Source organism: Mesorhizobium sp. ES1-6, from assembly GCF_020164775.1.
Lineage (GTDB): Bacteria > Pseudomonadota > Alphaproteobacteria > Rhizobiales > Rhizobiaceae > Mesorhizobium.
In genome coordinates this window covers 459024-516694 of record NZ_JAIUGU010000002.1, presented here as the reverse complement: position 1 = coordinate 516694, position 57671 = coordinate 459024, and the positions used below count along the sequence as shown (strand labels likewise).

Here is a 57671-nt window from a genome sequence, read left to right as displayed (position 1 = left end):
GAAATCGGGCGACGACAAGACGTTGAGTGTTACACCGAAGAAGACCTTGACGCTGAAGCGCCCCGGCATGGAACAGGGCACTGTGCGCCAGAACTTCTCGCACGGCCGTACCAAGTCGGTCGTGGTCGAGACCAAGAAGCGCAAGTTCTCCCTGCCCGGCGACAAGCCGGAGCCGGTTGCCGCTCCGCCCGCGCCCGTCTTGACGCCGAAGCCGGCGGTCGTGGCGGCACCTGTCGTGCAGGAAGCGCCCAAGGCGCCGCCCCCGCCGCCGCCTCCGGTCGAGCGCAGCGGCATGGTGCTGAACGAATTGTCGCGCAGCGAAATGGAAGCGCGCCGAAGGGCGCTCGAAGGCTCGAAGGTCCGCGAGGTCGAAGACCGTCAGCGCGCCGCCGAAGACGCCAAGCGCCGCGCCGAGGACGAAGAGCGCCGCAAGCGCGAACGCGAGGACTCCGCGCGCCGCCAGGCCGAGGAAGAGGCACGGCTGCAGACCGAGGCGGAATCGCGTCGTCGCGCCGAGGAAGAGGCACGCCGCCGCGCCCCGCAAGCCGCTGAGTTGGCGACCGCCGACGAGGAGGAAGAGGTCAAGCCGAAGCGGGCGACCGCCGGTGCGCCGGTGCGCCGCCTGGTCACGCCCGAAGTGGCGCGCCCGGCCAAGCCCACCAAGAGCGAGGAAGACCGCCGCCGTGGCAAGCTGACACTGAATTCCGCATTGTCCGACGAGGATGCGCGGGCCCGTTCGCTGTCGTCGATGCGTCGCCGCCAGGAAAAATTCAAGCGCGCGATGCATAACGAGCCGCGCGAGAAGGTCATGCGCGAAGTGATCCTGCCCGAGACCATCACCATCCAGGAACTGGCGCAGCGCATGTCCGAGCGTGCTGTCGACCTGGTCAAGTACTTCATGAAGCAGGGCCAGATCCTGAAGCCGGGCGACGTCATCGATGCCGACACGGCCGAACTGGTCGCTACCGAATTCGGCCACACGGTCCGCCGCGTCGCCGAATCCGACATCGAGGAAGGCCTGTTCAACATCGCCGACCGTCCGGAAGACCTCGTGTCGCGTCCGCCGGTCGTCACCATCATGGGCCACGTCGACCACGGCAAGACGTCGCTGCTCGATGCGATCCGCAACGCCAATGTCGTTTCCGGCGAGGCCGGTGGCATCACCCAGCATATCGGCGCCTATCAGGTCGAGAAGAACGGTCAGAAGATCACCTTCATCGACACGCCCGGTCACGCCGCCTTCACGGCCATGCGCGCCCGTGGCGCCCAGGCGACCGATATCGCCATTCTGGTGGTCGCGGCCGACGACAGCGTCATGCCGCAGACGATCGAATCCATCAGCCATGCCAAGGCGGCCGGCGTTCCGATCATCGTGGCGATCAACAAGATCGACAAGCATGACGCCGATCCGCAGAAAGTGCGCTCGGAACTCTTGCGCCACGAGGTCTTCGTCGAATCGATGGGCGGTGAAGTGCTGGACGTCGAAGTGTCGGCGACCAAGGGCACCAATCTCGACAAATTGCTCGAAGCGATCCTGCTGCAGGCCGAAATCCTCGACCTCAAGGCCAACCCCGACCGCACCGCCGAGGGCGTTGTCATCGAAGCGCAGCTCGACAAGGGCCGTGGTCCCGTCGCCACCGTGCTGGTGCAGACCGGCACCTTGATGCCGGGCGACATCCTCGTCGCCGGCAACGAATGGGGCCGTGTGCGCGCGCTGGTCAACGATCGCGGCGAGCAGATCAAGGAAGCGCCGCCGGCAATGCCGGTCGAGGTGCTCGGCTTGCAGGGAACACCGCAGGCCGGCGACCGCTTCGCCGTGGTCAACAACGAGGCCCGCGCCCGCGAGATCACCGAATATCGCCAGCGTCTGGCGCGTGAGAAGGCGGTGGCCAGGCATGCCGGCCAGCGCGGCTCGCTCGAACAGATGATGTCGCAGTTGCAGACGAGCGGACTGAAGGAATTCCCGCTGGTCATCAAGGGCGACGTCCAGGGTTCGATCGAGGCGATCAACGCCGCGCTCGACAAGCTCGGCACCGACGAAGTGCGCGCGCGCATCGTCCATTCCGGCGCGGGCGCCATCACCGAAAGCGACGTGTCGCTGGCGGAAACGTCGGGTGCGGCGATCATCGGCTTCAACGTGCGCGCCAATGTGCAGGCGCGTGCCGCGGCCGCGGCCGCCGGCATCGAGATCCGCTACTATTCGATCATCTACAACCTCGTGGATGATGTGAAAGCGGCTCTGTCGGGCCTGCTCTCGCCGGAACGCCGCGAGACCTTCATCGGCAATGCCGAGATACTCGAGATCTTCGACATCACCAAGGTCGGCAAGATCGCCGGCTGCCGTGTCACCGAAGGCAAGGTCGAGCGTGGCGCGGGCGTGCGCCTGATCCGCGACAACGTCGTCATCCACGAAGGCACGCTGAAGACCCTGAAGCGCTTCAAGGACGAAGTTTCGGAAGTCCCGGGCGGCCAGGAATGCGGCATGGCCTTCCAGAACTACGAAGACATGCGCGTCGGTGACGTCATCGAGTGCTTCCGCGTCGAGATGGTGACCCGCACACTCTGAGTTCGAGTGACTTGTCGATATCGGGCGGTGGTCGAAGGACCGCCGCCTCGGCGCTATTGAGAATGACCGTTTGAGACATGCGGCACGGTCCCATCCCGCGCCCCACGCTTTCAGGATTGAAAAAAAATGCCCCGTTCCACGACTTCAAGCCCATCCCAGCGCATGTTGCGCGTCGGCGAACAGGTGCGCCACGCGCTCTCTGAAACCTTGCAGCGCGGCGAGATCATCGACCCGCTGATTGAAAATTCGGTCGTTTCGGTCTCGGAAGTGCGCATGTCGCCCGATCTCAAGATCGCCACGGCCTTTGTTTCTCCGCTCGGCGCCAAGGATGCCGACGCGGTGATCGAGGCACTGAACAAGCATGCCAAGTTCGTGCGCGGTCGCGTCTCCGGCGCGCTCAGGCAGATGAAGTACATGCCGGAATTCCGCTTCCGGCTGGATACCTCCTTCGACAATTTCGCCAGGATCAACGACCTGCTGAAGTCGCCCGAAGTGGCGCGCGACCTGGATAGCGACGGCAACAAGGAAGAAGAATAATGGCGCGTCGCGGCAAGAAGAAGGGTCGGCCGATCTCCGGTTGGGTGGTGCTCGACAAGCCGGTCGGCATGGGTTCGACCGAAGCCGTCTCCAAGATCAAATGGCTGTTCCAGGCCGAAAAGGCGGGCCATGCCGGTACGCTCGACCCGCTTGCCTCCGGCATGCTGCCGATCGCGCTCGGCGAAGCCACCAAGACTGTGCCCTACGTGCAGGACGGCGCCAAGATCTACCGTTTCACGGTTGCCTGGGGACAGGAGCGTTCGACCGATGACCTCGAAGGCCCGGTGACGAAAGAGGCCGATCAGCGCCCATCGGAAGCCGATGTCCAGGCGCTGCTGGCGAAATACACCGGCGTCATCATGCAGACGCCGCCGCAATTCTCGGCCATCAAGATTGCGGGCGAGCGCGCCTACGATCTCGCCCGCGAAGGCGAGACGGTCGACATACCCGCGCGCGAGATCGAGATCGGCCGGCTCGATATTGTCGAGCACGGACCGGACCGGACGATTTTCGAGGTCGAATGCGGCAAGGGCACCTATGTGCGTTCGCTGGCCCGCGACATGGGCCGCGACCTTGGCTGCTTCGGCCATATCAGCGAACTGCGCCGGGTCGAGGTCGAGCCGTTCACGCCGGAGGACTTCGTCACCATCGCCGAACTCGAGGCCGCCCGCTTTGGCGCCACGGTCGATGAGGATGATGCGGAAGCGGCCGACGAAGCCGAGCCGGCTGACGCGGTCGCCAAGCCGATAGACTTCGACGCCATCGACGCGCTTCTTGTCGATACCTCGGCTGCTCTCGACTGCCTGCCGCAGATCGCCATCAGCGACGATGCAGCGACCAAGATCCGCCTCGGTAATCCGGTCATCATTCGTGGCCGCGACGCACCGGTGGAGGCCGAAGAGGCCTGCGCGACGTCACGCGGCAAGCTGGTCGCCATCGGCGCCATCGAGCAAGGCATGTTCAAGCCCAAGCGGGTCTTTGCCGGGTAATCGGTCCGGCCACCATCGCGGCACAGGAACAGAGTTTGCAGAACGGCGGATAGTGAAGGGCGGTTCGCGAAAGCTCGTTCTGCTTTTCTTGCGTGTACATTATGTGCATAATCCGATCATGACAGACCTCCTGGAAAAAGCCGTAGCCGTGGCCCGGGACCTTTCCCCGGCCATGCAAGATGAGATAGCTCGCGCCATGCTCATGCTTGCTGCCGAGGAGGCGGAGCCGGTGCTTCTGACGCCTGATGAACGTGCGGCTATTGCGATATCGCGATCGGCTGCCGCACGCGGCGAATTTGCGACTGATGATGAAGTGCGTGCTATGTGGGCCAAGTACGATCTGTGAAGGTTCGCTTCACCAGTCCGGCCCTCGCCGATCTGAACAACCTCGTTGACTACATCAATATTCACTCGCCGCGGGGCGCCCATCGTGTCCGGCAACGCATCAAGCTTTTGTTGGAGCGGATCGAGGGTCAACCGTTCCTTGGCAAACGAACGGACGATCCGGCCATCCGCCGTCTCGCAACCATCCCTTACCCCTATCTGATTTTCTACGAAGTGGCCGACGAAGAAATCATCGTTCATGCCGTACGTCACGGTGCCCGAGATCCATCGTCCATGCCAGGTCAATCATAGGCATTCGACTATACATGTTTACGGCAACAACCAGGTTTCGACGAGTGGTGGCATGGCAAAGGCCGAAACGGTGAAAAAAAGCGCGCCGGTGAAGACCAGGCGGCCGCCTGTCGGCGCCTCGCCCGGCACGCTGATCGCCGATCCGGCGGCGCGGCGCTCCGAATTGCGGCTGACCTTGATCTCGCCGCAGAAATTCAAGACGATCGAGAATGCCAGCATCGACGATGTCGAGGCCAATTGCCGGAAATGGCCCGTCATCTGGCTCGACTGCACCGGCCTCGCCAACATCCAACTGATCGAGGAAATCGGCCGCATCTTCAGCCTGCATCCGCTGGCGCTGGAGGACGTCGTCAACACCGGCCAGCGGCCGAAGGTCGACTTTTTCGAGGATCATGCCTTTGTCGTCATGCGCATGATCGACGATGTCGCGTCGCATCGCTACGAGCAGATCGCTCTCTTCCTCGGCGAGAACTTCGTCGTCACCTTCCAGGAGCGCGAGGGCGATCCGTTCGATCCCGTGCGCAAGCGCATCGAGAGCTCGGCGCCCAACCGCTTGCGCACACGCGGCGCCGACTATCTCGCCTATGCGCTGATCGACGCCATCGTCGACAGCTATTTTCCGCCGATCGAGGCTGCCGGCGACCTGGTCGACAGCATCGAGGACCAGATGCTGCATTCCACACACAAGCACCAGATGCGGCAGCTGCACGAACTGCGGCGCGACGCCAATGTCCTGAAAGGCGTGCTGTGGCCGATGCGCGATGCACTTGCAACGCTGATCCGCAACGACGTGGCCTATGTCACGGCCGAGACCAAGGTCTTTCTCAACGACACGCTCGACCACTCGCTCCGGCTGATCGAGCTGGTCGAGACCCAGCGCGACATGCTGACCGGCCTGATCGAAATGCACCTGTCGCTGAGCCAGGCCCGTACCAACGACGTCATCTCCTATCTCACCATCGTCTCGGTCATCTTCATGCCGCTCACCTTCCTGGTCGGCATCTGGGGTATGAACTTCGACCCCGCGAGTTCGCCGTGGAACATGCCGGAGCTGAAGGCCTACTACGGCTACCCCTTGTCGCTGCTGTTCATGGCTGCGATCGCTGTCGGACTGATCGCATTCTTCAAATGGAAGAAATGGCTTTGACCGGGATAAACTCGCCATTTGAGCGTCAAAAGCCGGCTTGTGAATTGGGCTGGTGTTTTTCGCGGAATTGCACTATATGCGCCGCAGCATAGCGCCTTGACGCTTTGCATGCACGGCCCCTGCTGGACGACATCCCGGCTGTGGGCGACCCGTTTCCTCAAACAGATAAGGAAAAACACGATGTCGATTACTGCCGAGCGCAAACAGGAATTGATGACCGAATTCGCAACCGCCAAGGGCGATACCGGGTCTCCGGAAGTCCAGGTGGCCATCCTTTCCGAGCGCATCAAGAACCTGACCGACCATTTCAAGGACCACAAGAAGGATAACCATTCCCGCCGTGGTCTGCTCGCTCTCGTGTCCCAGCGCCGCAGCCTGCTTGATTATCTCAAGCGCAAGGACGACTCGCGCTATCAGACTCTGATCGAGAAGCTCGGTCTGCGCCGTTGACGAATTGACCGGCGGGCTTTCTTCGGAAAGTCCGCCGGTCGCGCATTCTGCCAGTCGCATAGGCTGGCTAGACCCGGTTTCGAGCGCGCAAAGGGCCACTCGAAACCGCCCATGGACGGTCATGGGGCAGGATTGCAGGACGCTCGCACGCGCTTGTCGCGCCCAAATCACCCGAGCTTCCCGTTGTCTTGCCCGTGGCTGCCCGAGAAAGGAAGCCAGGCAAAGGGCATCCGCGCACCGTGAAACGGCGCGGCCCTTGCCGCTTATTAAGGACAAGACATGTTCAATCACCACAAAGTGGAAATCGAATGGGGCGGCCGTCCGCTCATCCTGGAAACCGGCAAGATCGCGCGTCAGGCTGACGGCGCCGTGCTCGCGACCTACGGCGAGACCAAGGTCCTCGCCACCGTCGTTTCGATGAAGGAGCCGAAGCCCGGCCTCGACTTCTTTCCGCTGACCGTCAACTACCAGGAAAAGACCTATGCCGCCGGCAAGATCCCCGGCGGCTATTTCAAGCGCGAAGGCCGTCCGAGCGAAAAGGAAACGCTGGTTTCGCGCCTCATCGACCGCCCGATCCGCCCGCTCTTCGCCGCCGGCTACAAGAACGACACGCAGATCGTCGTCACCGTCGTCCAGCACGACCTGGAAAATGATCCCGACATCCTGTCGATCGTCGCCACCTCGGCGGCCCTGACGCTCTCCGGCGTTCCCTTCATGGGCCCGGTCGGCGGCGCGCGCGTCGGCTACATCAACGGCGAATACGTGCTGAACCCGCATGTCGACGAGATGCAGGAATCCAAGCTCGACCTCGTTGTCGCGGGCACCGCCGACGCCGTGCTGATGGTCGAGTCGGAAGCCAAGGAACTTGGCGAAGAGCTGATGCTCGGCGCCGTCATGTTCGGCCACAAGGGTTTCCAGCCGGTCATCGACGCCATCATCAAGCTGGCCGAAGTTGCAGCCAAGGAGCCGCGCGACTTCACCGCGCCGGATTATTCCGCGCTTGAGGCCGAGATGCTCAAGATCGTCGGCGACGAACTGAGCAATGCCTACAAGAACGTCGACAAGCAGAAGCGTTACGCCGCGGTCGACGCCGTCAAGGCGAAGGTCAAGGCAGCGTTTGCTCCGGCTGAAGGCGAGGATGCAAAGTACACCTCCGAGCAGATCGGCTCCGTGTTCAAGGAGCTCCAGGCCAAGGTCGTGCGCTGGAACATCCTCGACACCGGCTCGCGCATCGATGGCCGCGACCTGAAGACGGTTCGCAAGATCGTCTCCGAAGTCGGCGTCCTGCCGCGCACCCACGGTTCGGCGCTGTTCACCCGCGGCGAGACCCAGGCGCTGGTCGTTGCCACGCTCGGCACCGGCGAGGACGAGCAGTATGTCGATTCCCTGACCGGCATGTACAAGGAGAAGTTCCTCCTTCACTACAACTTCCCTCCCTACTCCGTCGGTGAGACCGGCCGCATGGGTTCGCCGGGCCGCCGCGAAATCGGCCATGGTAAGCTCGCCTGGCGCGCCATCCGTCCGATGCTGCCCTCCGCTGACCAGTTCCCCTACACGCTGCGCGTCGTCTCGGAGATCACCGAGTCCAACGGCTCGTCTTCGATGGCCACCGTCTGCGGTACCTCGCTGGCGCTGATGGATGCCGGCGTGCCGCTGGCCAAGCCGGTTGCCGGCATCGCCATGGGCCTGATCAAGGAAGGCGAGCGCTTCGCCGTGCTCTCCGACATCCTTGGCGACGAGGATCACCTCGGCGACATGGACTTCAAGGTTGCCGGCACCGAAGGCGGCATCACCTCGCTGCAGATGGACATCAAGATCGATGGCATCACTGAGGAGATCATGAAGATCGCCCTTGGCCAGGCCAAGGACGGTCGCCTGCATATCCTCGGCGAAATGTCCCATGCCCTGACCGGCGCACGCCCCGAACTCGGTGAGTTCGCACCGCGCATCGAGGTCATGCACATCCCGACCGACAAGATCCGCGACGTGATTGGTTCGGGCGGCAAGGTCATCCGCGAGATCGTCGAGAAGACCGGCGCCAAGATCAACATCGAGGACGACGGCACGGTCAAGATCGCTTCATCGAACGCCAAGGAGATCGAGGCGGCCAAGAAGTGGATCCACACCATCGTCGCCGAGCCGGAAGTCGGCGAGATCTACGAAGGCACGGTCGTCAAGACCGCCGACTTCGGCGCCTTCGTCAACTTCTTCGGTCCGCGTGACGGTCTCGTCCACATCTCGCAGCTTGCCAACGACCGGGTCGCCAAGACCTCGGACGTCGTCAAGGAAGGCGACAAGGTCTGGGTCAAGCTGATGGGCTTCGACGAGCGCGGCAAGGTCCGCCTGTCGATGAAGGTCGTCGACCAGGCCACCGGCAAGGAACTCGCCCGCGACAGGAAGGCCGAAGGCGAAGAAAACGCCGCCTGATCGGTCTGACGGAATAATGAGGCGGGCGCGGCTTAGGTCGCGCCCGTTTTTGTTTATGGAGCACGGCTATGTCCGCTGAAGCGCTGAAGACGCTTTTTCACCCGTTCGAGGCCGAGGCTCTTTCCTTGCCGAGAAGGGGCGAGCGCGTTCTCTTTCTCGGCGCCGAACCCGGCCTGCGCTTGCCGCCGGCTTTCGAGGCTACGCTCAATCTCGTCCAGGGCTTCCGACCGTATTTCCGTGCGTTGCAGGCGGCGGGCTTCATGGTCACGCCGCAATCGGCTGGTGACGGTTTTGACGCCGCGTTGGTGCTCGCCGGCCGCCATCGCGGCCAGAACGAACTGCGCATCGCCGAGGCTATGGAGCGCGTGGCAGAGGGCGGATTGATCGTCATTGCCGGTGGCAAGGAGGATGGCATCGCCAGCCTGCGCAAGCGTGTCGGCGATCTTGCACAGCTTGATGGCCACCTGCCGAAATATCACGGCATTGCCTTCTGGCTGCGCCGCCCGGCTGATATGCAGGCCGCCGCCGCGCTTCGGGCCGCCAATCCCGCCTTGCTGGTCGGGGACCGGTTCCACACCGCACCCGGCATGTTCTCCTTCGATCGCGTCGATGCGGGTTCGAAACTGCTGGTCGACAACCTGCCCGGTGATCTGCGTGGCAGCGCAGCCGATTTCTGCGCCGGCTGGGGCTATGTGGCGGCCCAGATGGCCGCCCGTTCCCCGGGCCTGACGGGCCTCGATCTCTACGAGGCCGATTTCGACGCGCTGGAGGCGGCCAGGGGCAATCTCTGCGACACCGTGGCGCAAGGCTTCTTCTGGACCGACCTGCTCGCCGAACCTATCGAGCGCCGTTACGACGTCATCGCCATGAACCCGCCCTTCCATCGCAGCCGTGCGGCCGAGCCGGAGATCGGCGCCGGCATGATCCGCGCGGCGGCCAAGGCGTTGAAGCCCGGTGGCAGGCTGTTCATGGTTGCCAACCGGCAACTTCCTTACGAGCCGGTGCTGTCGGCCGCTTTTGCCAGTCATGCGGAGCTAGCCCGCGACGGCATGTTCAAGGTGTTTGTCGCGCGCCGGTAGTCCCGGTGCTCGGGTGATCAATGCAGATTGGCGACGCGCCTCATGTCGTCGGCGGCATGCTCGGCGCCAACGCTGATCTTGAGCGGCGCCGGTCGGCCGAACAGATAGCCCTGCACCACCTCGCAGCCGGCGGCCCGCAGCAGCGTCGCCTGGCTTTCGGTCTCGACGCCTTCGGCGATGATGCTGACGCCGAGCGCCCGCGAAAGCCCGACAATGGTCGACACGACCGCGCCGGAGCTGGCGTCGGTATCGATGCGGCTGACGAAGGAACGGTCGATCTTCAGCTTGCCGAACGAGAAGTCGATCAGATAGCTGAGGTTGGAATAGCCGGTGCCGAAATCGTCGACGGCGACCGAGATGCCCATCTCGGCAAGCTCTTTCAGGATGGCGGCCGCGCGGTCGCGGTCCTGCATCATCGCTGTCTCGGTGACTTCCAGTTCCAGCCGTGACGGCTTGATGCCGGTGGTCCGCATCGTGTCGCGCACAAGGCCGACGAAGTCCTTGGTCATGAACTGGACCGGCGAGATGTTGACGGCGACGAAACAGTCGTCCGGCAGATGGCGGGCATCGCTGCAGGCCTTGCGCAGCACCCATTCGCCGATCGGGTTGATCATGCCGGTTTCCTCGGCGATCTGGATGAACTCCATCGGCGGGATCATGCCGCGTTCGGGATGCTTCCAGCGAATCAACGCCTCGTAGCCGACGATGCGGCCGGTCGGAAGGTCGAGCTGCGGCTGATAGTGCAGATCGAAATCACCGCGCTCGAAGGCGGCGTGCAGCTCGGATTCGACCCATTGGCGATGGTCGGCCACCCGTCCCATCTCGCTGTCGAACACCGACCAGTTGCCAACCCCGCTGGCACGCGCATTCTGCAGCGCCAGGTTGGAGCGCCGCAGGATGAGGACCGGATCGACACCGTCCTTGGGCATCGCCACGATGCCGACCGACAGGCTCACCGATTGCTGGTGGCTGCTGAGTTCATACGGCTCCATCATCTCCTCGATGAGCCTCTCGACCATGCTTTCCAGGGTTCCCTGGACCAGATGGTCCGGGAGCAGTACCGCGAACTCGCCGGCCCCGATGCGGCCGATCAGGGCGCGCGACGGCACGCAGCCGTGCAGCCGCTTGGTGAAGGCGCGGATCAGTTCATCGCCCTGGGTGTAGCCGATCGCGTCGTTGATCTGCTTGAACCGGTCGATGTCGATGTCGATCAGGAACACCGGTTCCCCGGTCCGGCTTGTCGCGCATGCCGCCTCGGCGATCTTGCCGACCATGGCCGGGCGCGCCAGCAGTCCGGTCAGCTTGTCGAAATGGGTTTCGTTGAAGACGAAATCCGCCGATTCATCGATGCCGGCGAAGAAGGACATTGCCGCCACCGATGCCGCCAGCGCGCAAAGCGCGGCCATGATCGCGACCATCATATCAGTCGATACGCCGGCAAACCCGTCGCCGAGACCGTGCTTCAGGCCCCAGATGCCGAGGACGAAACTGCCAATGCCCGAACTTGCTATCGTGAGCAGTCGGAACACCGGCGTTCGCTTCGGGTTGCTGACGGCAGGCATGAAAAGGTCCCCAGATTGGCAACTCTATAGCGGAAATCTTCTTAAAATGAGTTTCCGCGAATGAATCCAATTTTACTGGAGAGGATTATTTTCTTTACTGGGAAAGGATCACTTGACGGACCGCTCTTCAGTCGCGCCCGCCATCCGTCTGCTTCAACTCGTCGAGCGTCGGCATCGAGACGATGTGATAGCCGGAATCGACATAGTGGATTTCGCCGGTGACACCGGAGGCGAGGTCGGACAGGAGATAGAGCGCGGAGCCGCCGACCTCGTCGATCGTCACCGTACGGCGCAGCGGCGAGTTGCGCTGCTGGTAGGAGAACATATGGCGGGCGTCCGAAATGCCGGCGCCGGCCAATGTGCGTACCGGCCCCGCCGAGATGCCGTTGACGCGGATGCTGCGCGGGCCGTAGTCGTTGGCGAGGTAGCGCACGCTGGCCTCAAGACCGGCCTTGGCGACGCCCATGACATTGTAGTTCGGCATGACGCGGACCGAGCCGGCATAAGTCAGCGTGATCATCGAGCCGCCGCCAGTCATCAGCGGCGCGGCATTGCGCGCCACCTCGGTGAAGGAATAGCAGGAGATCACCATGGTGCGGACGAAATTGTCCCGGCTGGTGTCGGCGTAGAGGCCCTTCAACTCGTTCTTGTCGGAAAAGCCGATGGCATGGACGACGAAATCCAGTCCCCCCCATTTCTTGCCAAGCGTCTCGAACGTGGCGGCGACCGAAGCGCTGTCCTCGACGTCACAGGGGACGACTAGTGAAGCGCCGAGCTTGTCGGCGAGCGGCTTCACCCGGCGGCCGAAAGCCTCGCCCTGATAGGTGAAGGCTAGCTCCGCCCCATGTTCGGACAATTTCCGCGCGATGCCCCAGGCGATCGAATGATCGTTGGCGACACCCATGACAAGTCCGCGCTTGCCCTTCATCAATCCGTCCATGGCCGGCGATCCTTATATAAAACTTGGCCTTATGCGGAATAGCGCTGGAAAACGAGCGTTGCGTTGGTGCCGCCGAAACCGAAGGAATTCGACAGAACCGTGTCGATCCTGGCGTTGTCGATGCGCTTGCGCACGATCGGCATGCCCTCGAATTCAGGGTCGAGCGTCTCGATATGGGCGCTTTCGCCGATGAAGCCGCCTTGCATCATCAGGATGGAATAGATGGATTCCTGCACGCCCGCCGCGCCCAGCGAATGGCCGGTCAGCGACTTCGTCGACGTGATGAACGGCATCTTCTCGCCGAACACTTCACGGATCGCGCCCATCTCCTTGGAATCTCCGACCGGCGTCGAGGTGCCGTGGGTATTGATGTAGTCGACCGGCGTGGAAACCGTTGCCAGCGCCTGGCGCATGCAGCGGACCGCGCCTTCGCCCGAGGGCGCCACCATGTCGTAGCCATCGGAGGTCGCGCCATAGCCGACGATCTCGGCATAGATCTTGGCGCCGCGCGCCTTGGCATGCTCCAGCTCTTCCAGCACAAGCACGCCGGCGCCGCCGGCAATGACGAAGCCGTCGCGATTGGCGTCATAGGCGCGCGAAGCCGTCGACGCCTTGTCGTTGAATTTCGACGACATGGCGCCCATGGCGTCGAACAGGTCCGACATCGTCCAGTCGAGATCCTCGTGGCCGCCGGCAAACACCATGTCCTGCTTGCCCCACTGGATCAGCTCGTAACCATTGCCGATGCAATGCGCCGAGGTCGAGCAGGCCGACGAAATCGAATAGTTGACGCCATGGATCTTGAACCATGTCGCCAAGGTTGCCGAGGCCGTCGACGACATCGCTTTCGGCACCGCGAAGGGACCGATGCGCTTGGGGCTGCCGTTCTTGAGCGTGGTTTCGGCCGCCTCGACGATGGTGCGGGTGGAGGGGCCGCCCGAACCCATGACGATGCCGGTGCGCTCGTTGGTGATATCGCTCTCGCCGAGGCCCGCATCCGCGATCGCCTGGTCCATGGCGACGTGGTTCCACGCCGCGCCCTGGCTCAGGAAGCGCATCGCGCGGCGGTCGATCATGGCGGTAGGGTCGAGCGTCGGCGCGCCCCAGACCTGGCAGCGGAAGCCATGCTCGGCGAAGGAATCGGAAAAGCTGATGCCGGATCTGGCGTCATGCAGCGAGGTCTGCACCTCGTTGGCATTGTTGCCGATCGACGACACGATGCCGAGGCCTGTGACTACGACACGTCTCATTCGCAACTCCTTCCAGGGATGCTGGCCAGTGGGCGGGCCAGGGCTGCGGTCAAGCGACCGCCGACTGCTTTGACAGACCGACCTTCAGGTCCGTCGCCGCGTATATGGGCTCGCCATCCGCCTTCATCCAGCCATCGGCGATGCCGAGCACCAGCCGGCCGCGCATCACACGCTTGAAATCCACGCCATACTCGACCTTCTTGACCGATGGCGTGACCATGCCCTTGAACTTGACCTCTCCGGTCGACAGCGCCATTCCCTTGCCGGGTTCGCCTAGCCAGCCGAGATAGAAGCCGGTCAATTGCCACAGGGCGTCCAGGCCGAGGCACCCAGGCATGATCGGATTGCCGATGAAATGGCAGGCAAAGAACCACAGGTCGGGCTTGATATCGAATTCCGCGCGAATGAAACCCTTGTCGAAGGCGCCGCCGGTCTCGCTGACCTCGGTGATACGGTCGAACATCAGCATCGGCGGGTAGGGCAACTGGGCATTGCCCGCTCCGAACAACTCGCCGCGGGCGCAGGCCAGCAATTCTTCGTAGTCGTAGCTGGATTTCGAACCCGCCATCAATTTCTCCCCATATCGTCCGGGCGGTAGCGCGCCCTTGTCGTTGGTGTCCTAACACAATCTGTTTCAGGCCGGAAACCGGCGTTTGCGCTTAACCCGCCAGTCTGCCCGGGTCAATGCGCGCTATTGATCGCATTCGGGCGACAGAATATATGTCAACGGGGTTCCGGTTTCGGCAGACATTCATTTTTTTGCCACTCTGGGCGTGTCTTGAAGCGGGACTGTGAGCTTGGAAGACCAGATGGACCGGGGCTGCCGGAAGGAAAATGTCGCTGTGGACAAGCGGGTACGTGAAGCCGGCCTGAGGCCGACGCGTCAGCGCATTGCGCTGGCCGACCTGCTTTTCGCCAAGGGCGACCGCCATTTGTCGGCCGAGGAACTGCACGAGGAGGCGCTGGCCGCCGGCGTCCCGGTGTCGCTGGCCACCGTATACAACGCGCTTCACCAGTTTACCCAGGCCGGGCTGCTGCGCATCCTCGCCGTCGAGGGGGCCAAGACTTATTTCGACACCAACACCTCCGACCACCACCATTTCTACATCGAAGGCGAAAACCGGATCTTCGACATCGCCAACGGACCGGTCACGGTCACCAACCTGCCGGATCCGCCCGAAGGCATGGAAATCGCCAATGTCGATATCGTGGTGAGGCTGCGTCCCAAGCGTCCGGAATGACCGGCGGGGCCGGTACGATCGGCGAGACCGTGGTCACCGGCCAAGCCAGGGTAATCGGCTTGCGATGAAATCCCTCAGCCTGATAGTCCGGTTCGAATGGGCCATCGTGGCGGTTGCCGCAATCGTCTTCTATGGCGCGACGGGCGTTTCCTGGTGGCTCTTCGCGGTGCTCATCCTGGCGCCGGACCTGTCGATGCTGGGTTATCTCGGTGGACCTCGCATCGGCGCCTTTGCCTACAACGCCTTGCACATTCTGGTCGCACCGCTGCTGCTGTTGCTTGCCGGGCATCTCGCCGGCAGTGCGGCCTGCAGCGCCGTCGCGCTGACCTGGATCGCCCATATCGCGATCGACCGTGCACTGGGCTACGGCTTGAAACTGTCAACAGGTTTTCAGGACACTCATCTTGGCCGGATCGGCCCCAAGCGCGAGACGCTCAGTCCTTGACCCGCTCGCCGGGATAAGCGCCCCAGACGACAGACTGGGCGAGCCAGCCAGTGTGGCCGTCGAGCGTCATTTCACACCATTGGCCGTCGCAGGACTTGATCGTTCCCATCACGCCGGGCTCGACGATCGCCACCACCCTGGCATCCTTGTCGGCGCTCTTCAGAAGATTGATCTGGCCCCCCTTGCCGCGCTGCCAGGGCGCGATGATCGCGGTGCGCCGGCCCGAAAGCAGCGACTGGTTGATCCATCCTTCCGAACCGTCGGCATCGCGCACGCGCCGCCACGTATCGAACTCCTGGATGACTTCCATCGGCAGGCCGGCCTTCATATACATCCAGTCGACGGAATAGTTGGCGCCGGGGCCGACACGCGAGTTGACGCGGCCGGATTTCAGGCTGACGAATCGCGGCAGCGGCAGGCCGCTCGGTCCGAGCGTGATCGCGCTCTGGGCAGGGGCCGCCGCGCTCTGCGCGCCGGCAAGCGGAGAATAGAGGAGAGCGCCGAGAAATGCTGCGCTGAGGGCCAGGCGAAGCGACGCGAAACCAGACACTTTCGTTCCTTTCGGCGCCGGCCCGATGGCTGCGGCACCCCTTTTTCTTTGTCTTCGGCGGCACCGCTTGTTACATGGATAAATCGGCTACCGCGACCGGCTTCCAGTTTCGCCGGTCTTGGTTAAAGAGGTCTCAACGAGGGAAACAATGGCAGGCAAAAAGAAGCCTCTCGTGGTCATCACGCGAAAGCTGCCCGACCCGGTCGAGACCCGCATGCGCGAACTGTTCGACGCAAGGCTGAATGTCGAGGACCGGCCGATGACGCAGCCCGAACTGGTCGCCGCGGTCAAGGAAGCCGACGTGCTGGTGCCCACCGTTACCGACCAGATCGATGCCGCATTGATCGCCCAGGCCGGCGACAACCTCAAGCTGATCGCCAATTTCGGCAACGGCGTCGACAAGATCGACGTGGCGGCGGCGGCCAAGCGAGGCATCACCGTCACCAACACGCCCAACGTGCTCACCGAAGATACCGCCGACATGACCATGGCGCTGATGCTGGCTGTGCCGCGCCGGCTGGCGGAAGGCGCCAACGTGCTGACGGGCGACAAGAAATGGGCCGGCTGGTCGCCGACCTGGATGCTTGGCCGGCGCATCTGGGGCAAACGGCTCGGCATTGTCGGCATGGGCCGCATCGGCACCGCTGTTGCCAGGCGGGCCAAGGCCTTTGGCCTGTCGATCCACTACCACAACCGGCACCGCGTGCTGCCGGCGGTCGAGGATGGGCTGGAGGCGACCTATTGGGAGAGTCTCGACCAGATGCTGGCCCGCATGGACATCATCTCGGTCAATTGTCCGTCGACACCCGCCACCTTCCATCTTCTGTCGGCGCGGCGGCTGGCGCTGCTGCAGCCCACCGCCTATATCGTCAACACCGCCCGCGGCGACATCATCGACGAGGAAGCGCTGGTCAAGCTGATCCAGGACGGCAAGATCGCCGGTGCCGGCCTCGACGTTTACGAGCATGAGCCGGCCCTGAACGCCAAGCTCTTGAAGCTCGCCGCCAGGAACAAGGTCGTGCTTCTGCCGCATATGGGTTCGGCCACGCTCGAGGGCCGTATCGACATGGGCGAGAAGGTCATCATCAACATCCGCGCCTTCGTCGACGGCCATCGCCCGCCGGACCGCGTGCTGCCGCTCAGAACCTGACAACCGTCCAGGCGCAGGCTCGCCGTTCAAGTGTAACGCGAAGCTTACGAGATCGTTTTGCGCATGGTGATGGACGTCGGCCTGTCATAGCCCTCATGCGCCGTCCGTTCTGTCTCATGAAAGCCGAGCCGGGCAAAGGCGGCATGATTGGCGGTGAGCTCGATCCTTGTCTCGAGCTCGATGGCGGCCTTGCCGCGGTCGCGGGCCAGATCTTCGACCGCCTGCATCAGCCGCCGGCCAATCCCTTGCCCTTGGCGGTGCGGGGCGACGGCGAGCTTGCCGACATAAAAACCGCCAGCCTTTTCGCGAGCAAAAACGCAACCGACGATCCTGTCGCCGTCGAGTGCCAGAAAGCCGGTCTCCCGCAGGGCCCTGGCGCGCAGTGCATCGGCTGTGAGCAGGTGAGCCGAGGATGGCGGGTCGATGACGCCGTCCATGAAGGCGAAGGCCTGCAGGATCGGGCAAGCACGTCGTCCCAGCTGCCGAAATCGGCGGGGATCCGCGTGATCGAAACTTCGGATTGTTCCAAGATCAGCGTCTCTTGTAGCGGATCGTCTCGAAGCGGGCGGCCAGCGCATCGTAAAGCAGCAGCCGGCCGACCAGCGGCTCGCCTATGCCGGTGATCAGCTTGATCGCCTCCATCGCCTGCAGCGTGCCGACGACCCCGGTCAGCGCGCCGAGCACGCCGGCCTCGGCGCAGGACGGCACCAGGCCCGGCGGCGGGGCTTCGGGAAACAGATCCCGATAGCTCGGATTTGGCTTGCCGTCGCCGCCGTTTTCGAAAGGTTTCAGCACGGTCACCGAGCCATCGAAACGTCCGACGGCCGCATGCACCAGCGGCTTTCCTTGGCTGGCGCATGCGTCGGCCACCACATAACGCGTCTCGAAATTGTCGGACCCGTCGACGACGATATCGTACTTGGCGACGAGGGCTGGGGCGTTCTCCACGGTCAGCCGGGATGTGTGCGTTTCGACTGATATGTTGGGATTGATGCGGGCGATCGCCGCCTTGGCGCTCTGGGTCTTCAGCATGCCGATCGTATCGGTGCCATGGATGACCTGACGCTGCAGGTTGGACAGCGAAACCGTGTCGTCGTCGATGACGCCGAGCGTACCGACGCCGGCGGCGGCGAGATATTCAAGTACCGGCGCCCCCAGCCCGCCGGCGCCGATCACCAGGACTCGGGCCTGCTTGAGCTTCTGCTGACCCGCGCCGCCGACCTCCGGCAGCACGATATGGCGGGCATAGCGTTCGATCTCGTCGGCGGTGAGCGCTGTGGTCATATCAGGACCATATAGCGGTCGAAAAACCTTGTCAGGGGTCTTCGGTTGGCCCAACCGTGCCGTGGTCGACCGTCAGGAATTGTGCGCGGCCTTCCAGGCTGGAAAACAGCGCCGCATCGGTCCCCGTCATGAAGGCCTGGCAGTTCAGGTCTTCGAGGATCGAGAACAATGCCGCGCGCCGGCCGGCATCGAGATGCGCCGCGATCTCGTCGAGCAGCAGGATCGGCGTCAGGCCGGACATTTCGCCGGTCAGCCGGGCATGCGACAGCACGATGCCGACCAGCAATGCCTTCTGTTCGCCGGTCGAGCAGAGTTCCGCCGGCATCCCCTTGGGCCGGTGCCGGACCAAGAGATCGGAGCGATGCGGACCTTCCAGGGTGCGTCCGGCGGCGCGGTCACGGTCACGCCCATCGGCAAGCGCCCGCCGGAACCGCTCCTCGACGTCGACCGCCGGCGCGGCGGCGATCTCTGCCTCGAGATCGCCTGAAAGACCGATATCAGCCTGCGGAAACGGCCCGCTGTCGGGCAGCCTGTCGATCATGGCGGTGAGCAGCCGCACCATCTCGGCGCGTGCCGCGGCGATCGCTACGCCGGTCTCGGCCATCTGTGTCTCGATCGCCTCGAACCAACCGGCATCACGGGAGCCTTCCGTCAGCAAACGGTTACGGCCGCGCATCGCCTTCTCATAGTCGAGCGCCCGCTGGCCATGTCCGGGATCGATCGCCAGCACCAGCCGGTCGAGAAAGCGACGGCGGTCCGCGGCGGGCCCGGTGAACAACGAATCCATCGCCGGCGTCAGCCACACGACCCGCAACCACTCCAGCATGTCCTCGGCCCGCGCGGCGGCGCCGTTTATCCGCACCCGCCTGCCGCCCTCCGCCGTGTCGCCGCCGGAAATGCCGGTGCCGATCTCGACCTCGCCGTCAGCCCCGTCGAGCCGGGCATGCAGGGCAAAACCGCCATCGCCACCCTCACGGGCAACATCCACGTAAGGCGCGCGGCGCAAGCCGCGCCCCGGCGTCAGAAATGAGATCGCTTCGAGCAGATTGGTCTTGCCGGCACCATTGTCGCCGGAAAACACCACGGCGCCCGGCGCGACATCAATCGCCAGGGTCGCGTAGTTGCGAAAATTGGTAAGTGTAAGCTTACTTATATGGGTTTGTGCCGGCAACCGCTATCCGCCTGTGGAAGTCACCGCAACCGCGACGTTCGCTGCCGGCCCTATTGGAGCCAACGCCGCCGGCTATACCCGCATCGGCATCAGCACGTAAAGTGCGGTTTCGTCGGCCATGTCGTGGATCAGCGTCGGCGAGCCGGCATCGGCCAGCATGAATTTGGCTTCCGTGCCGGTCAGTTGCGCGGCGACGTCGAGCAGATATTTGGCGTTGAAGCCGATCTCGATCGGATCCGCCGAATAATCCGCTGCCAGTTCCTCCGTGGCGCTGCCGGAATCCGGATTGTTGACCGCGAGCGTCACCTGGCCTTCGCTGATAGAGAGCTTCACCGCGCGGCCCCTTTCGGAGGAGATGGTCGAGACACGGTCGACCGCGGCGGCGAAGGTCTGGCGGTCGATGACCAGCTTCTTGTCGTTGCCGGTCGGAATGACCCGCTGATAGTCGGGGAAGGTGCCGTCGATGAGCTTCGAGGTCAGGACGACGCTGCCGATGGTGAAGCGGATCTTGGTGTCGGACAGTTCGGTGGTCACGGCGATATCGGGATCGTCGACCAGCTTCTGCAGTTCGCTCACCGTCTTGCGCGGAATGATGATGCCCGGCATGCCCTCCGAACCCGCCGGCGCGTCGATCTCGGCGCGTGCCAGGCGGTGGCCGTCGGTCGCCACCGAACGCAGCTTCAGCTTGCCGCCGACTTCATGCGTGTGCAGGTAGATGCCGTTGAGATAGTAGCGCGTCTCCTCGGTGGAGATGGCGAATTGCGTCTTCTCGATCAGCCCCTTCAGCGCCACCGAATCGAGGCGGAAGATGTGCGAGAAGGATCCGGCCGAAAGCTCGGGGAAGTCGGATTGCGGCAGGCACTGCAGGCGGAAGCTCGAACGACCCGACGTCACCGTCATGGCGTTGCCGTCCTCGTCCGTCTTCAGCATCACTTCGGCGCCGTCGGAGAGCTTGCGCACGATGTCGTAAAGCAGGTGCGCTGGAACCGTCGTCGCTCCGCCGCGCTCGACCTTGGCCGGCGTCGCTTCCGTCACCTCCAGGTCGAGGTCGGTGGCCTTCATTTCGAGGCTGGCGCCTTCGGCGCTGAGCAGTACGTTGGACAGGATCGGTATGGTGTTGCGCCGTTCGACCACGCGGTGGACATGGTTGAGCGACTTCAGGAGATTTGACCGTTCCAGGATAACACGCATGACGAAACAGGCTCGCTTGAATGAATGAACGGGTCTCCGGCTGCCGGCGCCCCGCGAAAGCTCTGAACAGGCTTCAGAATCTACGCAAACTGACAGGAAAAAACCAGTGAACGCAAGCCCGCGCCACCGGTTCGGGCCGGTTACGCGGGCTTTCTGGGGATAAAGCTGGCCAACCCCGCAAGCGGGCGGTTTCTGGCCGGTCAGGCCTGGTCGTTGATCAGCCTTCTCAGCAATTCCAGTTCCTGCGCCAGCGTGTTGTCATTGCCGGAAAGGTCCTCGATCTTGCGCACGGCGTGCAGCACCGTCGTGTGGTCGCGGCCGCCGAAACGGCGCCCGATTTCGGGCAGGGAGCGCGGCGTCATCACCTTCGACAGGTACATGGCGACCTGCCGCGGCTTGACGATGGTGCGCGTGCGCCGATTGGACAGCAATTCCGTCTTCGAGACGTTGTAGTGGCGCGCGACGATGCGCTGGATGTCCTCGATGCGGACCCGCTTCGGCTCGCCCGTGCGATAGATGTGGCCGAGGATCTCGTCGATGCGGTCGATGGTGATCTGCGGCTCGAACGACTGGCGGAACAGGAGCTGGTTGAAGGCGCCTTCCAGTTCACGTCCGCTGCCGGTCACGGTGCGGGCGACGTGGTTGAGGATCTCTTCGGAAATGTCGAGCGATGCATCGTCGATCCTGGCCGTGGCCAGGCGCAGTTTGAGCATGCCGAGCCGCATGGCGAAATCGGGCGCCGACATTTCGAGCGCCACGCCGCCATTGAGGCGCGAACGGACCCGCGGTTCGAGCGATTCCAGTTCCGATGGCGGCCGGTCCGCGGCAACGACGACCTGCTTGGCGCTGTCGAGCAGCATGTTGATCAGATGGCAGAATTCATGCTGGATCGACTTGCCCTGCAGGAACTGCATGTCGTCGATGATCAGGAGGTCGATGTCGCGCAGTTGCTCCTTGAGCGTCAATGCGTTGTTGTCGCGGATCGCGGTGGCGAAGCGCCACATGAAATACTCGGCGGTGAGATAGACGACGCGTGACTTCGGATTCTGCTTCAACGATTCCGCCGCGATGGCCTGCAAGAGGTGCGTCTTGCCGAGCCCGACGGTGGCATGCAGGAAAAGCGGATTGAAGCGCACCGCGCTCGACTGCGATTCCGCCACGGCCTTGGCGGCGGCGAAGGCCACGCGGTTCGAGGGGCCTTCGATGAAGGAGCCGAACGTGTAGCGCGGATCAAGCGGCGATCCCAGCACGTTGTGGCGGAACTCGCTCTCGACCGGCACACCCGGACGCGGCAAGGGTGACCGCTCCACCCTGCCTGGGCTGACCGTGCCGGCGGCCAGTGCCGTCTGCGTCTGCCGCGTCATCTTGCGCGCCGGCGCCAATTCCGGTTCAGGCTGGCTGCGCCCTTGGCGGGTCGCCGTGCGCACGACGATCTCGATCTTGAGAAGCTCGGGATCCTCGTGCTTCCACAGCTCGGAAATGAGATCGTGATAATGGCCGTTGATCCACGAGCGCAGGAACGCGGTGGGCACGGAGATGCGGACAATGCCCTTGGACGCTTCCGCGACCTTCATGCGTCCGAACCAGCTGGAATAGACTTCGGTTCCCAGGCGCGCCTTCAACTGGGCCTTGACCCGGTCGAATTTCTGTTCCGCGTCGCTGGAGACCGCCATCTCGTTTGCTCCGATCAAAGTTCCAGGAAATGGGAGGTCGCCCGTAAGCTCCCTTTCGATGCCGCTCTGCATGATCGAGTTCCTTGCCTTTCTGTACCTGTTTTTCGCTGGGGATGCGCCTCCTGCATCCTTTTTCCAGCGATCGTGTCTTCGCCACGATGCCCGTTGCCGCCGCCGGCAATGAACACCGCCCACTATCCAAGGGAAACCGGTGCCGGCCCATGGAAGCCAGTCCGCGTTGGGTATGTCAGGGCAATACAACACCGTCCGGCGAAAGAGCGCCGGCGCGCCGTCCTACCTGCCATGTCTAGTTACGCCAGTCCCCTACCGTATCGAAAAAGAGCAAACCATACCCGTTCGCGGACTTGATCCACGTCGCAAATCCCGCCAATTTAAGCTGGCCGCGTAAGGCTGGGTTAAGGGCCAGAGGCCCGTCCCTTTCGATAGATCGACATTACCGAAATCGCTGTGGATAGGGCAAGGCCACGTCTAACCAATTTTTAAGGAATCTGGTTACCTCGGGCCGGTTGGAGCGCCATGCCGCAGCGGCATATTTTGACAAAGCCATTGTGATTCAAACCCTTTTCCGACGAATATGAAAAAGCCGGACCGGCGCGAAATTTTCTGAAATAATTCTCTTGACAGCCAGTTGTCCTCCCGTCCCCTCGGCGCGTTGTGGACAAGTTGTGGATGACTATCGCTAAGCATATGAAAAATATTGGTTATTTCTGCGGGGCGGGATTCTTTCAGGCGACGCTTTTCAAGCGTGCCGACCATCCGCGGGCATGCATGTGCCGGCAAAGCATTTCGAAGTCTGGAATCTGCATTTGCAGCTGCTTGCGGCTATTCTTTTTAAGTACTTGCCGGCAAACGAAAAAACCCGGCGCGATCGGCCGGGCTTCAAAGAAGACAAGTCTAGAAAGGCGATGTCAGGCCGACAGCACCTTGAGGCGCTGGGCGAGGCGCGACACCTTGCGGGATGCCGTGTTCTTGTGGATCACGCCCTTGGTCGCGGCGCGCATCAATTCCGGCTCGGCGGCCTTGAAGGCTGCCTGCGCGGCGTCCTTGTCGCCCGAGGCGAGTGCCTCCTCGACCTGGCGGACATAGGTGCGCACGCGCGAGCGGCGGTTCTTGTTGATCGCCGCGCGGCGGGCGATCTTGCGCGTTGCCTTTTTGGCCGAGGATGTGTTGGCCATGATGCCTCTCTTCTGATCTGGTCGGCGCACGCGGCGTGCCGCAGGGCGCAAAAAACAAACGGGCAGCCACGGGGCCGCCTCGGTTGGTGCGGCTTATAGTTCAGCTTTTCCGGCGCGTCAACGCCGCCTGGCGTTCTTTTTGGCCGACGCCACGGGTTTCGGGCGCCGGCCCGCAATGCGCTACCGGTTGATGAAATTCGGCTTCCGTTTTTCGGCGAAGGCCGCCATCCCTTCTTTCTGGTCCTCGAGCGCGAAAAGCGAGTGGAACAGGCGGCGTTCGAAGCGCAATCCTTCGGACAGCGTCGTCTCATAGGCCCGGTTGACCGCTTCCTTGGTCATCATCACCGAGGGCAGCGAGAAGTCGGCGATCCTGGTCGCCGCCTTGACGGCCTCCTCGATCAGTTCGCCGGCAGGCACGACCCGCGATACCAGGCCCGATCGTTCGGCTTCGGCGGCATCCATCATCCGTCCGGTCAGGCACATGTCCATCGCCTTCGATTTGCCGACGAACCGGGTCAGGCGTTGCGACCCGCCCATGCCGGGAATGACGCCGAGCGTGATCTCGGGCTGGCCGAATTTGGCCGTGTCGGCGGCAATGATGAAATCGCACATCATGGCCAGTTCGCAGCCGCCGCCGAGCGCATAACCGGCTACCGCCGCGATGACAGGCTTTCGGGTCCGCGTCAGTTCTTCCCAACCGACGAAGAAGTCCTGCACATAGGCATCCACATAGGAGATTGCCTGCATCTCCTTGATATCGGCGCCGGCGGCGAAAGCCTTATCGGAGCCGGTGATGACCATCGCGCCGATGCCGGCGTCGTCGCTGAAATCCTTCGCCGCCGCCACCACCTCGGCCATGACCCGCGAATTGAGGGCGTTGAGCGCCTTTGGCCGGTTCAGCGTGATGAGGCCGACCTTGCCGCGCCTCTCGGTGATGATCGTCTCATGGGCCATTGGCTGCTTCTCCTTGCTCGACCCCGGTCTAGCTCAGCTCTGACACGTCCGGCAATAGAAGGTCGAGCGTCCGCTCTGCACGATTCGCTCGACATGGCCGCCGCAGCCGGGCTTTGGGCAAGGCTCACCCTCGCGGTCGTAGACGGCGAAGGAATGCTGGAAATAACCCAGCGATCCGTCGGTGTGCACATAGTCGCGCAGCGAAGACCCGCCGGCCGCTATGGCATCCGCAATGACCGAGCGGATCGCCGAGGCGAGACGTTCGCTTTGCTCCCTGGCCTTCTTGCCTGGCCTGGCGATGGTGCCTGCCTCGCGCAGCGGTGACAGGCCGGCACGCCAGAGCGCCTCCGAGACATATATATTGCCCAGGCCGGCGATCAGCCTCTGGTCGAGAAGTGCTGCCTTGAGCGGCGATCTGCGGCCCTTCAGCAGCGAGGCAAGCAGAGTGCCGTCCAGCACATTGCCGGTGGGCTCGACGCCCAGGCCGGCGAGCATCGGATGCGTTTCCGGCGGCTCTTGCGCAAACAGCATGAAACCGAAGCGGCGCGGATCGTTGAAGATGACGCGGGACCGCGCGCCCGTCGCGGAAACGACATGGAACACGACATGATCGTGCGCCGCGCTCTTCGAGCGCTCATGGTGGAACACGCCCGGTGTTTCGCTGTCGTCGCCGGTCTCGATGCGAAACGAGCCCGACATGCCGAGATGGCAGATCAGCACCGGACCATCCTGCGTATGCATGGTCAGATATTTGGCCCGGCGGCCAAGCGCCGTGATCGTCCTGCCCGTCAGTTGCTCCGAAAACCGTTCGGGGAAGGGGAAGCGCAGATCCGGCCGTCTCATCTCGACCTTGGCCAGATGGGCACCTTCCAGGACCGGCTGCAGGCCGCGCCGGACGGTTTCCACTTCGGGCAGTTCAGGCATGGCCGCCGATCGTCGCATGGAAGGACGTGCCGTTGCGGCCGCGCGCCAGCGAGAGGTGCTCGGCAACGGTCTCGCCGATATCGGCGAATGTCGCCCTCAGCCCTATGTCGCCGCCTTTGAGGCCGGGCCCGGTGCCGATCACCGGAATGCGTTCGCGCGTATGATCGGTGCCGCGCCAGGTCGGATCGTTGCCGTGATCGGCGGTCAGGATGAGAAGATCGCCCTGCTTCAGCTTCGCGAACGCCTCGGGCAGCCTCCGGTCGAAGGTCTCGAGCGCGGCGGCATAGCCGGCGACGTCGCGGCGATGGCCGAATTCGGTATCGAAATCGACGAAATTGGCAAAGACGAGATCGCCGTCCTCGGCCTCGTCCATCGCAACGAGCGCCTGATCGAACATGGCCATGTTGCCTGGGGCCTTGCGCACTTGCGAAATTCCGCGATGGGCGAAGATGTCGCCGATCTTGCCGACGGCGATGACGCGGCTGCCGCGCCCCGTCAGCCGGTCGAGCAATGTCGGCTCGGGTGGCGGCACGGCATAGTCGCGGCGGTTGTAGGTCCGCTCGAAGGTGGCCGATGTCTCACCGACGAACGGACGCGCGATCACCCGTCCGATTCTCAATGGGTCGACCAGCCGGCGCACCACCTGGCAGAATTCATAGAGCCGCTCCAGGCCGAAATGGGCCTCATGCGCGGCGATTTGCAGGACGGAATCGACCGACGTGTAGCAAATCGGCTTGCCGGTGCGGATGTGTTCCTCGCCGAACCGTTCGATGATCTCGGTACCCGGCGCATGGCAATTGCCGAGGATGCCCGGCACCTTGCCCTCGCGGATGATCGCCTCGGTCAGGTCGGCCGGGAAGGCGGGAACCGTGTCCGGGAAGTAACCCCAGTCGAAGCGTACCGGCAGGCCTGCGATCTCCCAGTGGCCGGAAGGCGTGTCCTTGCCGCTCGAAATCTCCTGCGCCGCGCCATGGAATGCATTGGCGAGCAGGTCCGTCCCGAAATGCGTAAAACCCAGTCCTGTCGCCGTCTCGGCCGCCTTGCCAAGTCCCAGCGATGCCATGTGGGGGACGAACAGTGGTCCTTGACGAAGCCCTTCGCGATCCGCGCGCCCTTCCGCGCAAGCTTCGGCGATGTGCGCCAGCGTGTTGGCGCCGGCGTCGCCATAGCGTTCGGCGTCGGCCGCGCCGCCTATGCCGAAGGAATCCAGGACAAAGAGAAAAGCACGCGCCATCGGGTCATTTGTTGCCAGTGTGGACGCCCAGACATAGGGTTCCACGGCGGCCTTGGCAATTCGGAAACCAAACGGCGGTACAGGCACAAAGATCAAGGGTCGCGACGAGTTGGGCATGGCCAGGGGCGAAACAAAGGGCAAGGCGATCCTGTCATGAAAGCTTCGCTCAAGGCGTGGACTGCCGTCATGGCTTTGACCGGCGCGTTCTGGTGTGGACCGGCCTGGGCGGACTGGCGCGATGACATCGGCACATTTCGCATCGGCATCGTCGCCGAGCCCGGCGCGGGCAACACCGTTCCGGGGCTAGCCGTATTGACCCACGCCTTTACCAATGCGCTCGGCATGAAGGTCGAATTCGTCGTAGCCCGCGACTACGCGGCACTCATTGAGGGACAGGCCAATGCGCGGATCGAATACGCCATCTATTCGGCGACCGCCTACGCCACGGCATTGCAACGCTGCGGATGCATCGAGCCGCTCGTGGCTCCGGTCGATGCCGACGGCGCGGCCGGTATTCGCTCCGTATTGCTGACCAGGGACGGCAAACTGCCCGGCCTGGCTGACATCGAGACCCGCCGGATCGCCATGGCGCCGCCGGACAGCGTCGGCGGTTCGCTTCTGCCCTTGGCCGGGTTGGCCGCCGAACACGTCGGAATCGCGGAGGATGCACCGTTTCTGGTCCATGCCCCCTCGGCATCGGCGGCCGAAACCATGCTCGTCAACGGTGGGGCCGACGCCATGTTCGGCTGGGTGAAGGCAGCGGCCGACGGCCAGCCGCGGCTGCCCGGGGGCACCCAGGCAAGGCTCGAGGCATCAGGCCTCTCGGCGTCGGCGCTTCAGGTCGTGTGGATGTCGGGTCTGCTGAGATACGGTCCCCACGCAGTGCGCAGCGATCTCGATCCGGAAGCCAAGCGCCGGCTGACCGTGTTCCTCACCAACCTCAAATCGACGACGCCGGATATCTACGACCTTCTGGAATCGAAGCATGGCGGCGGCTTCATGCCCGTGGTTCCCAAGGACTACGCGGCGGCGGAGGCCATCGTGCGGATGGTGTCGGTCGAGGGTGGGCGGCAATAAGTCCCTCAGCAGTCGCTGCAAGGGATCGTGACGCTTCTGCGGGGACGCAGGTAATAGGTTTCGCTCATTGTCATGCCTTTGGCGAGCGTCTCGACAAACCCGAGCTTCTGTTGACTGTCGGTCGTCCAACTGACGATCGGCTTGTAGGCAAGGGTGCTGTCGACGCGGACGAGGAATGTCCCGGCAACCTTGAGCGCTGTCGGAACCGTGGTAGCGGTGCCGGCGGTGGCTCCGACGCTGTAGGTGCCGTTGACCACCTTGCGCGACCACACCACGTTCACCTTTGGCGTGGCATCGGTGGTGATCTGTATGGCCGTGATGGTGATGTCCGGCACCGAGCGGCTATAGGGTTGAAGGGTCAACGTGCCGATCTTCATGATGGCATCGAGGTCCGCCTTGGCGATGGTCGGCTGTTGCGTGACGAGATCGGCGACCATGCTGCCGATGCGGCTGACCTTCTTGCTCGTCTCGATGGCCTGTGAGGCCTCCATGGTCATGAAATACATGATCAGCAGGATCGGCGCTATGAGCGCGAACTCGACCGCCGCGACACCACGGCGATTGGACCAGAACCGGACTGATCTGCCCCAGAGCCCTGCAGTTCCCAGATGTGCCCCCGCACGCATCATGCTCATTGCCTTTTTTCTTGTTGTTGCTTCCGTGATGATTTCAATTGTCGAACGGCTCGTTCTGCCAGGTCACCGAAGCGAAATGCAGGGTCTTGTTGCCTCCCATCGACTGCGCCATCAGGTTGGTCATGATGGGCCATTTGTAGAAAACCCTCAGCATGTTCCTCGACTCCGCCGCACCCCACGTGACGGCAAAGGGAACATCGGAGCCGCTCTTCGTCAGCTGGATGTTACCCCCCTGAATCCTGAAGCCGGCCAGGGCGGCGTCGGCGAATGTCGTGTATTGGCGAAGATCGACGCTCAACTGATTGGGACAATCCTGGGAGACGATGATTTCCAGCTTGTTGCAGATCATGTTCTTCAAATTGTCTCCGGCGACGTCGGTTGCCGTCAACTGCCCGGTGCGCAGCCGCCGCGCGACATCGTCGGTGATGTTGGCCATCACCTCCTGGCTGGCAAACGAGATGCAGCTCTCGAGGATGGCGAATACGAGAAGCGCGAACGGCATCGCGAGCAGCGCGAACTCCAGCGCCGTGGCGCCGCGCCGGTCGCGCACGAAGCGTCTGAAAGACCTGGCGCGCTCCACCTTGCACTGATCTGTCGAGCCGAATTCCATGCTCATGCGATGTTCCTGCCATCCTGGACGGTGCTGACAGATGCACTACCGCAAACCAATTGAGGTCCGGTTTGAATGATCGTTAAAGTCGGCGCGGGTGTCTTAACCCGGCGGTAACCGGGGGCGATGGCGCGCTCCGGTGCCGCCTATTTGCTGACGCTCATCTCGGCTTCGGACGATTTCTCCGCGTCGCTCTTATAGGAGCTTTCGCAATAGGGCGTGCACGACATGGTCTGGACATCCGCGCGCCGGTAAATGCGAACCGACGAGGCTGCCTGGCGGACCACGGTAACCTGTGCGTCGACGATCGGGCTACCCTCCTGGTCGAGAACGACGAGATTGGTGACACCAAAACCCTTGCCGGTGAGCACGATCGTCGAGGCATCCTGGACGGAAGCGTCGGCGATTGCCGGGTTGCCCACGACGATCGTGTCGGCGGCGCGCGACAGTTTCACGATCTTGGCTTGATTCATCGTGACCTCGATGTCGGCGCCAGCCCTGGCGGGCGTGATCAAGCTGGCGGCGCCAAGAAGCGCGGCTATCAGGATTGAGGATCTCGGCACGGCCATCAAGGCGCTCCACGCAAGCGGACTGTTCAACGGAACATGAACGAGATTGGTGAACCAACGGTTAAGTCGGCTCGCCGGCGCCCGGTATAGCGGCCGGCAAGGCTGCCCGCATGAGCGGATCCGAGCAGGTGTGGCAAGCGTACCCAAGCCCTTGCCTTTTGCGGCATTGACTTGTGATAAAGTATGTTAGCCAGCGCTTAGCGTGGAGTTAACCACGCACTCGGTTCGAGCCGGGAAAGGAATCGGTAAGGCTGTTTATTAAGCCGATCGAAAGAGCTTCTCCCTAGGTTGGCAGCATCCGATCAACCATCGCAGAAGTTGACGGAAGTGCTGTAACACGTGGAGTAGGAGCTCTCGAATGTCTAATCTTTTTGCACGCTTCGTGAAGGACGAATCCGGCGCGACCGCTATCGAATATGGTCTGATCGCCGCTCTCATCGCGCTCGCCATCATCACCGGTGCCGGCTTGCTCGGCAATGCCATCAACAACAGGTTCGTTGTTATCGCCAACAGCTTGAATAGCTCTGGCAGCTGATCTGCCTATTGCTGATCGCTTCAATCGCGTTTGAACAGGGGCCGCCATGTAGCGGCCCCTGTTTATGTTGGCGCCGTCTATGCCGGCATGTCGTGGCGCCGCAAAAAACTGTTGGCTTTTCGCGACCCCCTCATCAATCGTTAATCGCGCCAGCCTAGGTTGGATGCCGAGGAATTCGGAAACTATCGCCGATGCTTGAGGCCCTGATCTTCGTCGTCTTCCCTTTCTGCATGCTTTTTGCGGCGATCTCCGACATGCTGTCGATGACGATCGCCAATCGCGTGTCGGTGTTGCTTGTCGTCGTCTTCGCGCTGGTGGCGCCGCTGACGGGCATGGAGTGGGCGGCCTATGGCGGACATTTTGCCGCCGGCGCCATCGTCCTGGCCGTGACGTTCGGGCTGTTTGCCCTGGGTGGCATGGGCGGTGGCGACGCCAAGCTGCTGGCCGCGACCGCCGTATGGATGGGCCTTAACGTGCATCTCGTCCAATATCTTGTCATCTCGACGCTCATCGGCGGCCTCCTGACAATCGCGATCCTGATTTATCGGAAATCGCCGCTGGCGCTTTTCACCGGGCGCAATCCATTCCTGCGTCATTTCGCGGAAGAGTCAGCCGGTGTTCCCTATGGGATAGCGCTCGGCCTGGGTGGGCTGCTGACCTACCCCGATTCCCCTCTGATGGTGTGGGCGCTGGCAAGGCTGGCAAGCTGACACGACTACTATCCGCTATCCATCGACGCCGTTGATGCCCGGCCTCGAAAGGAGCCGGACAGAACGTTTTGACGCCATCGTCTATCCATCGTTCTAATTTATGTAAACCTTAAATTAATCACGATCGTAAGCATTACATTAACCTTGTTTTGACGATTGCCGCTGCAAAGTCCGGCTTGGCTACGTGGTTTGCCAAGGGCGAGGGTTCGGACAGATGCCAGCATCCCGATTGATTATTCTGAGCGTGGCGGTGGCCGCGGCGGGTGGTGCTGGCTATGTGGCGAAGAACATGGTCGCCGCCCCGCCGCCACAGATCGTCGTCGATTCCGGACCCCAAGCCCCCGCCGTGGCCTTGCAGGACGTGCTCGTGCTCTCGGGCGATGTCGCGATGGGCACCGCACTCGAGAACAACATCGCCTGGCAATCCTGGCCGGCTGACGGCATCAACGCGAATTTCATCACCAAGGCCACCGCTCCCGACGCTTTGGAGAAACTGAAGGGGTCGGTCGCCCGCGTGGCGATGTACGCGGGCGAGCCTGTCCGGCGCTCCAAGCTGATCGGAGAGGGACAAAGCTTCATGTCGTCCATCCTGCCTTCCGGCATGCGGGCGGTCGCAACGACAATATCGGCGGACACCTCGGCCGGCGGCTTCATCCTTCCAAACGATTTCGTCGACGTCATCATGACCCGCAGGGCCGATGCCAGCAGCGGCGGCGGCGGCTTCAGCACCGAGACCATCCTGAAGAATATCCGCGTCCTGGCAATCGACCAGACCATCCAGGAAGACGAGGAAGGCAAGAAGACCAGGGTGGGCCAGACTGCCACGCTGGAGCTGACGCCCAAGCAGGCGGAGATCATCACCGTTGCCCAGCAGATGGCGGATCGCCTGACGCTGGCGCTGCGGGCGATCACGGACACCCAGGAAAAGAATGTGGGCGAGGCCGACTATCTCGTTTCCGGCAATGGCCGCCGGGGAACGGTGAGGCTGATCAAGTCGGGCGAAGTCTCCGAAGTAGGAGCGAGGAAATGAGGCTAAGCGCTAAACTGCCGGCAATCGTCGCCATGGCATTCGGCCTGCTGCTTGTCGGAGCGAATGTGCAGGGCGTCGAGGCGAAGAGCACGCAGGTGTCGGCAACGACAGCCACCCAGCGCGTCAAGCTTGGCCTCAACAAGTCTGTGGTCATAGACCTGCCGAGTGATGCCTACGACATTCTTGTCGCCAATCCCTCCGTTGCCGACGCCGTGACCCGCACCGCAAGGCGTATCTATCTCTTTGGCAAATCGGTCGGCGAGACCAACATCTTCGTCTTCGGGCCGAACGGCGAACAGATCGCCAGCCTGGACCTGGCCATCGAGCGCGACGTCGCCGGCCTTGAGGATTATATCAGGCGCTTCCTTCCGACATCGGCCGTCAAGGTTGAACTGCTGAATGACAACGTGGTTCTGACCGGCACTGTCGATACCCCCTTGGATGCCAAGCGTGCCGAACAGCTGGCAAATATGTTTGTGTCCGGCGGTGAAGCGACGACGGGACAATATTCGCAGACGGCTGCCGGCGGCTCGGCCCAGAGCGGTGTCGACATCAACAACCCGGACCAGGAGCGCCGCGTCAGCCAGATCGTCAATCTGCTGCAGATCATCGGGGACGACCAGGTCACGCTGAAGGTGACGGTGGCTGAAGTCAGTCGCTCCGTCATGAAACAGCTCGGCGTCAACATGATCGGCAGCGGCGGCAGCAACGGCATCAGCTACGGCGCGCTCAGTGACCCTTTCATGGGCCTCGGCAAGCCGCTCTCGAACGCGGGCTTGAGTCTCAGCTCGTCGGGGCTGCAAGCGTATATCAACGCAATGGAGCAGTCCGGGGTCATGAAGACCTTGGCCGAGCCGACCTTGACCGCCGTGTCCGGTGAGAAGGCAACCTTCAAGGTCGGCGGTGAATACAATATGGTGAGCGGGGTCTCGGCCAATGTGTCCACTGACAATCAGACCGGTCTCAAGAACTATAGTATTGACAAGATCGAGTACGGCATTGGCCTGGAATTCCAGCCGGTGGTTCTGTCGCCCGGCCGCATAAGCCTGAAAGTCAGAACTTCGGTTTCCGAACCGACAACCGAGGGCTCCGTGTCCGCCTCCACGGACAATCAGAGCATTGGTATGAATGCTTTGTCACTACGCAAACGCCTTGCCGACACCACGGTTGAACTGCCCTCGGGCGGCTCCATGATGATCGCCGGCCTGGTTCGCGACGATGTCAGGCAAGCCGTCAACGGCTTGCCTGGCTTGACAAAGATCCCAGTACTCGGCGCGCTCTTCCGCAGCAGGGATTTCGTGCGCAACGAGACCGAACTCGTCATCATCATCACACCCTATCTGGTGAAGCCGGTGGCGCGCAATGATCTGGCCAAGCCGGACGACAATTTCAACCCTCCGAGCGACGGCGCCGGCATGTTCCTTGGGCGTGTCAATCGCGTCTACGGCACCATGCAGACCGACAGGCCCAACGGCCGTTATCACGGCGTTGTCGGCTTCATCTACAAGTGAACGGGAAAGCGGACATGTCTCAGTCAGCATTGAAGGCAAGGACCATGGCGATGCGCTCCGGCCGTTCCAGGACAAGCCTGCGGGCCTTTCCGATCATGGCGGTGGCGCTGTCGGCTCTGCTGGCCGGTTGTGCCCAGCGCGACAGCGTTACCGTCGGCGCCATCCCGGATGACTATCGCACCAATCATCCGATCGTCATCGCGGAGAAGAACCAGAAGATCGATCTTCCCGTCGGCGCCGGCGACCGCGGCATGACCGGCTCGCAGCGCGACACGCTTTTGGGTTTCCTCGACGGCTATGACAAGAGCGCCGCTGCGACATTGACGATCCAGATTCCAAGCGGATCGGCCAACGAGGTCGCAGCGACGGCGGCCGGCCGCGATTTCGCTCGGCTCGCGGCCGCCTCGGGCATCAAACGTTCCCGGATCGTCGTGACTTCCTATCAGGCTGGGTCGAGCGAGGCATCAGCCCCGGTTCGCGTGTCCTATATCGCGGTGAGGGCGCAGACCGATAAATGTGGACGCTGGCCCGCTGACCTGGTGGAGACGTCTGAGAACAAACACTACGCCGATTTCGGCTGCTCCTATCAGAACAATCTTGCCGCCCAGATGGCCAATCCGGCCGATCTTCTCGGACCGCGCAAGTCCACCACTATTGATGCGGCAAATCGCAGCAACGCCATCGGTGTCTACCAGGACAGAGGCATTTCGGACGAATTCCTCGGCAGCTCGGATGTGACTTACTAAGCCGCCCCCGGAAAGAAGCGACGTCAGGAACAGGCCACGGAAAGAGCATGACCATGAGCAACCTTGCCTATGACGCCACCGTGGAAGGCGGTGATACCTCGCCGCAGGACGTCGCCGCGATGCAGGCGTTGCGGCCGGTTCCGCGCATTTCGATCCAGGCATTCTGCGAGACCGAGGGTGTTGCCAATCCGGTCCAGCGCGCCGGCGAAGACCGCCGCATGACCAAGGCCCATCTCAAGGTCCATATGGGCGGCGTACCCACGGCGATCGAGTTCTACCAGTCGGCTCCGACACCGAACCTGATCCTGCTGGAATCGCGCAGCGAACCCAAGCAATTGCTGGAGCAGCTCGCCCAGCTTTCGGAATATTGCGATCCATCCTCGAAAGTGGTGGTGATCGGTCACTACAACGATGTTGGCCTCTATCGCGAACTTATCCGCTCCGGCATCTCCGAATATGTCATCGCGCCGGTGTCGATGGCGGACGTCGTCAGCGTCGTCTCGTCGATCTTCGTCGACCCGGAAGCCGAACCGCTCGGCCGCTCGATCGCCTTCGTCGGCGCCAAGGGCGGCGTCGGGTCTTCCACCATCGCCCACAATGTCGCCTGGGCAATGTCCTCCCTGTTCAAATCCGAGGTCGTCGTCGCCGACCTCGATCTCGCCTTCGGGACCGCCAACATCAATTTCGACCAGGATCCGGCCCAGGGCATCGCCGAGGCGGTGTTTTCGCCCGAGCGCATCGACGAGGTCTATCTTGACCGGCTGCTGACCCAATGCGCCGAGCACCTGTCGCTGCTCGCGGCACCCTCGACGCTGGAGCGCGTCTACGACTTCGATCCCGATGCCTTCGCGCAGCTTGTCGACACCGCGCAGCGCAGCGTGCCGCTGCTCGTGCTCGATGTCCCGCATATCTGGACGGGATGGGCCAAGAACACGCTGGTCAAGGCCGACGAGATCGTCATCACGGCGACGCCGGAACTGGCCAATCTGCGCAACACCAAGAATCTGATCGACATGCTCAAGCGGCTTCGCCCGAATGACCCGCCGCCCAAATTGATCATCAACCAGGCCGGCGTACCCAAGCGGCCGGAAATCTCACCATCCGATTTCGCCGAACCGCTTGGCCTGACACCGATGTCGGTCATCGGCTTTGATCCCGTGCTGTTCGGCAATGCCGCCAACAACGGGCGCATGCTGGGCGAGATGGATGCCAAGAACGCGGTTGTGGCCACGATCAACGAGATTGCTCACGTGCTGACCGGCCGCAGCGAAATCAGGGCGAAGAAAAAGGCCGGCCTGGGCAGTCTGCTCGGCAAGCTCTCGCGCAACAAGAAATGACGTAATGGGGTCGGTAGTCGGTCATGTTCGGTAAAAGAGGCAACGACGACGGCAACCGGTTCAAGCCGGAATTTCGCCAGCCGGCACCTGCGCCGACACCGGCCGCGCCGGCCGTCGCGGTGTCGGCGGACACAGCGGTTCTTGCCCGGCCGGCGACAACGCCGCAGCCAAGCGCACCTGTCCCGCCGCCGGCCAGGCGCGCGGTCGAGGCGCCACCCATGGCGCCGGAACCGCGGAGAGGCCGCGAGAAGAGCGAAACCTATTACGACACCAAGAGCCAGGTTTTCTCGGCTCTCATCGATACGATCGACCTGTCGCAGCTCGCCAAGCTCGATCCCGAAAGCGCGCGCGAGGAAATCCGCGACATCGTCAACGACATCATCGCGATCAAGAACTTCGCGATGTCGATCGCCGAACAGGAAGAACTGCTCGAGGACATCTGCAATGACGTGCTTGGCTATGGACCGCTCGAGCCCTTGCTCGCGCGCGACGACATCGCCGATATCATGGTCAACGGGTCCAAGAACGTCTACATCGAAGTCAACGGCAAGGTCGAGCAGACCGGCATCCGCTTCCGCGACAACCAGCAACTGCTCAACATCTGCCAGCGCATCGTCAGCCAGGTCGGCCGCCGCGTCGACGAATCCAGCCCGATCTGCGACGCCCGTCTTCCCGACGGGTCGCGCGTCAACGTCATCGCGCCGCCGCTGGCCATCGACGGCACCGCGCTCACCATCCGCAAGTTCAAGAAAGACAAGCTGACGCTCGATCAGCTGGTCAAATTTGGCGCCATCTCCCCGCAGGGAGCCGAAGTTCTCAAGATCATCGGCCGTGTCCGCTGCAATATCGTCATTTCGGGCGGCACCGGCTCGGGCAAGACGACATTGCTCAACTGCCTGACCAACTATATCGACCGTGATGAGCGCATCATCACCTGTGAGGACTCGGCCGAACTGCAACTGCAGCAGCCGCATGTCGTGCGCCTGGAAACGCGTCCGCCCAACCTTGAGGGCGAGGGCGAGGTGACGATGCGCGATCTGGTCAAGAACTGCCTGCGCATGCGGCCCGAGCGCATTATCGTCGGCGAAGTGCGCGGACCCGAGGTCTTCGACCTTTTGCAGGCGATGAACACCGGCCATGACGGCTCGATGGGAACGATCCACTCCAACAGCCCGCGCGAATGCCTGAACCGTATCGAATCCATGATCGCCATGGGCGGCTATTCGCTGCCGCAGCGAACCGTGCGTGAAATCGTCGTAGGCTCCATCGACGTGATCATCCAGGCGGCACGTCTGCGCGATGGATCGCGCCGCATCACCCATATCACCGAAGTGCTCGGGATGGAGGGCGACGTCATCATCACCCAGGATATCGTCCTCTACAACATCAAGGGCGAGGACGCCAACGGCCGGCTGCTGGGAGAACACGTCTCGACCGGCATCGGCCGGCCGCATTTCTGGGAGCGGGCACGCTACTATGGCGAGGAGCAGCGCCTCGCCATAGCGCTCGAAGCCATGGAGAAACGCGCTGACTGATGTACTCGCGGGCGTGAAGGTTCTGGTCGATGTTTGGAATTGACGGCACCGTATTGGCGTTTGTCGTGCTCGCCGGCTTCAGCGCCGGCGCGGTCGCCTATGCATTCCTGTTCAACCAGATCAGCAACGAGAAACAGGCCGGCAAGCGGCTGGAGACGATAAAGGCCGCCGAGACGGACCGTTCCATCGTCAAGGCCACCCGCGACCGGGCTGCGGATGCCGCCAAGCGCCGTAAATCGGTGCAGGATTCCCTGAAGGACCTCGACGAGAAGCAGAAGACCAAGGATAGCGCTGTCAAGAAGCCGCCGCTGAAAGCCCAGCTTCGCCAGGCTGGAATGAAGGTCCCGATCGAGCGTTTCTATATTTATTCGGCCATATGCGGCCTCGCGCTGACAGTCGCAGCCTTCATGGCCGGCGCGCCGATGATCGTCTTGCCCGGTGTGCTGCTCGCCGGAGCCCTCGGCCTGCCGCGTTGGTTCGTCTCTTTTCGTCGTACCCGCCGCGTCAAGGCATTCCTCAACGAATTTCCCAACGCCCTCGACATCATCGTGCGGGCGGTCAAGTCCGGCCTGCCGCTGAACGACGCCGTGCGCCTGATCGCCAATGAATCCCCTGAGCCGGTGAAGACCGAGTTTCGCCGGATCGTCGATTCGCAGCAGATGGGCCTGTCGATCCCCGACGCGACCTTGCGCATGCCCGAAACCATGCCATGCACCGAGGCGAGTTTCTTCGGCATCGTCATCCAGATCCAGTCTCAGGCCGGCGGCAATCTCTCCGAGGCGCTGGGCAACCTTTCGCGTGTTTTGCGCGACCGCAAGAAGATGAAAGCCAAGGTCGCGGCACTGTCGATGGAGGCCAAAGCATCGGCCGCCATCATCGGCGCCTTGCCTTTCATCGTCGCCTTTCTCGTCTATCTCTCCAGTCCCAACTATTTGATGCCGCTGTTCGTGACCAGCGTCGGCCATTTGATACTCGGTTTCTCCGCCGTCTGGATGTTGATCGGCATCTTCGTGATGCGCAAGATGATGAACTTTGAAGTCTAGGGCGCGGCATGACCGAACAAGTCATAAAATCACTGACGGACCCCAGCTTCCTGATTGCGCTGCTGGTTGCTATCGCCGTGTTCGCGACCGTCTTTACGCTGCTGCCGGTGCTTGGCGGAAACCAGCTCAAGTCGCGAATGAAATCGGTCGCGCTGGAGCGTGACGAGCTTCGCGCCAAGCAGCGCGCCCGGCTTGTGACCGAGGCCGATCGCCGCCGCAAGGGTCTGCGCGAGCAACAGTCGGTCGGCATGCGCAATATTGTCGACCGGCTCGACCTGCGGCGTGCATTGGCCGACGAGGCCACCTTGCAAAAGCTCAAGGTTGCCGGCTTTCGGGGGCAGAATCCGCTGACGCGGTTTCTGTTCTTCCGTCTGGTGCTTCCTTTTGCCGGCTTCGCGCTCGGTCTCGTTTATATTTTCGTGCTCGGGGGATTGCCCGACAAGCCATTGGTCATCCGGCTGTTCGTCTGCGTCCTGGTTGCCTATGGCGGCTTCTACGCGCCGGTCCTCTACGTCAACAACCGCGCGACCAAGCGCAAGCAGTCGATCCAGATGGCATGGCCGGATGCGCTCGACCTGCTGCTGATCTGCGTGGAATCCGGCATGTCGGTGGAAGCGGCGCTGCGCAAGGTCGCCGACGAGATCGGCGCGCAATCGGTGGCCCTGGCGGAGGAATTCATCCTCACCAATGCCGAGCTCTCCTATCTGCAGGAACGCAAGCAGGCTTACGAGAACCTGGCCAGCCGCACGGGGCTGGAATCGGTCAAGTCGGTGTCGCAGGCGCTCGTCCAGGCCGAGCGCTACGGTACGCCGGTGGCGCACGCGTTGCGCGTGCTTGCCGCGGAAAGCCGCGACATGCGCATGAACGCCGCCGAGAAAAAGGCTGCCGCCCTGCCGCCCAAGCTCACCGTGCCGATGATCCTGTTTTTCCTGCCGGTGCTGTTCGCCATCATTCTGGGGCCGGCGGGCATCCAGGTCAGCCAGCGCGGCATCTTTGGCGATCATTCCAGCTCGGGCGCGTCGACCAGCCAGTAGACCGACATGGAAATCCGTCCGCGGAAACAAATAGCCGCGCTGCAACCGAGCGCGGCTTTTTACGATTCGCGGTACGCTGCGGCGATCAGTTGGTGGCTGTTTTCGCCGGTTTGGCCTTGTCCTGATCCTTGAGCTGGCTCCAGGCGTTCTGCTGGGCCAGCATCTGCCTGAGATAGGCGACGTTGGCCTGTGCCTGTTCGGGCGAAAGTTCCTGCGAGGCGATCTTCTCGGCTTCGTCGAAACGGCCCTGCAACCCGACGACGAGCGCCAGGTTCTGACGCACCCGGCTGTCGGCACTCGGCTGCTGGGCGGCAGAGCGCATATAGGTCTCGGCGGTGCGCAGATCCCCTTCCAGCACATAGGACATGCCCAGATTGGAAAGGATCGAAGGCTCGTTGGGCTTGAGTTCGAGGGCCTTGCGGTAGAGCTGGCGCGCCTCGTCCTTCTGGCCGATCTGATCGAGTATAGCCGCCTCCGCCGACACCAGCCTCCAGTCGGGATATTCCGGCGTCTGTGCGCGGCGCACCGCATCGAGCGCCGGCTCGAACTGGCCGTTGGCGGCCAGCGCCTTGCCATAAGAGGCCAGTACGTCGCGGTCCTTGGGATAGGCGATCGCCAGCTTGCGCATCACGGCGAGCGACTGGTCGGCATCTCCGTCCATCTGCAGCGCCGCCGCGAAGTTGGTCGCGATTCGCTTGTCGGTGGGGTTTCTGGCGTAGGACTGGCCGAGAGCGGCGGTGGCGTTGTGCAATTCTCCCGCCGACATCGTCTCCAGCGGCTTGCCGCTGGTGCGGCCAATCGAGCCGGTGGTGAGTTTGTCGGTCGCGCAGCCCGTGACGCCTGCCGCGAGCGCCAACGCCAAAGCCGTGGTTACGAGCCGCTTTCCCCTGACAGTGATCGTGCGGTTGATCGGCATTGGCACCGGCCTCCATTCATGCGCGTGGCCATTTGCGTGGCCATCTTCCCTCCCGCAGAAATATTCTGTTAACCCTAACGGACAGTTAAGAAACGCCGACTCGGGCTTGGGCTCGGCACGGAGAACATCGAATGCCTGTCGAACTCGTCGAGAAGAAATCGGATGGTGCGTTGCCGGTCTATTTCGTGGGCCGTGACGGCCTGGAGGCAGCGGGCCTTGCGCCATCCACCATTGCGTGGGCCAGGGCCAACGGATTTTCCGGTGAATCAGGCAGGACGCTGGCCGTGCCCGGCGAACACGGCGCGCTTGCCGGCGCGCTGTTTGGCATTGGCGACGGAGAGGGCGCGCTTGCTCTCGGCGTGTTGTCGAAGACCCTGCCTGAAGGCGACTGGCACTTCGCCTCGCCGCCCGCCGAGCCGGAACTGGCGGCGATCGCGCTGGCGCTCGGCGGCTATGTCTTTACCCGCTACGGCAAGAAGCCGGGCAAGGCGCTGCGCTTCGAATTGCCGGCCGGCGTCGATGCGCGGCGCGTTCGCCGCGTCGCCGATGGCGTCTTCCTGACGCGCGACCTGGTCAACACGCCGACCAGCGACATGGGGCCGGACGATCTGGAACGAGCCGTGCGGACCCTGGCCGAGGCGCACAAGGCCGAGGTATCGGTGATCAAGGGCGACGATCTCCTCGAACAGAATTTCCCGATGATCCACGCCGTCGGCCGCGCCTCGTCCGATGCGCCGCGTCTGATCGACCTGACATGGGGGCAGCAGGGCGCGCCGAAGGTGACGCTGGTCGGCAAGGGTGTCTGCTTCGACACGGGCGGCCTCGATATCAAGCCGTCATCGGGCATGCTGTTGATGAAGAAGGACATGGGCGGCGCGGCCAATGTGCTGGGTCTCGCATCCATGATCATGGCTGCCGGGCTGAATGTAAGGCTGCGCGTGCTGATCCCCGCAGTCGAGAATTCGATCGCCGGCAACGCCTTCCGCCCCGGCGACGTGCTGGCGAGCCGCAAGGGTATCTCGGTCGAGATCGGCAACACGGACGCTGAAGGACGGCTGGTTCTGGGCGATGCGTTGGCGCTTGCGGACGAAGAGGAACCGCGGCTTCTGATCGACATGGCGACGCTGACCGGAGCCGCCCGCATCGCGCTCGGCCCCGACCTGCCGCCCTTCTACACCGGGGATGAGGCGCTGGCCTCGGATCTCGCGGCAGCAGCGCTGGCGGTAGAGGATCCGCTGTGGCGCATGCCGCTGTGGCGCCCTTACGAGGCGAAACTGACGTCGAAGATCGCCGACATCAACAATGTCACATCAGATGGTTTCGCCGGGTCGATCACGGCGGCGCTCTTCCTCAAGCGCTTTGTCGAAAAGACGGCGGGCTGGGCGCATTTCGACATCTTCGCCTGGAATCCAGCCGATCGTCCGCATGGCCCCGCCGGTGGCGAAGCCCAGGGTATCAGGGCTTTGGAGCAGGTGATTTCGAGACGTTTCGGCTGAGACCTGCCAATGGAGCCGGCAAATCGCCTAAACTGAAACGGAACCGAAACAATTTGCCCTCATGCTGGCGCGATGTCGATTGCCATGCGCCCGAGCCAGGCCTTGCGACTGTGGCAGCAAGTGATGCTGTCGCAGGTGCGCGACGACGCGCCCGACCTGACCATGCGCCAGACGGCGATCCTGTTTACAATCTATCTCGATCCGCCACCACACACCGTGCGCGGGCTTGCCGCTCGCCTCAACGTCACCAAGCCGGTCATCACGCGCGCGCTCGACACGATGGGGGCGCTGAAACTGGTGTCGCGCCATCGCGACGAGCTCGACAAGCGCAATGTTCTGATCAAGCGCACCGTCGAAGGCGCGCTCTTTGTCGAGCGCTTCGGCGATGGTATCATCGCCAAGGCCCACGAACTGCCGATCTGACTGTAGTGCCCATTCAACAGGGTTGCCGATTTTGACCGTCCACGACGCACGTCTTCATGCCTTCCGCTCCGATCTCGCCGATGCCAGGTTGAAAGGAGAGGTCGCCGCCGACCGCTTCGTCGCTGGTCGGCCGGCGCGCATTTCGGTCCCGGTGTCCGATATCCGCAAGGCGCCGAAGACGGATTCTGGCGTCAACACGCAAGCCTTGTTCGGCGACGACGTCCTGGTTTTCGAGGATAGAGAAGGCTGGGCCTGGATCCAGGCCGAGCGCGACGGCTATGTCGGCTACGTCGCCGAAGCCATGTTGGGCACGCGCGACCATGCGCCAACCCATATCGTCTCGGTGCCGCGCACGTTCCTCTATCCCGGTCCCGATCTGCGCTTTCCGATCGCCGGGCAACTGTCGATGGGATCGACCGTAACGGTGACGGGTGCCGCCGAAACGCGCGGCACGCACTATGCCGTCCTGCCTTCCGGCGAGGCCATCATCGCTGGCCATCTGCGGCCTGTCGGCGAAGTGGCCGGCGACTATGTCTCCGTCGCCGAGATGTTTCTCGGCACGCCCTATCTGTGGGGTGGCGTTTCCGGCTTCGGCATCGATTGCTCCGGCCTGGTGCAACTGGCCATGCGCATGGCCGGCCTGCAGGTGCTGCGCGATTCCGACATGCAGGCCGCTTCCGTCGGCGAGCCGCTCGCACCGGGCCCTGATTTTTCGGGGTTGCAACGTGGTGACCTCGTGTTCTGGAAAGGTCACGTCGCCATCATGACCGACGCGGAAACCATGATCCATGCCAACGGCCACACCATGCTGGTCTCGCGCGAAGAGCTGAAGGAAGCGGTCGCCCGCATCGGTTATCTCTATGGCGGCCCGACAGGGTTCCGGCGGCCGTAAGGCTTTTCGATCCCCTTTTGTTCCGATTCTGCTTGGCGATTGCGCGTCGCCGCGCTACCTCTGGCGGGTGACCGAGCTGCCGCGCCTCGCCGACCAGAATGCCGCCGTCGCCTTGCCCGAGCCATTCGTAAAATGGTTCGGCGAGAAGGGCTGGTCGCCGCGCGCGCATCAGATCGAACTGTTGGCGAAGGCCCAGGCCGGGCAATCGGTGCTGTTGATCGCGCCGACCGGCGCCGGCAAGACGCTGGCCGGCTTCCTGCCGTCGCTGACCGAACTGGCCGTCAGGCCGAGGCGAAAACCAGGCCAGGCGCGGCGCGGCATCCACACGCTGTACATCTCGCCGCTGAAGGCGCTAGCCGTCGATATCGAGCGCAATCTGGGCAAGCCGGTCGAGGAGATCGGACTGCCGATCACCATCGAGACGCGCACCGGCGACACGCCCTCACACAAGCGCCAGCGCCAGAAGCTTGCACCACCCGACATCCTGCTCACCACACCGGAGCAACTGGCGCTGCTGATCGCAGCGGGCGATGCGAGGCGCTTCTTCCAGGATCTGCGCTATGTCGTGCTCGACGAGTTGCATTCGCTGGTGACGTCGAAGCGCGGCCATCTGCTGGCGCTAGGGCTGGCGCGGCTACGCAGCTTCGTCCCTGGCCTGCAGACGATCGGCCTGTCGGCGACGGTGGCCGAGCCGGACGAATTGCGGCGCTGGCTGGTCAGCCAGAACCCGCCCGGTGACATGGCGGAATTGATCACCGTGACGGGTGGCGCGAAGCCCGAAATCTCCATCCTCGATTCGGAGGAGCGCGTGCCCTGGGCCGGGCACTCGGCGCGCTACGCCACGCCGGAAATCTACCGCGAGATCAAGCGCCACAAGACGACCTTGCTGTTCGTCAACACGCGCAGCCAGGCGGAGCTGCTGTTCCAGGAGTTGTGGCGGGTCAACGAGGACACCTTGCCGATCGCGCTGCATCATGGCTCGCTCGACGTCGCCCAACGCCGGCGCGTCGAAAAGGCAATGGGCGACAACGCATTGCGCGCCATCGTCGCCACCTCGACGCTCGATCTCGGCATCGACTGGGGCGATGTCGACCTGGTCGTGCATGTCGGCGCGCCAAAGGGAGCCAGCCGGCTGGCGCAGCGTATCGGCCGTGCCAACCACCGCATGGACGAGCCGTCGAAGGCGATCCTGATCCCGGCCAACCGTTTCGAGGTGCTGGAATGCCGGGCAGCCCTCGACGCCAATTATCTCGGCGCGCAGGATACGCCGCCGCTGGTCAATGGCGGGCTCGACGTGCTGGCGCAGCATGTGCTCGGCTGCGCCTGTGGCGCACCGTTCCGCGCCGATGACCTGTATGAAGAGGTGCGAACGGCGGCGCCCTATGCCGGACTCGATCGTCCGACCTTCGGCCGTGTCATCGATTTCGTCGCCACCGGCGGCTACGCGCTGAAGAATTACGAGCGCTATGCCCGCATCCGCTTGAACAAGGATGGGCTGTGGCGCGTATCCAATCCGCGCGTCGCCCAGCAATACAGGCTGAATGTCGGCACCATCATCGAGGTACCGGCGCTCAACGTGCGCTACGTCAAGGCCGGCAGCAGAGGCGCGGCGTCGCACGGCGGCCGCGTGCTCGGCAAGATCGAGGAGGCGTTCCTCGAGACCTTGACGCATGGCGATACCTTCATGTTTGCGAGCAAAGTGCTGCGTTTCGAAGGCATCCGCGAGAATGAATGCTTCGTCTCGAACGCACCCGGCAGCGACGCCAAGGTGCCCTATTATGGCGGCGGCAAGTTTCCGCTCTCGACCTATCTGGCCGAGCAGGTCCGCATCATGCTGGACGATCCGCGGCGCTGGAAGAAGCTGCCGGAGCAGGTGGCCGATTGGTTGCGGTTCCAGCAGGACAAATCGATGCTCCCCAAGCGCGACGATTTGCTGATCGAGACCTTTCCGCGCGGCAACCGCCATTATCTGGTCGCCTATCCCTTCGAGGGCAGGCTGGCGCACCAGACGCTCGGCATGCTGCTCACCCGTCGCCTCGACAGGGCGGGCGCCCGGCCGCTCGGCTTTGTCGCCACCGACTATGCCTTGGCCATATGGTCGCTCGGCGACATGGGGGCGATGTTCAAAGCCAGGAAACCTTCACTCGGCGCGCTCTTCGACCAGGACATGCTGGGCGACGATCTCGAAGCCTGGCTGGCCGATAGCTGGCTTCTCAAGCGCACTTTCCGCAATTGCGCGCTGATCTCGGGCCTGATCGAAAAACGCCACCCCGGCCAGGAGAAGAGCGGCCGCCAGGTCACGGTGTCGACCGACCTGATCTACGATGTGCTGCGCAGCCATGAGCCGAACCACATCCTGCTTCAGGCGACGCGTGCCGACGCGGCGACCGGCCTGCTCGATGTCAGCAGACTTGCCGACATGCTCTCGCGCATCCAGGGTCGAATCATGCATAAGGCGCTCGAACAGATATCGCCGCTGGCCGTGCCGATCATGCTCGAGATCGGCAAGATGCCGGTGAACGGCGAGGCCGATGAAACGCTGCTGATGGATGCGGCGACGCTGGTCGAAGAGGCCATGGGGCCTGGGATGGTCGACGAATGAATTTTTCGCTGGCGCGCGCATCGCTGATCGCCGAGGCCGACCTTGTCGGCATCGCGGGCGAGCGCGCGGTCTGCGACCCACGTGGCGTGCTCTATTTTCCCGAGTTCAAGCTGCTGGTGGTTTCCGATCTGCATCTGGAGAAGGGTTCGTCGCTGGCAAGGCGCGGCACGCTGATCCCACCCTACGATACCGGGGCGACCCTGCTCAGGCTGCAGGCTGTCATCGCGGACTACCAGCCGTCGATCGTCATCAGCCTGGGTGACAGTTTCCACGACGGCAGCGGCGCCCAGCGCATGCATCAAAGTTTCCGCGAGCGGCTGGAAGCGCTGATAGCGGGCCGTGACTGGTTCTGGGTCGCCGGCAATCACGATCCTGAAGCGCCGGCGGACCTGCCCGGCGAGACGGTTCGGGAACTCGCCATAGGCTCGCTGCTGTTCCGGCACGAGCCATCGAAGGTGCGCGTGGAGGGCGAAATATCCGGCCACCTCCACCCTTGCGCACGCATCGTGCAACAAGGCCGTTCGGTGCGCAGGCGCTGCTTTGCCGGCGATGGCGGCCGCATGATCATGCCGGCCTTCGGTGCCTATACCGGCTCGCTCAACGTGCTCGATCGCGCCTATGCCGGCTTGTTCCGGCTGGAAACGCTGATGGCCTACATGCTGGGCACTGACCGCATCTTCGCAATCTCACGCTCGATGCTGCGGCCAGGTTGAGTTCTACCGCCCGTAGTACAGCATGACCGTGTGCTTCGCCTCGGCGAAGAACAGCCAGCGTTCGACCAGCATGCCGGCGAACTGGACGATCGCGGCGAGTGCCGACAGCACCGCCGCAAACGGCCACGGCAAGGCGAAGGCGGCAATCAGCAACAGGATCGGCAAGCCGAACGCCAGCGCCTGCGCGATCCGGCGCAGCTTCGCCGCATGCTTGCGCGCTATGCGAAAGCCCATTTCCTTGAGCAGGTAGTTTTCCTCGGTATGCGGCCATTCCAGGGATCGCACCGTGCCGCCGGAGAGTCCGGTCGCGGTGTTCGCGTTGGTCGCGATTTCAAGTTGGTCATTGTGGCGCCAGGTCGCCAGCTTCCAGCCCCAGCCGAGCAAGGTGATCAGTACCGAAGCGGCGAGCAGGACAGTCGAGCCGAGCGCAAAGCCTTGCAGCAGGGCATTCACAAGCACGCAGCCGCTCATCGCCGAGAAGATGAGATAGCCGGGCAAGGTGTAGGGGCTGTGCCATTGGGCGATGGGCTTCAGCGAGGCATAGATCATGCCCGTCATGCAGACCGTGACGATAGCACCGAGGCCGGCCAGAGCGCCCGCGGCCGCCACCCAGCCATCGAGGCGGCCAAGCAAGATCCAGCCCATGCCGAACAGCCCTGCGGGGATGAAGGTGGCGACCGACGCGACGCCTTCGCGCGACAGCCACGAACTGCGCCATTGCGAGAACGCCCGCCAGGCACGTTCAGGCCTGCCGAGATGGCCGGTCGAGGACAGCAGGCCGGCCGCGATCAGGCCGAGCGCCAGCCCCATGCCGACAAAGCCCAGCCAGAGATCGGGCGCGACGAAACCGAGCGGGCCGAGCACGCCGAGCAGCGCGAGCAACCCATAGCCGGCACCCGTGGCGGTGGTGAAGAAGACGACCGAAAAAGCTGGATGCATGGATGGTCAGCTCGAAAGCATGCGGTCGACCCAACCGAGGAAGCCGCCCTCGGCCCGCACCGACTCCAGCGCTTTGGCGGGCACGGATGCGGCGCGTTGCGTGTGGGCGCGCGGCGGCAGGTATTTGTTTGTCGGCTTGTAGCCCATCTCCGGCATCAAATCGACACCGCCGCGCTCCGCCACCAGTTGCGACACAGCCGATGCGGGATCGCCGAGATCGCCGAAATGCCGGGCGCTGGTCGGGCAGGCGGCGACGCAGGCCGGCACGCGGTCGCCTTCGGCCAGATTGTCGTTATAGATGCGGTCGACGCAGAGCGTGCATTTCTTCATCACGCCGACATCCGTGTCGAACTCGCGCGCGCCGTAAGGGCAGGCCCAGCTGCACAATTTGCAGCCGATGCACTTGTCCTCGTCGATCAGCACGATACCGTCGGAGGCGCGTTTGTAGGAGGCGCCCGTCGGGCAGACGGTGACGCAGGCCGGCGTCTCGCAATGCAGGCAGGAGCGCGGAAAATTCACCGTGCGTCCACCCATCTCGGTGATGTGCTCGTAACTGTGCACGCGGTTGAACCAGACCCCGTCGACATGGCCGCCATAAGGGTCGATGTCGGTCAGCGGCGCCATGTGGCCGCCGGTGTTCCACTCCTTGCAGGCGGTGACGCAGGCCTGGCAGCCGACGCAGGTGTCGAGATCGATGACAAGGCCGAGCTTTTTGTCCGTATGAGAGGGAAGGCAGGTCATTCCACGGCCTCTCTTGCCCGACGAAATTCGACGCCGAAAGTCAGCTTGTCGGGTGAGGGTTCGAAACGCGGCGGCTGGTGAAACCGTTCGAATTGCGGCTCGGTGAAGCCGGCTTCGTCATCAGCGCATTTGACGACGCGCACGCGCAGATCGAACCACGCCGCCTGTCCCGTGACCGGATCGGAGTTCGAATAACGTTTGCCGCCGGCATCGGCGGTAGTCTGGTCGCCGATGATGTGGTTGAGCAGGAAGCCGCGATTGCTCTCGGCGGCATCGTCCTTCAGCCCCCAGCTGCCGCGCCTTTTGCCGATAGCGTTCCAGGTCCAGACCGTGTTCTCGTTCACCCCGTCGACCAGCTTGATCTGCCCCTTCACCTTGCCGTTGATGCTCTCGATCCACACCCAGTCGTCATCGGCAAGGCCAAGGTTGGCCGCGGTCCGGTGATGCACGAACAGCCGGTTCTGGCTGGTGATCTGCCGCAACCACGCATTTTGCGAACCCCAGGAATGGTACATGTGCATTGGCCGCTGCGTCAGCGCGTGCAGCGGGTATTTTTCGAGGTCCACGGCAGCTTCCTCGAACGGCACATACCAGAACGGCAGCGGATCCATGTAGGTCTCGACGCGCTCGCGTTCGCTAACGGGCGGCACTACCGGGCCATGGCCGCGCGCGGCAAGGCGAAAGCGCTGCATGGGTTCGGAATAGAGCTGGAAAACAATCGGCTCGGCCTTGGGGATGAAGCCCAGTTGCACGGCGAAGTCGAGATAGGAACGGTTGGCCATCTTGTAGTAGCGCTGGTCGTCAGTGAAGTCGTGGTGCCAGAAGCCGCCATTGTCGATGTAGCGCTGCAACTGGTTGGGGTTGACGTCGCCCTTGCCGATCGAGGTTTCATCCTTGCCGCGCCAGCCGGCGAGCGGGCCGATGCCAGGCGTGCGTTCATGATTGACGATGTAGTCGGCGTAGTCGCGGTACTTCGCCGAGCCGTCGTCCTCGACGAAGCCGGGCAAGCCAAGCCGCGCGCCGAGTTCGATCAGCACCGACTGGAACGGCCTGACGTCGCGGTCGGGCTCGACCACCGGATGGCGAATGGCGTCGCCCGGCCCGTCGGCATGGCTGATCGGCCGGTCGAGCAGGCTGATGCAGTCATGACGCTCGAGATAGGTGGTGTCGGGCAGGACGAGGTCCGCGAACGGCACGGTCTCGGAATAATAGGCGTCGGAATAGATGATGAAGGGGATCCTGTAATTGCCCGCTTCATCATGGTCGGTAAGCATGGCCATGGTCTCGATCGTATTCATCGAGGAATTCCAGGCCATGTTCGACATGTACATCATCAGCGTGTCGATAGGGTACGGGTCGCCGGCCCAGGCGTTGCGAATGACGGTGTGCATCAGACCATGCGCCGCAAGTGGCGAATCCCAGGAATAGGCCTTGTCGATGCGCAGCGGCGTGCCGGCTTCGTCGACCAGCAGATCGTCGGGTCCACAAACGAAACCGAGCGGCATGCCGTCGAGCGGCGTCATCGGCCTCACGTCCTTGCCGCAGGGTTTCGGGCCCGGCGGGGCGGATCTGGGGTAGGGCGGCTTGAAGCGGAAGCCGCCAGGCACGTCCACGGTTCCGAGGAGCACCTGCAGCAGGTGGATGGCGCGGCAGGTATGGAAGCCGTTGGAATGGGCGGAGATGCCGCGCATGGCATGCATCGAAACCGGTCGGCCCTTGATCGTCCCGTGCCGACGCCCAGCCCAGTCGGTCCATGCCACCGGCAGTTCGATCGTCTGTTCGAAGGCGACATGGGCAAGTTCGGCGGCGATCCGGCGGATCGTATCGGCGGCAATGCCGCAACGCTCGGCGACCGCGTCGGGTGCATGGCTCTCGTCGAGATAGCGGTCCGCAATGAGCTGGAAGACAGGAACGCAGCTGCGCCCGCCGACCGTGAAGCTGCCGGTCAGTGCGGGCTTCGCATCCGGATCGGCTGCGTTGACGGTGGTCTTCGCCACGCGGTCCCATGCCAGCGGATTGCCGTCGCCGTCGCGCAGAAAAAGCCCATCATCGGCCGCGCCTGGCTCCTGGACAACCAGGACATGCGCGTTGGTGTAGCGAAGCAGATAATCGAGATCGACGCGGCCGGCCTTCAAGAGTTCGTGGATGAGCGCGAACACGAACAGGCCATCCGTACCGGGCCGGATGCCGATCCAGTCGTCGGCGATCGCATTGTAGCCGGTCCGGCACGGATTGATCGACACCACCTTGGCGCCGCGCGCCTTGAGTTTGCCCAGCCCGATCTTGATCGGGTTGGAATCATGGTCCTCGGCGACGCCGAACAGCATGAAGTATTTCGTGTTGTCCCAATCGGGCTCGCCAAACTCCCAGAACGAGCCGCCGATCGTGTAAAGGCCCCCGGCCGCCATGTTGACGGAACAGAAGCCGCCATGGGCGGCGAAGTTCGGCGTGCCGAACTGGCTTGCCCACCAGCCTGTCAAGGATTGCGACTGGTCGCGGCCGGTAAAGAAGGCGAGCTTCTTGGGGTCGGTCCGGCGGATATGCGACAGCCGCCCGGTGGCGATCGCGAAGGCTTCCTCCCACTCGATCTCGCGGAATTCTCCGGTGCCGCGCGGACCGGTGCGCAGCAATGGCTTCTTCAGCCTGGCCGGGCTGTAGTGCTGCATGATGCCGGAGCTGCCCTTGCCGCAGATCACGCCGCGATTGACCGGGTGGTCCTTGTTGCCGTTGATGTAGCGGACCTTGCCGTCCTTGATGTGCACGTCGATGCCGCAGCGGCAGGCACACATGTAGCAGGTAGTCTTGGCGATGCTGTCCGATACTGCGGGCGAGGTGTCGACGCCGTCGCCTTCATCGGGCGCCCGCGTGTCGGCAAGCGGGCGTTGCGAGGGGGCTGAATTGGCGCCGCGCGGCGGTCCTTGCATCATGATCCTGGGATGCTCGCACGGCCGGCGGATTTGGCGCGCGTCTTCGGTCCGGGGCCGCGCATGTAATGCTCTTCCGGGTGATATCGATCGCCGGCCAACCGCCGTCTTATGCCGCGGGTCCAATGCGCAAGCAGGGATCTGAACCGCCCGATCATTTTGTTCTCTGCGACCTGCAGGCCAATTTTTTCTAACTTCGGCCGAAAAAGTAGAATAAAGCCATCGATCCGTCTAATCAGTTGTTCTTGTAAATTCGATCGGAATTGGTTCTTAATGCAGGCATGACCCTGGACCAGTTGCGCATTTTCGTCGCCGTCGCCGAGCGCGGCCACATGACCAAGGCGGCCGAGCTTCTGGGCATTTCCCAGTCGGCGGCATCGGCGGCCATTCGCGCGCTGGAAGAGCAGCATGGTGTGCATCTGTTCAACCGGGTGGGCCGCAATATCGAACTGGCCCAGACCGGCCACCGGTTCCTGCCCGAGGCCAAGGCCGTGCTGGAGCGGGCCGCCGCCGCCCGCAACGTGCTGGAACATGTTTCGCAGACGGTCGCCGGCAGCCTCTCCATCGCCGCCAGCCTGACCATCGCCAGCTACTGGCTGCCGCGCCGGCTGGCCTCCTTCCACGAGGCCTATCCCGCCGTCCGGCTCAGCGTCACAATCGGCAACACGAGGCAGGTCGAGGCCAGCGTGCTCGATGGAACCGCCGATCTCGGCCTCGTCGAAGGGCGCACCGAGTCCGACATATTGCGACGCGCCAAGGTCGATACCGACCGGTTGATGCTGGTCGTCGCCTCTTCTCATCCCAAGATCGCCGAAATCGCGCCGGGCCGCCCCGATATCACCGGCCTGCGCTGGATCATCCGCGAGGGTGGTTCGGGCACGCGCGAGGTTCTGGAGGATCTGGCGCGCCGCGAGGGGATTTCACTTGCCGACCTGCAGATATTCCTGGTGCTGCCCAGCAACGAGGCGGTTCGCCAGGCCGTCGAGGCGGGCGCCGGGGCGACCATCATTTCAGAGCTGGTCGTCGGGCGCGCGGTCGCCGAGGGGAGCCTGAGGGTCGTGCCGATCGAATTGCCGAAGCGCGACTTCGCCATGATCACCCATCGCGACCGTCAGGCAAGCCTGGCCCAGATGGCGCTCAAGGCGCATCTAGCCGCGGAGACGGACGGGCCTGCGCCAGGGTAGAGTCAGCCGAACTTCCGCTGCGCATCCAAGGCCAGTCCAAGCCCGACCGAGCCAAACATGTCGCCTTCGATGACGGAAGCCCGCGGCACCAGAGACAGGATTTCCCGCCTTGCCAGCGGGATCGCCGTCGAGCCGCCGGTCAGGAACACCGCGGTGATGTCGGACGGCTTCACTTGAGCGTCGCGGATGGTCTGGCCCACCGTTTCGGTGACCCGCTCGATATCCCGGGCGATCGTGGTCTCCAGCCCGTCGCGCGTGATCCCGGCGGCGAACGCCGCGTCAGGCAGCTTCACCGCCACCTCCGCCGATGACCTGGCGGTCAGCTCGATCTTGGCTTTTTCGACCAACGCCGCCAGCGCGTGCCCGTAGCGGTGCTCGACGATATGGATGAAGCGGTCGACCAGATCGGCGCGCGCGGCCTCGTACCGGATCTGGCGCAGATGCGTCATCGCCTTGGCGGTGTAGACCAGGTTGATGCGCTGCCATGTGGCGAGATCGATGAAGTAGCTGGCCGGCAGATTGCGCTTGCCGTCCTTGGTCGGCGAGAGGTAGCCGAGCTGCGGCATGACATGGGCGATGCTCAGCAGCCGGTCGAAATCGGTGCCGCCGATATGGATGCCGCGGCTGGCCAGTATGTCGTCCTTGCGGTCGGTCGATCGCGAACGCTCCGGCGAGACCCGCACGATCGAGAAATCGGACGTGCCGCCGCCCATGTCGATGATCAGCGCCAGTTCCTCCCGCGTCACCTTCTGTTCGTAGTCCAGCGCCGCCGCGATCGGCTCGAACTGGAAAGCGATGTGCTTGAAACCCTGGGCGCGGGCGGCCTTCTCGAGCTCGCCTTGCGCCTGCGCGTCGGCTTGCGCGTCGTCATCGACGAACTGCACCGGGCGGCCGAGCACGACGTTTTCCACGGGGCCGCCGGCGTCCTCTTCCAGCCGCGTCTTGAGATGGCCGATGAACAGGCCGATAATGTCGATGAAGCCGATCTGGCGCGCCTTGATACGCGTCTTCTCGTGGGCGAGCGAGCTGCCGAGCACGCTCTTAAGCGAGCGCATCAATCGGCCCTCGATGCTGTCGGTATAATCGCCGATCGCACGCCGGCCGAAATAAGTATGGCCGTCCTCGAAGTTGAAGAACACGGCACTTGGCAAAGTGGGCTGTTCGCCCTCCAGTGGGACCAGCCGCGCCTTGCCGTTCCGGATCACGCCCACCGTGGAATTGGACGTGCCGAAGTCGATGCCGCCGAATGCCTGGTGCATTGCAGCCTCCTGTCCTTGTTTTCGTGGCGGCAAGACAGCAGCGACGCATCGCGCTGTCATTCGGATGGCCGGACCGCCCTGGCGAATGGTGTGCGTGTTTGCCCTTGGGCTGGGAGGCGGCGGTTTATCGCATGGTGGGAAAAAGGGGAACCCCTCTTTTCCCGGAGCATCAATCTTTGCGGAACACCAGCCGGCCGAGCCAGCCGGTTATCATCGCCAGCGATATGGCGAAGACACCGTAGAGGAACGAATAGTCGTGGGCGACGCGGAAGATCGATTGTTCGAAGCCCGATTTGCGGATTTCGAGCTGCGCCGAACTCTCCTTGATGAACAGGCCGCTCTTGAACAGGAAGGCGCGGGCCTTGTGGGTGCCGACCGGCACATTCGGCGCCAGCCTGACCGTGGCGCGAAACAGGTTCTGCGACAGGAATTGCACGCCGCCGACATTCTCGCTGTAGAGCCCGGCGGCGGCCTTGCGCTCGCGCAGTGCCGCCGTGAATTCCTCGATCGTCGCCGGGCTGTCGCCAGCATCGGCTGGCTGCATGTAGAGGTTGGAGGCGCCGAGCGACAATTGCTTGTAGCTGTTGGGTTCGGTGATGTCCTGCAGGGGCCGTGTGGTCGCCACCGAATAGGACACCGGCACGTTCTCGAAGGTTTCCGAGTCCAGATTGACCCAGACACCCAGCACCCGGTCCTTGCGGCGCACCACCACCGGTTTTGGCGGCCCTTCGAGCACGACGATGACGTCGTAGCGGCCCTGGCGTGCCACCAGTGGGTCGGGATTTTCCAGGGATCCGAAAATGGTCAGATCGGCGCCGGAAAACCCGGCGGTGATCGACACCGCATCGGTGGAAAGGCCGATCTGGATGCCTTCCGTCAGCGGCGTCTGCGCCTTCGCCGGCGCGGCGGCGGTCAGGGACAGGAGGGCGACGGCCGCGAGCGCTTTCAGGCCTTTCATCAATTGAGGCCCACGGCGGACAACGAATAAAGGTTGGGCGGCGTGACGAACAGATCGATGGCGAGCCGGATCGCCACCGCCAGAACCAGCAGCGCCAGCAAGGCCCTCAACTGCTCGCCGCGCAGCCGTTGGCCGGCCTTGGCGCCATACTGTGCCCCGGCCACGCCGCCGGCCATCAAAAGGAAGGCCAGCATCACATCGACGGTCTGGTTGGTGGTGGCGTGAACCAGCGTCGTGTAGGCGCTGGTGAAGATGATCTGGAACAGCGAGGTGCCGATGACGACATTGGTCGGCACTTTCAAGAGATAGATCAGCGCCGGCACCATGATGAATCCGCCGCCGACACCCATGATCGACGACAGGAAGCCGATGCCGGCGCCAAGGCCGAGCACCGGGATGACGCTGACGAACAGTTTCGACGCCCGGAAGCGCATCTTCAGCGGCAGGCGGTGGATCCAGTTGTGCTGGCCCGATTTCTTCAGCACCGGCGCCGCGCCGCTGCGCGTGGCGCGCAGCGCGTTGATGCTTTCGACCAGCATCAGCCCGCCGACGGTGCCGAGCAGCACGACATAGAGCAGCGAGATGAACAGGTCGAGCTGGCCGAGCCTGCGCAGCAAGCCGAACACGTAGATGCCGCCCGTGGAGCCGACGACGCCGCCGGCCAGAAGGACGCTGCCGAGCTTGAAGTCGAGCGTGCCTCGCTTCATGTGCGACAGCACGCCGGACACGGACGAGGCGATGACCTGGTTGGCGCCGGTGGCGACCGCGATGGCTGGCGGGATGTTATAGAAGATCAAGAGCGGGGTGATGAGAAAGCCGCCGCCCACCCCGAACATGCCCGACAGGAAACCCACCGCGGCGCCCATGGCCAGCAGCACGAAGACGTTGACGGAAATTTCCGCGATCGGGAGATAGATGCCCACCCGTCAGTCTCGATCAGTTTGCCTGTCGGCGAATAAAGCCGTTGCGGACAGTATCGCATCGAAAAGCCAATTTTTCCTTGCGCCGACGCGGCAGCGCGGTCAAACCCCGCCACCGCGCCGAAACAAAAAACAACTCAATCAGTTAACAGGCAAATGTATGGCAAGGGCGTCGTGGAAACGACGCTTCTGCCGTTATTTGCGCGCCAGCAATGCCTTGACCAGTTTCTCGTCGACCGCGCCGGTCGCCGGCAGCTTGTTGTCGGTCTGGAAAGCGATGATCGCGTTCTTGGTTTTCTCGCCCATGACGCCGTCGGCGCCGCCGGCGTCATAGCCGTTCTTGTTGAGGATGAGCTGGATGTTCTTGACCGCCTTCTTCATGTCGATGCCGGCGGTCGTCTGCGGCGTGCCTTCCTGCCAGGATTCGGGAATGTCCACCGAATTGGCCGCCGCGTTGAGCGGCTTGGCCTTCCACAATTCTGTCGCGGCGCGCGCCCGCTCGAGCTGCTCGGGCCGCAGCGCATTGGCGATCTCGTCGCGCTTGGCCGCGGCATCCTTGTCGCCGGTCTTGGCGACGAGCGCGAACCACTTATAGGACTCTTCCAGGTTCTGCTTCATGCCGACGCCCTTGGCGGCGAGGATGCCGAGATTGAACTGGCTGTCCTTGACGCCGAGGTCGGCGGCCTCCTGGAACCAGTGCGCGGCCGAGTCATTGTCGGTCACGCCGTCAGCAGCCATGGCGAACAGCACCGCCAAATTGTGCATGGCGCTGGCGTTGCCCTGCGCGGCGGCGAGCTGGTACCAGGTCTTCGACTTCTTGACGTCGCGCGCGACGCCGATGCCCTTCTCGTAGAAATTGCCGATGCGGTATTCGGCCGGAGCGAAGCCGAGTTCCGCCGATTTCTCGTACCATTTGGCAGCCGTCGCCATGTCTTCCTTGACGCCGCGCGACTCCGCATAGCGCGAGCCCACTTCGAACAGTGCCTTGGCGTCACCAGCGGCAGCGGCATCGCGCAGGGCGGCCGGGCCGGCATCGGCCGGGATGTCGAACTTGGCCGCCGCGGTCGCCGCCGGCTTGTCCACGGGCGCAACGGCGCCGGTCGTGTCATTGGCCGTGGCCTCGGTCGCCACTGGCGCGGCAGGGGCCGGTTGGGCATCGGCATCCGTCGCCTGCGTGACGCCGGCGATGGTGGCTGGGGTCGGATCCGTTAAGGTAGGAGCAGCGGTCATCGGAGCAATCGGCGCCGGCGCGGCCGAAGCCATCGCATCGGGAGCGGTCGTGCTCGGGCCGGAAGCCATGGCCGACACGACTGGTGCCGGAGTGGGCTCTGCCGTGGGCGCCGTGCCGGGCATCGCGTCCGTATCCGACGGCATGGCCATGACGGGCTGCGCCGCCATGTCGTCCTTGGCCGCCGGCGCGGATTGTTCGGCCTGCCTGACGCCGCGGGCCGGCGCGCTGTCCGTGGCGGTCGGCTGGATTTCGGTCTTCGGCTGGCTGGCGGTGTCGAGAGATGCCGTCTGCACCGGCTGCGAGGCGACGATCGGCAGCGCGTCGTTGCTTGCCACCTGGGCGGGATCCGAGAGAAACGCCTTGCCGAGCTGCAGGCCGGCAAGCGCCAGCATGATCGCGGCCGCCGCCATCAGGATCGGCTTGCGCCGCGCCTTGAGCAGATCGCCTATCCTGAGCGCCTTGACCGGGCCCTTCATCGTCGACTGGCGCTTCAGGGCGTCGGCCTCGGCCGCCGCCGCCTGCGCCGCGCGCCGGGCAGCGGCGATGAAATCCGATTTCGCCGCGTCGCTGTCGCCGGGCTTTGCCGGTTGTCCGCGCTCGTCGCGCACGCGCTTCATGATGGCATTGAGGTCGGGCGCGCCGGAGCCGGGCTCCAGCGGGCGGTTGGCGATTTTGGGGTCGAGCGGCTCATCGAGATCGACACTGGGAATATCGGCGCTCGGCGCCGAGCCGGCAAGCGGCGGAACATCCACCGTCTTCTTGCCCTTGAAGGCACGTGCCAGCCCGCCGAACATCGATTTGCGCCCCGCCGGCTGGTCTTTCTCGGCGCTCGTGTCGGAACCGAGTGCGGCCATCGCGGCGGCGGCGGCGGCTTCCGCGGGCGAACGCGCGCCCGGCCGGGCGGAAAAGCCCGTCTCCACGTGCATTGCCGGTTCGCCTGATGAGGCAGGCTCGGCGCGCAATATGGCCGCGGCACGCGCGTCCAGATCGGCCATGTCGCCGGTCAGCGGCAGCGGCTCGTCCATGGTCATCGAGGGTGCGTTCACGGCCATCTTGGGCCGCCGCACGCCACGCCAGCCGCTCGGTTCGGCCGGAACCGCATCCAGCAGTTCGCTTACCGCTTCGGACGGTTCGCTGGTTTCCAGCGAACCCAGCCTGTCGACGATCTTGAGCAGTGTATCGTGAATGGCCTCGAAAGTACGTGAATTGCGTTCGTCGGAACGCCGCGTCAATGTCTCCAGCGTCTTCAGGTCCTGGGCGAGGCCAGACACCGCGGCCGTATTGGTGCTCGTTCCGGCCAGCGAGCGCACCGCGTTCTCGGCCGCCTCGCGTGCCGCGCCGAGGATGGAATCGCGGGTGCCGGCCAGTGCTTTTTCGATTTCGTTGAGGCGCGGGCTGATGTCCTCGAAGTCCGGCAGCGGCATGCTTGGCTTGGAAAGATGCGCCGACAGGCCGGCGACCTGCGCCTCCAGGCTACGGATCAGCGCCGGATCGATGCCGGCGAC

The 57671-nt window shown here is 63.5% G+C and carries 52 protein-coding genes and 1 pseudogene (2 of these 53 cut by a window edge); 28 read left to right on the top strand and 25 right to left on the bottom strand.

Going from position 1 to position 57671, the window contains the following annotated elements; all coding sequences use genetic code 11:
* The 9 genes from infB to LB564_RS07105 all read left to right on the top strand — a co-directional run.
* Positions 1-2566, top strand: partial view of a translation initiation factor IF-2 gene (gene infB, locus LB564_RS07145; RefSeq protein WP_224536164.1) — the 3' portion only. It extends 11 nt beyond the left edge of the window; 2566 of the gene's 2577 nt are visible here — the last part of the coding sequence; its start codon lies off the left edge, out of view; the stop codon is at positions 2564-2566.
* 126 nt (positions 2567-2692) lie between these two features.
* Entirely contained in the window at positions 2693-3103 is a 411-nt protein-coding gene (rbfA, locus tag LB564_RS07140) for a 30S ribosome-binding factor RbfA (protein ID WP_208697483.1), read from the top strand.
* Positions 3103-4092: a tRNA pseudouridine(55) synthase TruB gene (gene truB / locus LB564_RS07135; protein WP_140706247.1), complete on the top strand. Its 990-nt coding sequence runs from the start codon at positions 3103-3105 to the stop codon at positions 4090-4092. Before rbfA ends, truB begins: the two co-directional genes overlap by 1 nt.
* Positions 4093-4144: 52 nt before the next feature.
* Positions 4145-4438: a hypothetical protein gene (locus tag LB564_RS07130; RefSeq protein ID WP_411910162.1), complete on the top strand. Its 294-nt coding sequence runs from the start codon at positions 4145-4147 to the stop codon at positions 4436-4438.
* On the top strand, positions 4435-4728 hold the full coding sequence (locus LB564_RS07125; RefSeq protein ID WP_224536162.1) for a type II toxin-antitoxin system RelE/ParE family toxin: 294 nt from the start codon (positions 4435-4437) through the stop codon (positions 4726-4728). The genes LB564_RS07130 and LB564_RS07125 overlap by 4 nt, the downstream gene beginning before the upstream one ends.
* A 52-nt stretch (positions 4729-4780) precedes the next feature.
* Positions 4781-5875: a magnesium/cobalt transporter CorA gene (corA, locus tag LB564_RS07120; protein WP_224536160.1), complete on the top strand. Its 1095-nt coding sequence runs from the start codon at positions 4781-4783 to the stop codon at positions 5873-5875.
* A 108-nt stretch (positions 5876-5983) separates the two neighbouring features.
* Complete coding sequence (gene rpsO / locus LB564_RS07115; protein WP_281405365.1) at positions 5984-6325, top strand: 30S ribosomal protein S15; 342 nt, start codon at positions 5984-5986, stop codon at positions 6323-6325.
* A gap of 279 nt (positions 6326-6604) precedes the next feature.
* Positions 6605-8752, top strand: a complete 2148-nt coding sequence (gene pnp, locus LB564_RS07110; RefSeq protein WP_224536158.1) for a polyribonucleotide nucleotidyltransferase — start codon at positions 6605-6607, stop codon at positions 8750-8752.
* A gap of 68 nt (positions 8753-8820) precedes the next feature.
* Positions 8821-9831 carry a class I SAM-dependent methyltransferase gene (locus LB564_RS07105; RefSeq protein ID WP_224536155.1) on the top strand — a complete coding sequence of 337 codons (1011 nt, stop codon included), beginning with the start codon at positions 8821-8823 and terminating at the stop codon, positions 9829-9831.
* Between the two features lie 17 nt (positions 9832-9848).
* On the opposite strand, the gene LB564_RS07100 is transcribed toward LB564_RS07105, so the two are convergent.
* From LB564_RS07100 to fabA, 4 genes are all read right to left on the bottom strand, one after another.
* A complete protein-coding gene (locus LB564_RS07100) occupies positions 9849-11393 on the bottom strand; it encodes a putative bifunctional diguanylate cyclase/phosphodiesterase (protein WP_224536153.1) in 1545 nt (514 codons plus the stop codon).
* 127 nt (positions 11394-11520) lie between these two features.
* The gene (gene fabI, locus LB564_RS07095; RefSeq protein ID WP_224536151.1) at positions 11521-12333 is read right to left on the bottom strand and encodes an enoyl-ACP reductase FabI; all 813 of its coding nucleotides are present in this window, start codon (positions 12331-12333) and stop codon (positions 11521-11523) included.
* A gap of 29 nt (positions 12334-12362) precedes the next feature.
* The gene (gene fabB, locus LB564_RS07090) at positions 12363-13583 is read right to left on the bottom strand and encodes a beta-ketoacyl-ACP synthase I (RefSeq protein WP_224536149.1); all 1221 of its coding nucleotides are present in this window, start codon (positions 13581-13583) and stop codon (positions 12363-12365) included.
* Between the two features lie 49 nt (positions 13584-13632).
* Positions 13633-14151: a 3-hydroxyacyl-[acyl-carrier-protein] dehydratase FabA gene (fabA, locus tag LB564_RS07085; RefSeq protein WP_224536147.1), complete on the bottom strand. Its 519-nt coding sequence runs from the start codon at positions 14149-14151 to the stop codon at positions 13633-13635.
* A gap of 241 nt (positions 14152-14392) precedes the next feature.
* Between fabA and irrA the strand changes: the two genes are divergently transcribed.
* Entirely contained in the window at positions 14393-14824 is a 432-nt protein-coding gene (irrA, locus tag LB564_RS07080; RefSeq protein WP_181175772.1) for an iron response transcriptional regulator IrrA, read from the top strand.
* 64 nt (positions 14825-14888) lie between these two features.
* Positions 14889-15269, top strand: coding sequence for a DUF4260 domain-containing protein (locus LB564_RS07075; RefSeq protein WP_224536145.1), 381 nt, complete (start codon positions 14889-14891; stop codon positions 15267-15269).
* On the opposite strand, the gene LB564_RS07070 is transcribed toward LB564_RS07075, so the two are convergent.
* The gene (locus LB564_RS07070) at positions 15259-15819 is read right to left on the bottom strand and encodes an SH3 domain-containing protein (protein ID WP_224536143.1); all 561 of its coding nucleotides are present in this window, start codon (positions 15817-15819) and stop codon (positions 15259-15261) included. The genes LB564_RS07075 and LB564_RS07070 overlap by 11 nt on opposite strands.
* Positions 15820-15967: 148 nt before the next feature.
* On the opposite strand from LB564_RS07070, the gene LB564_RS07065 reads away from it, so the two are divergent.
* Positions 15968-16969, top strand: coding sequence for a 2-hydroxyacid dehydrogenase (locus LB564_RS07065; protein WP_140706222.1), 1002 nt, complete (start codon positions 15968-15970; stop codon positions 16967-16969).
* Between the two features lie 44 nt (positions 16970-17013).
* On the opposite strand, the pseudogene LB564_RS07060 reads toward LB564_RS07065, so the two are convergent.
* The 9 genes and pseudogenes from LB564_RS07060 to LB564_RS07020 form a co-directional block, all read right to left on the bottom strand.
* Positions 17014-17498: pseudogene (locus LB564_RS07060) on the bottom strand (GNAT family N-acetyltransferase).
* A 2-nt stretch (positions 17499-17500) separates the two neighbouring features.
* Positions 17501-18253: a molybdopterin-synthase adenylyltransferase MoeB gene (locus LB564_RS07055; protein ID WP_224536141.1), complete on the bottom strand. Its 753-nt coding sequence runs from the start codon at positions 18251-18253 to the stop codon at positions 17501-17503.
* A 31-nt stretch (positions 18254-18284) separates the two neighbouring features.
* Complete coding sequence (recF, locus tag LB564_RS07050; protein ID WP_224536140.1) at positions 18285-19424, bottom strand: DNA replication/repair protein RecF; 1140 nt, start codon at positions 19422-19424, stop codon at positions 18285-18287.
* 72 nt (positions 19425-19496) lie between these two features.
* A complete protein-coding gene (dnaN, locus tag LB564_RS07045) occupies positions 19497-20615 on the bottom strand; it encodes a DNA polymerase III subunit beta (protein ID WP_224536138.1) in 1119 nt (372 codons plus the stop codon).
* Positions 20616-20815: 200 nt separating this feature from the next.
* On the bottom strand, positions 20816-22360 hold the full coding sequence (gene dnaA, locus LB564_RS07040; RefSeq protein ID WP_224536136.1) for a chromosomal replication initiator protein DnaA: 1545 nt from the start codon (positions 22358-22360) through the stop codon (positions 20816-20818).
* An 857-nt stretch (positions 22361-23217) separates the two neighbouring features.
* The gene (rpsT, locus tag LB564_RS07035; protein WP_224536133.1) at positions 23218-23484 is read right to left on the bottom strand and encodes a 30S ribosomal protein S20; all 267 of its coding nucleotides are present in this window, start codon (positions 23482-23484) and stop codon (positions 23218-23220) included.
* A 180-nt stretch (positions 23485-23664) separates the two neighbouring features.
* Positions 23665-24438, bottom strand: coding sequence for an enoyl-CoA hydratase (locus tag LB564_RS07030; protein ID WP_224536131.1), 774 nt, complete (start codon positions 24436-24438; stop codon positions 23665-23667).
* A 33-nt stretch (positions 24439-24471) separates the two neighbouring features.
* Positions 24472-25362, bottom strand: coding sequence for a bifunctional DNA-formamidopyrimidine glycosylase/DNA-(apurinic or apyrimidinic site) lyase (mutM, locus tag LB564_RS07025; RefSeq protein WP_224536130.1), 891 nt, complete (start codon positions 25360-25362; stop codon positions 24472-24474).
* Positions 25355-26596 (bottom strand): phosphopentomutase, encoded by a 1242-nt coding sequence (locus LB564_RS07020; protein ID WP_224536128.1) that lies wholly within the window; start codon positions 26594-26596, stop codon positions 25355-25357. Before LB564_RS07020 ends, mutM begins: the two co-directional genes overlap by 8 nt.
* 153 nt (positions 26597-26749) lie before the next feature.
* Here LB564_RS07020 and LB564_RS07015 point away from each other — a divergent pair, with 153 nt between their 5' ends.
* Positions 26750-27673 carry a phosphate/phosphite/phosphonate ABC transporter substrate-binding protein gene (locus LB564_RS07015; protein WP_224536126.1) on the top strand — a complete coding sequence of 308 codons (924 nt, stop codon included), beginning with the start codon at positions 26750-26752 and terminating at the stop codon, positions 27671-27673.
* Positions 27674-27678: 5 nt separating this feature from the next.
* Here the strand turns inward: LB564_RS07015 and LB564_RS07010 are convergent, their stop codons facing one another.
* From LB564_RS07010 to LB564_RS07000, 3 genes are all read right to left on the bottom strand, one after another.
* Positions 27679-28302 carry a TadE/TadG family type IV pilus assembly protein gene (locus LB564_RS07010; protein ID WP_140706593.1) on the bottom strand — a complete coding sequence of 208 codons (624 nt, stop codon included), beginning with the start codon at positions 28300-28302 and terminating at the stop codon, positions 27679-27681.
* 40 nt (positions 28303-28342) lie between these two features.
* On the bottom strand, positions 28343-28924 hold the full coding sequence (locus LB564_RS07005; RefSeq protein ID WP_140706204.1) for a TadE/TadG family type IV pilus assembly protein: 582 nt from the start codon (positions 28922-28924) through the stop codon (positions 28343-28345).
* Positions 28925-29064: 140 nt separating this feature from the next.
* Positions 29065-29487 carry a pilus assembly protein N-terminal domain-containing protein gene (locus LB564_RS07000; RefSeq protein WP_140706202.1) on the bottom strand — a complete coding sequence of 141 codons (423 nt, stop codon included), beginning with the start codon at positions 29485-29487 and terminating at the stop codon, positions 29065-29067.
* A gap of 358 nt (positions 29488-29845) precedes the next feature.
* Between LB564_RS07000 and LB564_RS06995 the strand changes: the two genes are divergently transcribed.
* From LB564_RS06995 to LB564_RS06955, 9 genes are all read left to right on the top strand, one after another.
* A complete protein-coding gene (locus LB564_RS06995; RefSeq protein WP_140706200.1) occupies positions 29846-30022 on the top strand; it encodes a Flp family type IVb pilin in 177 nt (58 codons plus the stop codon).
* A gap of 191 nt (positions 30023-30213) precedes the next feature.
* A complete protein-coding gene (locus tag LB564_RS06990; RefSeq protein ID WP_224536125.1) occupies positions 30214-30732 on the top strand; it encodes a prepilin peptidase in 519 nt (172 codons plus the stop codon).
* Positions 30733-30946: 214 nt separating this feature from the next.
* Positions 30947-31762, top strand: a complete 816-nt coding sequence (gene cpaB / locus LB564_RS06985) for a Flp pilus assembly protein CpaB (protein ID WP_140706197.1) — start codon at positions 30947-30949, stop codon at positions 31760-31762.
* Positions 31759-33273 (top strand): type II and III secretion system protein family protein, encoded by a 1515-nt coding sequence (locus tag LB564_RS06980; RefSeq protein WP_140706195.1) that lies wholly within the window; start codon positions 31759-31761, stop codon positions 33271-33273. Before cpaB ends, LB564_RS06980 begins: the two co-directional genes overlap by 4 nt.
* 14 nt (positions 33274-33287) lie before the next feature.
* A complete protein-coding gene (locus LB564_RS06975; RefSeq protein WP_140706193.1) occupies positions 33288-34019 on the top strand; it encodes a CpaD family pilus assembly protein in 732 nt (243 codons plus the stop codon).
* Positions 34020-34066: 47 nt separating this feature from the next.
* Positions 34067-35356, top strand: a complete 1290-nt coding sequence (locus LB564_RS06970; protein ID WP_224536123.1) for a CpaE family protein — start codon at positions 34067-34069, stop codon at positions 35354-35356.
* Between the two features lie 23 nt (positions 35357-35379).
* Positions 35380-36891 carry a CpaF family protein gene (locus LB564_RS06965; protein ID WP_140706189.1) on the top strand — a complete coding sequence of 504 codons (1512 nt, stop codon included), beginning with the start codon at positions 35380-35382 and terminating at the stop codon, positions 36889-36891.
* 29 nt (positions 36892-36920) lie between these two features.
* A complete protein-coding gene (locus LB564_RS06960; RefSeq protein ID WP_140706187.1) occupies positions 36921-37934 on the top strand; it encodes a type II secretion system F family protein in 1014 nt (337 codons plus the stop codon).
* Between the two features lie 8 nt (positions 37935-37942).
* Positions 37943-38968: a type II secretion system F family protein gene (locus tag LB564_RS06955; protein ID WP_224536121.1), complete on the top strand. Its 1026-nt coding sequence runs from the start codon at positions 37943-37945 to the stop codon at positions 38966-38968.
* 85 nt (positions 38969-39053) lie between these two features.
* Here LB564_RS06955 and LB564_RS06950 read toward each other — a convergent pair whose 3' ends face one another.
* Entirely contained in the window at positions 39054-39884 is an 831-nt protein-coding gene (locus LB564_RS06950; protein ID WP_224536119.1) for a tetratricopeptide repeat protein, read from the bottom strand.
* A 131-nt stretch (positions 39885-40015) separates the two neighbouring features.
* Between LB564_RS06950 and LB564_RS06945 the strand changes: the two genes are divergently transcribed.
* From LB564_RS06945 to pdeM, 5 genes are all read left to right on the top strand, one after another.
* A complete protein-coding gene (locus tag LB564_RS06945; protein WP_224536117.1) occupies positions 40016-41380 on the top strand; it encodes a leucyl aminopeptidase family protein in 1365 nt (454 codons plus the stop codon).
* Positions 41381-41452: 72 nt separating this feature from the next.
* A complete protein-coding gene (locus LB564_RS06940; RefSeq protein WP_096453375.1) occupies positions 41453-41803 on the top strand; it encodes a MarR family winged helix-turn-helix transcriptional regulator in 351 nt (116 codons plus the stop codon).
* A gap of 31 nt (positions 41804-41834) precedes the next feature.
* Positions 41835-42695 carry an NlpC/P60 family protein gene (locus LB564_RS06935; RefSeq protein WP_224536115.1) on the top strand — a complete coding sequence of 287 codons (861 nt, stop codon included), beginning with the start codon at positions 41835-41837 and terminating at the stop codon, positions 42693-42695.
* 67 nt (positions 42696-42762) lie between these two features.
* On the top strand, positions 42763-45297 hold the full coding sequence (locus tag LB564_RS06930) for a ligase-associated DNA damage response DEXH box helicase (protein ID WP_224536113.1): 2535 nt from the start codon (positions 42763-42765) through the stop codon (positions 45295-45297).
* On the top strand, positions 45294-46010 hold the full coding sequence (gene pdeM, locus LB564_RS06925; protein WP_224536111.1) for a ligase-associated DNA damage response endonuclease PdeM: 717 nt from the start codon (positions 45294-45296) through the stop codon (positions 46008-46010). Before LB564_RS06930 ends, pdeM begins: the two co-directional genes overlap by 4 nt.
* A gap of 3 nt (positions 46011-46013) precedes the next feature.
* Here pdeM and LB564_RS06920 read toward each other — a convergent pair whose 3' ends face one another.
* The 3 genes from LB564_RS06920 to LB564_RS06910 are packed head-to-tail and all read right to left on the bottom strand — an operon-like array spanning position 46014 to position 50617.
* Positions 46014-46949, bottom strand: coding sequence for a dimethyl sulfoxide reductase anchor subunit family protein (locus LB564_RS06920; protein WP_224536109.1), 936 nt, complete (start codon positions 46947-46949; stop codon positions 46014-46016).
* Between the two features lie 6 nt (positions 46950-46955).
* Positions 46956-47690 carry a 4Fe-4S dicluster domain-containing protein gene (locus LB564_RS06915; protein WP_224536106.1) on the bottom strand — a complete coding sequence of 245 codons (735 nt, stop codon included), beginning with the start codon at positions 47688-47690 and terminating at the stop codon, positions 46956-46958.
* Positions 47687-50617, bottom strand: a complete 2931-nt coding sequence (locus LB564_RS06910) for a molybdopterin oxidoreductase family protein (protein WP_224536104.1) — start codon at positions 50615-50617, stop codon at positions 47687-47689. Before LB564_RS06910 ends, LB564_RS06915 begins: the two co-directional genes overlap by 4 nt.
* A gap of 278 nt (positions 50618-50895) precedes the next feature.
* Here LB564_RS06910 and LB564_RS06905 point away from each other — a divergent pair, with 278 nt between their 5' ends.
* Positions 50896-51798 carry a LysR family transcriptional regulator gene (locus tag LB564_RS06905; protein WP_224536102.1) on the top strand — a complete coding sequence of 301 codons (903 nt, stop codon included), beginning with the start codon at positions 50896-50898 and terminating at the stop codon, positions 51796-51798.
* 2 nt (positions 51799-51800) lie between these two features.
* Here the strand turns inward: LB564_RS06905 and LB564_RS06900 are convergent, their stop codons facing one another.
* The 4 genes from LB564_RS06900 to LB564_RS06885 all read right to left on the bottom strand — a co-directional run.
* A complete protein-coding gene (locus LB564_RS06900) occupies positions 51801-53057 on the bottom strand; it encodes an Hsp70 family protein (protein ID WP_224536100.1) in 1257 nt (418 codons plus the stop codon).
* A gap of 169 nt (positions 53058-53226) precedes the next feature.
* Positions 53227-54015 carry a TIGR02186 family protein gene (locus LB564_RS06895; RefSeq protein WP_224536098.1) on the bottom strand — a complete coding sequence of 263 codons (789 nt, stop codon included), beginning with the start codon at positions 54013-54015 and terminating at the stop codon, positions 53227-53229.
* Positions 54015-54938 carry a sulfite exporter TauE/SafE family protein gene (locus tag LB564_RS06890; RefSeq protein WP_224536096.1) on the bottom strand — a complete coding sequence of 308 codons (924 nt, stop codon included), beginning with the start codon at positions 54936-54938 and terminating at the stop codon, positions 54015-54017. The genes LB564_RS06895 and LB564_RS06890 overlap by 1 nt, the downstream gene beginning before the upstream one ends.
* A 192-nt stretch (positions 54939-55130) precedes the next feature.
* A protein-coding gene (locus tag LB564_RS06885) for a peptidoglycan-binding protein (protein ID WP_224536095.1) crosses the window boundary here: on the bottom strand, positions 55131-57671 show its 3' portion. Its footprint extends 1575 nt past the window's final position; the window shows 2541 of its 4116 coding nt (coding positions 1576-4116); its start codon lies off the right edge, out of view — the gene reads right to left on this strand; its stop codon occupies positions 55131-55133.

Bases quoted from the DNA above. Each gene is read 5' to 3' on its own strand.
- LB564_RS06915 (WP_224536106.1), bottom strand. From the start codon at position 47,690: ATGACCTGCCTTCCCTCTCATACGGACAAAAAGCTCGGCCTTGTCATC.
- dnaA (WP_224536136.1), bottom strand. From the start codon at position 22,360: ATGCAGAGCGGCATCGAAAGGGAGCTTACGGGCGACCTCCCATTTCCT.
- LB564_RS06920 (WP_224536109.1), bottom strand. From the start codon at position 46,949: ATGCATCCAGCTTTTTCGGTCGTCTTCTTCACCACCGCCACGGGTGCC.
- LB564_RS07020 (WP_224536128.1), bottom strand. From the start codon at position 26,596: ATGGCGCGTGCTTTTCTCTTTGTCCTGGATTCCTTCGGCATAGGCGGC.
- LB564_RS07065 (WP_140706222.1), top strand. From the start codon at position 15,968: ATGGCAGGCAAAAAGAAGCCTCTCGTGGTCATCACGCGAAAGCTGCCC.
- LB564_RS07100 (WP_224536153.1), bottom strand. From the start codon at position 11,393: ATGCCTGCCGTCAGCAACCCGAAGCGAACGCCGGTGTTCCGACTGCTC.
- LB564_RS06940 (WP_096453375.1), top strand. From the start codon at position 41,453: ATGTCGATTGCCATGCGCCCGAGCCAGGCCTTGCGACTGTGGCAGCAA.
- fabA (WP_224536147.1), bottom strand. From the start codon at position 14,151: ATGGCGGGTTCGAAATCCAGCTACGACTACGAAGAATTGCTGGCCTGC.
- rpsT (WP_224536133.1), bottom strand. From the start codon at position 23,484: ATGGCCAACACATCCTCGGCCAAAAAGGCAACGCGCAAGATCGCCCGC.
- LB564_RS06990 (WP_224536125.1), top strand. From the start codon at position 30,214: ATGCTTGAGGCCCTGATCTTCGTCGTCTTCCCTTTCTGCATGCTTTTT.
- LB564_RS06965 (WP_140706189.1), top strand. From the start codon at position 35,380: ATGTTCGGTAAAAGAGGCAACGACGACGGCAACCGGTTCAAGCCGGAA.
- LB564_RS07105 (WP_224536155.1), top strand. From the start codon at position 8,821: ATGTCCGCTGAAGCGCTGAAGACGCTTTTTCACCCGTTCGAGGCCGAG.
- LB564_RS07055 (WP_224536141.1), bottom strand. From the start codon at position 18,253: ATGACCACAGCGCTCACCGCCGACGAGATCGAACGCTATGCCCGCCAT.
- LB564_RS06895 (WP_224536098.1), bottom strand. From the start codon at position 54,015: ATGAAAGGCCTGAAAGCGCTCGCGGCCGTCGCCCTCCTGTCCCTGACC.
- corA (WP_224536160.1), top strand. From the start codon at position 4,781: ATGGCAAAGGCCGAAACGGTGAAAAAAAGCGCGCCGGTGAAGACCAGG.
- pdeM (WP_224536111.1), top strand. From the start codon at position 45,294: ATGAATTTTTCGCTGGCGCGCGCATCGCTGATCGCCGAGGCCGACCTT.
- LB564_RS06945 (WP_224536117.1), top strand. From the start codon at position 40,016: ATGCCTGTCGAACTCGTCGAGAAGAAATCGGATGGTGCGTTGCCGGTC.
- rbfA (WP_208697483.1), top strand. From the start codon at position 2,693: ATGCCCCGTTCCACGACTTCAAGCCCATCCCAGCGCATGTTGCGCGTC.
- LB564_RS06975 (WP_140706193.1), top strand. From the start codon at position 33,288: ATGTCTCAGTCAGCATTGAAGGCAAGGACCATGGCGATGCGCTCCGGC.
- LB564_RS06980 (WP_140706195.1), top strand. From the start codon at position 31,759: ATGAGGCTAAGCGCTAAACTGCCGGCAATCGTCGCCATGGCATTCGGC.
- rpsO (WP_281405365.1), top strand. From the start codon at position 5,984: ATGCACGGCCCCTGCTGGACGACATCCCGGCTGTGGGCGACCCGTTTC.
- irrA (WP_181175772.1), top strand. From the start codon at position 14,393: ATGGACCGGGGCTGCCGGAAGGAAAATGTCGCTGTGGACAAGCGGGTA.
- LB564_RS06955 (WP_224536121.1), top strand. From the start codon at position 37,943: ATGACCGAACAAGTCATAAAATCACTGACGGACCCCAGCTTCCTGATT.
- fabI (WP_224536151.1), bottom strand. From the start codon at position 12,333: ATGGACGGATTGATGAAGGGCAAGCGCGGACTTGTCATGGGTGTCGCC.
- dnaN (WP_224536138.1), bottom strand. From the start codon at position 20,615: ATGCGTGTTATCCTGGAACGGTCAAATCTCCTGAAGTCGCTCAACCAT.
- LB564_RS07075 (WP_224536145.1), top strand. From the start codon at position 14,889: ATGAAATCCCTCAGCCTGATAGTCCGGTTCGAATGGGCCATCGTGGCG.
- LB564_RS06910 (WP_224536104.1), bottom strand. From the start codon at position 50,617: ATGATGCAAGGACCGCCGCGCGGCGCCAATTCAGCCCCCTCGCAACGC.
- LB564_RS06960 (WP_140706187.1), top strand. From the start codon at position 36,921: ATGTTTGGAATTGACGGCACCGTATTGGCGTTTGTCGTGCTCGCCGGC.
- LB564_RS07010 (WP_140706593.1), bottom strand. From the start codon at position 28,302: ATGATGCGTGCGGGGGCACATCTGGGAACTGCAGGGCTCTGGGGCAGA.
- LB564_RS07005 (WP_140706204.1), bottom strand. From the start codon at position 28,924: ATGAGCATGGAATTCGGCTCGACAGATCAGTGCAAGGTGGAGCGCGCC.
- cpaB (WP_140706197.1), top strand. From the start codon at position 30,947: ATGCCAGCATCCCGATTGATTATTCTGAGCGTGGCGGTGGCCGCGGCG.
- pnp (WP_224536158.1), top strand. From the start codon at position 6,605: ATGTTCAATCACCACAAAGTGGAAATCGAATGGGGCGGCCGTCCGCTC.
- truB (WP_140706247.1), top strand. From the start codon at position 3,103: ATGGCGCGTCGCGGCAAGAAGAAGGGTCGGCCGATCTCCGGTTGGGTG.
- LB564_RS06995 (WP_140706200.1), top strand. From the start codon at position 29,846: ATGTCTAATCTTTTTGCACGCTTCGTGAAGGACGAATCCGGCGCGACC.
- LB564_RS06950 (WP_224536119.1), bottom strand. From the start codon at position 39,884: ATGCCGATCAACCGCACGATCACTGTCAGGGGAAAGCGGCTCGTAACC.
- mutM (WP_224536130.1), bottom strand. From the start codon at position 25,362: ATGCCTGAACTGCCCGAAGTGGAAACCGTCCGGCGCGGCCTGCAGCCG.
- LB564_RS06905 (WP_224536102.1), top strand. From the start codon at position 50,896: ATGACCCTGGACCAGTTGCGCATTTTCGTCGCCGTCGCCGAGCGCGGC.
- LB564_RS07000 (WP_140706202.1), bottom strand. From the start codon at position 29,487: ATGGCCGTGCCGAGATCCTCAATCCTGATAGCCGCGCTTCTTGGCGCC.
- LB564_RS06900 (WP_224536100.1), bottom strand. From the start codon at position 53,057: ATGCACCAGGCATTCGGCGGCATCGACTTCGGCACGTCCAATTCCACG.
- LB564_RS07030 (WP_224536131.1), bottom strand. From the start codon at position 24,438: ATGGCCCATGAGACGATCATCACCGAGAGGCGCGGCAAGGTCGGCCTC.
- LB564_RS06970 (WP_224536123.1), top strand. From the start codon at position 34,067: ATGACCATGAGCAACCTTGCCTATGACGCCACCGTGGAAGGCGGTGAT.
- LB564_RS07015 (WP_224536126.1), top strand. From the start codon at position 26,750: ATGAAAGCTTCGCTCAAGGCGTGGACTGCCGTCATGGCTTTGACCGGC.
- fabB (WP_224536149.1), bottom strand. From the start codon at position 13,583: ATGAGACGTGTCGTAGTCACAGGCCTCGGCATCGTGTCGTCGATCGGC.